This window comes from Microbacterium sp. LWH10-1.2, assembly GCF_038397765.1.
Classification (GTDB): Bacteria; Actinomycetota; Actinomycetes; order Actinomycetales; family Microbacteriaceae; genus Microbacterium; species Microbacterium natoriense.
The window spans coordinates 3,660,798-3,715,428 of record NZ_CP151638.1; the positions used below are offsets into that span (position 1 = coordinate 3,660,798).

Genomic DNA, 54,631 nt, shown 5'->3' on the forward strand with positions numbered 1-54,631 from the left:
CACGGTCGACGACCAGATCATCGGCGCCCCCACGGAGCTGCAGACCTACGTCGTGTTCGCCAACAAAAAGCTGCTCGAGGCGGCGGGCGTCGAGATCCCGACCGGCGACTCGATGTCGTGGGACGAGCTGGCCGACATCGCCGCGGCCACCACCTCCGGCGACGTGCACGGCATCACGTGGGGCCTGAAGAGCCCGACGGCCGCGTTCATGAGCCTCGGCATGGGCTTCGGCTCGGAGTACTTCACCGGCAAGGGGGAGGACATGAAGGTCGCCGTCAAGGACGCCGACCTCGAGGTCCCGAACCGCGTGCGCGACATGATCGAGGCCGGCTCCGTCGACCCGATCGGCGTCACCCAGTCGGGCTCCGACGTGCTCGCGACGTTCTACGCCGGCAAGGCGGCGATGACCGTGCAGGGGTCGTACCAGGTCGCCAACATCGCCACGGACGCTCCGGCCGACATGGACTGGATCGTGCTGCCTCCGCTCGCCGGGTCCGAGGGGGCCGTCCAGGCGGCCAACCCGCAGACGCTCTCGATCAACATCGACTCGCCGCACCAGAAGCAGGCAGCGAAGTTCCTCGACTACTTCATGGAGACCGACAACCTCGTGAAGATGAACGTCGCCGACGGACTCATCCCGACCACGGTGTCGGCGCGCGAGGCGCTCGCGACGCAGACGGCCGATCAGAACGGCTGGCCCGAGATCGTGAAGTCGGCGGAGGGTCTGCAGGGGCCGGTGTTCCTGCAGGCGAACGGCTTCGTCCGCTGGAAGGACACGGTCGCGACCCCCGCGTTCCAGAAGTTCCTCGGCGGCGAGATCGACGACAAGGGCCTGGCGTCCGAGCTCGACGCCGGCTGGGCACAGGTCAACGGTTGACGACGAGCGGGGCGGATGCCGGGCATCCGCCCCGCTCCTATGAGAGGAATGGCATGAGCTGGATTCAGGAACGCACGGCGGCGGTTCTCGCAGGGTCGGCGATCGGAGACGCGCTGGGAGGAGCAGCCGAGGGCTTCAGCCCCGAGAAGATCAAGGAGCGCTACGGAGGGCGGATCGACGGGATCGTCCCGCCGTACCACCTGGACTGGCAGACCGCCCGGCCGGTGAGCCCGTACCACAAGGGCGACGGGCACATCACGGACGACACCCTCATGACGCAGGCGCTGATCCGCGTGTACGCGGAGCGTCGCGACCACATCGACGCGTTCGCCGTGGCGGAGCTGCTGGTGCCGCTGCTGCAGACCGAGATCCGCTGGATCCCCGAGCTGGAGCGGGAGTCGATCCTGCTGCAGCGCATCTTCCTCGCCGAGAAGTGGCTCGTCACCCGGCTGCAGTACGGCCACGTGGATCCGCGCGAGGCCGGCGTCGGCAACGTCGTCAACTGCGGGGCCGCGATGTACATGGCCCCGGTCGGCGTCGTCAACGCCGGCAACCCGCGGGCCGCGTACGCCGAGGCGATCGACATCGCCGGCGCCCACCAGTCCAGTTACGGCCGCGAGGCGGCGGGGGTCTTCGCGGCGGCGGTCGCGGCATCCGTCGCGGTGGGAGCGACCGTCGACTCGGTGATCGGCGCCGCACTCGACGTGGCGCACGACGGCACGGCGGCGGCGATCCGCGCCGTGGTGGATGCTGCGCGCTCCCTCTCCGCCGACGCCACGGACGACGAGATCGGCGCCGCGCTCCGCGACGCGATCCGCCCCTTCGACACGGTGGGCGACGCGTACCGCGAACCGCTCATGGACGCCAGAGTGCCCTCCCGCACGAAGTCGATCGAGGAGCTTCCCGTCGCCCTGGGCTTCCTCGTCGCCTACGACGGGGACTTCCTCCCCACGGTGCTCGGGGCGGTCAACTACGGTCGCGACTCCGACTCGATCGCCTCGATGGCAGGGAGCGTCGCAGCCGGCATCGGAGGGAACGCCGTCATCCCGGCCGACATGCTCGACACGATCGCGACGGCCAGCCGGGTCGACTTCGACGAGTACGCGACCCTGCTGTCGGACGTCGCCGTGGAGATCATGGAGAGGGACGTCGCCCGCGCCGAGGCCGACGTCCGCCGCGTCGCGGCACTGCGGGCGGCATGATGCGCCTGACCTGGGCACAGCCCGAAGACCTCGTGCCGCACGAGCTGGTGCAGGCGCGCGCCGAGGGCTCGGCGGTCGACGCGATCGCCGAGCGCTGGCGTGCGGCGGGCGGCGCGCTCGACCCGGTCAGGGGAGGGGCGACCCCCGACGCGGCATCCGACGAGCTGCGGGCGCTCGCCCGCGAGCTGCTCGTGGAGCTCGACGCCCTCATGGCACCGGAGCCGAGCGCCTGGCCGGAGCTGCGTGCGCAGCTCGACGGCATCCCCGCGCCCATCCCGGCGCCCGACGCCGCCGTGCTGCTCGACAGGATCCACGGGGCGTGGGCGGGCAGATCGGCGGGGTGCCTGTGGGGCAAGCCGGTCGAGAAGATCCCGCGCCAGGGCATCGAGGAGATCCTGCGCTCCACCGGACGGTGGCCCCTCGTCGACTACTTCACCGCACAGGGCCTGCCGGACGAGGTCGCGGCCCGCTGGCCGTGGAACCGCCGCTCCGCCGTCAACTCCCTGGTCGAGAACATCGACGGGATGCCGGAGGACGACGACCTCAACTACCCGCTCCTCAACCTCCGGGTTCTGGAGACCGCCGGCCGGGGGTTCACGACCGACGACACCGCGCAGGCGTGGCTGGCCGACCTCCCCGCCGGACGCACCTTCACCGCCGAGCGGATCGCGTACCGCAACCTGCTCGACGGCTACCGCGCCGACGAGGCCGCGCGCGTGCGCAACCCGTTCCGCGAGTGGATCGGCGCGCTCATCCGCACCGACGTGTACGGCTGGATCAACCCGGGCGACCTCGCCGAGGCGGCGCGCATGGCCTGGACCGACGCGCGGCTCAGCCACACGCGCAACGGTCTGTGGGGGGCGATGTGGGCGGCGGCGCTCACGTCGGCATCCCTCGTCGCCTCCTCGGTCGACGAGGTCCTCGACCTGGCCGCGACCGTCGTGCCCGCAGGCTCCGACCTCGCGGAGGCCATCGCGCACGGAGCCGACCTCGGCCGGTCGGAGCTCGACGACGCCGCCGCGATCGACGCCCTGCACGCCGCCTACGGACACCTGCACTGGGTGCACACGATCAACAACGCCGCCACGATCGCCTTCGCCCTCGCGCGCAGCGGCGGCGACATCGCACGGGGCGTGCCGCTCGCGGTCGTCACCGGATGGGACACCGACTCGGCGGGGGCCACCGTCGGATCGGTCCTCGGCGGTCTCTCCGGATCCGCCCGCCTTCCCCGCCGCCTCATCGATCCCCTCCGCAACCGCATCGCGACGAGCCTCCCCGGGCTCGACGGGGTCGCGATCGACGACCTCGCCCGCCGCACCGCAGCGCTGATCCCCGCGCGCTGAGCATTCCCCAAGAGACAAGGACAGTCATGACCCCTCCCACGCCCACCCTGCAGGACCGCGCGCGCGGTTCGCTCGCCGGGCTCGCCATCGGCGATGCGATCGGGCGACCGGTCGAAGGCTTCTCCGCCGCGGAGATCCAGGCCGCCCACGGACGTGTGACCGGCTACCTCGACCCGGAGCCCGCCGGCAGCGACGACACCGAGTACGCCCTCCTCACGGCCAAGACCATCCAGCGCGTGGGCGTCACGGCGACAGCCGACGACTTCGCGCAGACCTGGATCGACGACGTGCTCCCGCAGGCCGACGACTTCAAGGGCGGTGGGTTCAGCGAGATGGCGGCGATCGACAACCTGCGCCGCGGCATCCGGCCTCCGCTCAGCGGCGACACCATGCACGGCTGGAGCGACGGCCTCGCGATGCGGGTCAGCCCGCTCGGCATCGTCGCCGACGGGGATGCCGTGCTCGCGCAGCGCCTCGCCGAAGCGGACGGCGCGGTGAGCCACACCACCGAGGGCATCTGGGCGGGAGTGGTCGTCGCCGTCGCCGTGACCACCGCGCTCACGGGGGCCGACGCGGCCGCCTGCTACGAGGCCGGCCTCGCCGCGATCCCCGCCGACAGCTGGACGGCCCGCAACCTCAGGGACGCGCGCGACCTCGTGAACTCCGGTCTCGACGACGACGCGCTGGCCCTCGCCCTCCACGACCGCCTCGCCGTGGTCGACTACTTCTGGGCCGACCTCGCCCCGGAGGCCGTCGGCCTGGCGATGGCATCGGTCCTGCACGCCAGGGGGCGCGCAGCCGACAGCATCCTCTTCGCGGTCAACATGGGCCGCGACGCCGACACGACCGCGGCCATCGCCGGCTGCATCGGCGGGGCGATCTCCGGGATCGGCGATCTGCCCGACGAGTGGGTGGCGGGGCTCCGCCCTGTCGCCGGTTCGTGCATCCGCTCGATGGCGGGGATCCATCCGCTGGATGCCGCCGACACCCTGACCCGCATCGTCGAGGAGGCGCGCGCATGACCACCCCCCTGATCGACCTGTTCACCCGGGGCATCGTCGCCGGGGAGTCGGCGTCCTCCATGAACGCGGACTTCCGCGTCTACGCCCTTCCCCCCAAGCGCGTGAACCGCGTGCGGATCCTGGCGAAGCTGGGCGACGAGGACCGCACCACCACCGTGCCCCGCCCGTTCACCCACGCCGCCCCTCCGACCACCCTGCACCCCGGCGCAGGTGAGAACATCGAGTGGTTCGCGTTCTCCGCCCGTCAGCACGCCAGGGGTCTCGGCCTCACCGAGTGGCGGCATCTCGCCGAGATCGAGGAGGACCCCGCCTCGGGGTTCCGCGCTCGCATCGGCACGAAGCTCGCGCTGCAGAACCTCCGCCACGGAGCCGTTCCCCCGCAGTCCGGGCACGACAACGCGCACTACTTCGACGACATCGCCACCGTGCGCGCGCTCGCCGCGGTCGCCGTGCACCGCGGGAACGGTGCGGTCGACGCGGCGGAGGCGGATGCCGCCATCACGCACTCGCTCGACGGCGTCTGGTGCGCTCGCGCCTCCGCCGTCCTGTTCGAGTCGCTGCTCGACGGGGCCACGGCAGCGGATGCCGTCGCCCTCGCGGTCGAGGAGCTGCCCGCGGACACCTGGAGCCGGCGCATGGCCGAGACGTCGCTGCGCGTCGCGAGGGAGGCGAACGGTCCCCTCGATCGGGCGCGACGCCTGAGCACCGAGGTCGGCGACTGGGTCTACAGCTACCCGATCGCGGCGCCCGAGACCTTCGGCTTCGTGCTCGCCCACGTCGCGACCGCGACCGACGCCGACGACCTCCTGCTCGGCGCGCTCGCACAGCCGCGCAACGCCACATCGCTGCCCGCACTGGCGGGAGCGACGGCGGCCGTGCTGTTCGGCGAGGAGTGGATCCCCGCGGGGCTCGATGCCGACGGCATCCGGCTCACCGGTCTGGGGATCCCCGACCTGGCGGGACTCACCGTCGCGGAGGCCATCGCGCGATGACCCTGTGCTCGGGAGGATCGGGGGCGCCGACGTGGGAGTGATCGTGCTCGGCAGCGCCAACCTCGACACCTCGGTGTCGATGCCGCGGATCCCCGCCCCGGGGGAGACGATCCTCGCCACCGGGGCGGCGAGCGGCCCCGGTGGCAAGGGGCTGAACCAGGCGGTCGCCGCCGCCCGCTCTGGAGCCTCGACCACGTTCGTCGGAGCCGTGGGCGACGACGAGGCCGGTGAGCGACTCCGCGGAGTGCTCATCGACGAGGGGGTGCGCGCGGGACTCGACGTCTCCGAGCGACCAACGGGCACGGCGTTCGTCATGGTCGCCGACGACGGCGAGAACGCGATCGTGGTCGTCGCCGGGGCCAACGGCGACGGCGCCGCGATCACCGCGGAGGCGGCATCCGCTCTCGCGTCGGCGGGCCGGGACGACCTCGTCCTCGCGCAGCTGGAGGTGCCGCTCGACGCCGTGCTGTCGGCGTTCCGCTCGGCGAAGGAGCGCGGGGCGACGACCGTTCTCAACGCCGCGCCCAGCAGGCCCCTGTCGGACGATCAGCTGGCGCTCGTGGATGTGCTGATCGTGAACCAGCACGAATGCCTCGACCTCGCGGGCGCGCCGGTCGGCGGGGCCGCGGATGCCGCGGGGGCGCCGACCGTAGGGGTGACTGATGCCGCGGGGGTCTCGGTCGAGGGGGCCGCGGTCGAGGGGGTCGCGGATGACGCGGTCGCCGATGCTGCGCGCTTCCTCGCCGCACGCGTCGGGACCGTCGTCGTGACACTCGGAGCGGCTGGCGCGCTCGTCCTCTCCGCGGGCGAGGAGACGCGGATCCCCGCGTTCCCGGTCACCGCCGTCGACACGACCGCCGCGGGCGACACGTTCTGCGGGGCGCTCGCCTCCCGTCTCGCGGCAGGAGACGCCCTCGCAGCGGCTGTGCCGTTCGCCTCGGCCGCCGCGGCCCTGTGCGTGCAGCGACCGGGGGCCGCGGCATCCGCTCCCCGCCTCGACGAGATCACGGAACTGCTCGCGACCCGCGCCTGATGCGCCCGGCGCGGCGTTCACAACTCCTCAAGAATCGCGCGGTTCCGGTTCGCTCCGGCCCGGATCGGCCCGGACGACCCCGTTCTTGAGGAGTTGTGAACCGACGCCGATTCCGATGCCGATGCCGGCGCCGATGCCGATGCCGATGCCGCCGCACTCGGCTCCAGACGCATGCGCCCGGCGCGGCGTTCACAACTCCTCAAGAATCGCGCGATTCCTGCTCGCTCGGGTCCGGATCGGCTCGAACGGCCCGGATTTTGAGGAGTTGTGAACCGCCGCCGCCCGCGGCCCCGGACGATACCGCTGCCGCACGCGGCCCGAGCCACACCCGGCCCGAGCCACACCCGGCCCGAGCCACACCCGGCCCGAGACGCACGAAGGGCCGGAGCGTGCGCCCCGGCCCTTCGCTGTCGGCATCCGCTCAGAGCGGCGCGACGATGTCCTGCTTCACGTCCCACTCGGTGACGACGGTGACCGACTCGATCGACTGACCGCTGACGTCGGCGGTGCCGGTGGTCGCCAGCGGGGCGAAGTCCTTCGTGAGCTCCAGCACGATCGACGAGGCGACGCCCTGCGTCTCGATCGTCCCGGAGACGAGGAACACCTTCTGGCCCAGGCGCTCGCCCGTGCCCGTGACCGTGAAGTCGCCCGCGAGGAGCGTGGCGATGGCGGTGGGGCTCGATGCGGCGGCGGCCGTCGCGCCCATGCTGAGTCCGGCGATGATCGGGTCGCTGGACGTGGAGTCCGCGACCTGCCAGGCGCCGGTCGCCGACTTCACCCAGGCGTCGGAGCCGATCACGATGACCGAGCCCATCGGAGTGGTCGACTCGAGCGCCTTCTCCGAGGGGTTGTACCTGCCGGTGGTCTCCATGCCCATGACCGTCGAGGTGGCGGCGTACCCCGCGATGGACGAGGTGGCGTCGGCGATGCAGCCGCCGAGCGCGGCGCCGTCGATCTTCGCGCCCTCCGTGAGCTCGGGGCAGCCGGTCGTCGGCGCCTCCGCCTCCTGCGAGGCGCTCGCAGACGGCTTCGCGTCGGCGGGCTTGTCCGTGGCCCCTGCGGAGCATCCGGTGAGCATGACGGCGGCGGCGAGAACCACGCCGACCCCCCACTTGTTGACGCGCATGGCGTCCCCCCTCTGGTCGCGGCCGGTGGCGTTCACCGGCACGCTTCCAGCATGCCAAGTGGCCCGGAAGGGCTGTGGACGCGACTCCGAGCCGCATCAGGTAGACTGTGCAGGTTGTCTGCCCTCAGGCATCCATTCGGATGCACGGGCGGTCGACGTGCTACACACCCTCCTGCTTCCGGGAAAGTCCCGGAAGCCGTTCTAGTCCGAAGGAGGTGGGTAAGTGACGCACCAGTACGAACTCATGGTCATTCTGACCCCCGAGATCGATGAGCGCACGGTCGCCCCGACGCTCGACAAGTTCCTGAAGGTCATCACCAACGATGGTGGCTCGATTGAAAAGGTCGACATCTGGGGCAAGCGCCGTCTCGCTTACGAGATCCAGAAGAAGAACGAAGGCATCTACGCCGTCGTCAACTTCACCGCTACCAGCGAGGCCACGCAGGAGCTCGACCGTCAGCTCAAGCTGAACGAGTCGATCATGCGCACCAAGGTGCTGCGTGCCGAGGAAGCTCAGGCGATGATCGCTTCCGAGGCGAAGCTCACCGAGGAGAAGGCTGCTCGCAAGGCGGCCAAGGCTGCGAAGGCCTAAGTCTCATGGCCGGCGAAACAGTCATCACCGTGGTGGGCAACCTCACGGCCGACCCCGAGCTGCGGTACACGCAGAACGGACTGCCGGTGGCGAACTTCACCATCGCATCGACGCCTCGGAACTTCGACCGCGCCGCGAACGAGTGGAAGGACGGCGAAGCGCTGTTCCTCCGCGCGTCCGTGTGGCGTGAGTTCGCCGAGCACGTGGCGGGTTCTCTGACCAAGGGCATGCGGGTCATCGCGACCGGCCGTCTGCGTCAGCGCTCCTACCAGGACCGCGAGGGCAACCAGCGCACCGCGATCGAGCTGGAGGTCGACGAGATCGGCCCCTCGCTCCGTTACGCGACTGCGCAGGTCACCCGTGCGGCGTCGAACGGCGGCGGCCAGGGTGGCGGTCAGGGTGGCGGGCAGTCCCGCCCCGCGCAGCAGGTGTCGGAGGAGCCGTGGTCCACGCCCGGCTCGTCGACCAGCGCAGATGCGTGGAGCACCCCGGGCAGCTTCGGCGACGACACCCCGTTCTGATCAAGGATCTCCGGATGCTTCGGCATCCGTCTCATAACTAAGGAAAAACTATGGCTGGAAAGTCGAGCGGCGACCGCCGCAAGCCGCGGAAGGGTGGCAAGCCCACCGCTCCCGCGAAGTCGATCCGGGTCGGCGTCATTGACTACAAGGACGTCGCCACGCTTCGCAAGTTCATCTCGGAGCGTGGAAAGATCCGCGCCCGTCGTATCACCGGTGTCTCCGTGCAGGAGCAGCGTCTGATCGCTCGCGCGATCAAGAACGCTCGCGAGATGGCTCTCCTGCCCTACGCCGGCGCTGGCCGCTAAGGGGTACGGATATGGCAAAGCTGATTCTCACGAACGAGGTCGCCGGGCTCGGAAGCGCCGGTGACGTGGTCGAGGTCAAGAACGGGTACGCCCGCAACTACCTCATCCCCCAGGGCTTCGCTACGGCGTGGACCCGCGGTGGCGAAAAGCAGGTCGCTTCGATCCAGGCTGCTCGTCAGGCTCGCGCGATCCACGACCGCGACGAGGCCGTGGCCCTGAAGAACTCCCTCGAGGGCACCAAGGTCCGTCTCGCCGTCAAGGCGGGCGCCGAGGGTCGCCTCTTCGGTTCGGTCAAGACCGCCGATGTCGCAGACGCTGTCGCGGCTGCCGGTCTCGGTTCGATCGACAAGCGCAAGGTGCACATCACGTCGACCATCAAGTCGACCGGTGAGCACGAGGCCACGGTTCGTCTGCACGACGACGTGACCGCTGTCATCACGCTGCAGGTCGTCGCCGCCAAGTAAGGCGCGACGTCTGTCGAACGCCCCCTGTCCTCCGGGACAGGGGGCGTTCTGCGTACCAGGGAAGCCGCAAGACGGCGGCTGACGGATGCCGTCGGCATCCGTCCTGAGGGCATGGCGGATGCCCCGTGGTGAGGGCCACGGGGCATCCGCTGTATCGCGTGGGGCGCCGCAGACTGCGGGCGAGTGAGGGGCACCTATCCCGAAGTCTCTCGTCGGCGCACCCACGCTCCCGACGCGAGCGGCATCTCCTCCCCCGAGGATGACCGCTCCGCCGGGGGTATGGTCACGCCGTCGCGAGACGACGGCGTGAGAGTCCAGCGCCGAGGAGGAGCAGGAGAGCGGCGACCGCGGCGAGCCCGAGCGCCGGGGACCCTCCGGTGGTGGCGAGCGCGTCAGCGCCCGTCGCGGTCGCGGCGGCTCCGTGCCCGCTCGTCGCGGGACTCGTGGCCGGGGTGGTTCCGGGGTTGGTGCCGGGGTTCGTTCCGGGGTTGGTGCCGGGGTTCGTTCCCGGGTTGGTGCCCGGGTTCGTTCCAGGGTTCGTGCCCGGGGTGGTCACCGTGCTCTCGCCGATCACGGCGATGGCGTTGCCGCCGATCGTGATCGGGAGGCTGATCGGCAGCGCGAGCTGTGTCCCGCCGAGGATCGAGCCCGCTCCGGTGGTCAGAACCCCGCCGAGGGCCGGTGAGGTGGCGGGTGCGGGGGCGCCGGGTGTCCCGGTGACTCGGCTGGTGCCGAGGGCCGAGATGGCGTTGCCGAGCACCGACACCGGTGCGGTCACGGGGGCGACGACCTGGGTGCCGCCGGCGATCGACTCGCTGCCGCCGGTGGTGGGGCCGTTGCCCGCGGTGGAGGTGGCGGGTGCGGGGGCGCCGGGTGTCCCGGTGACTCGGCTGGTGCCGAGGGCCGAGATGGCGTTGCCGAGCACCGACACCGGTGCGGTCACGGGGGCGACGACCTGGGTGCCGCCCAGGATCGACTCGCTGCCGGAGGTGCCGGCAGCGACGGCCGGTGCGGATGCCGCCGGCGCGGATGCCGGTGCGCCCGTGACCGAGCTCGTGCCGAGCACGGACACCGCGTTGCCGAGCACCGACACGGGAGCGGTGACGGGTGCCACTGCCTGTGTGCCGCTGCCGAGCCCGTCGGAGCCGTCGGTGGATGCCGTGGCCGGTGCTGCGGGGGCCGGCGCCGGTGCTGCGGCGGAGGGACCCGTGACGCCGCTGGTGCCGAGCACCGAGATGGCGTTGCCCGACACGGTGATCGGGGCGTTGACCTGGAGCAGCGCCTGCGTGCCCGAGAGCACGCCGTCGTCGCCACTGGTCTGGACGGACGGCACCCCGGCCGTCGGCGGGGCCTGGGGAGCCCCAGTCTGGGGAACTGCGGCCGGGGTGCTGGTCGAGGACGTGCCGAGAACGCTGACGGCGTTGTTCTGCACGGTGACAGGGAGGTTCACGGTGACCACTGCCTGGCTGCCTGAGGCTGCGCCGGATGCGCCGCTCGTCTCCGCCGCAGGGGCGGGGGCTGGCGCAGGGGCCGCAGGGGCGGGTGCCTGGGTGGAGGAGGAACCGAGGAGGGAGATCGCGTTGCCCGCGACCGTGATCGGGGCCGAGATCGGCGCGACCACCTGGGTGCCGGAGAGGATGCCGTCGTCTCCGTCTGTCTCGGCCGCGTTGGCGACCGAGGCGCCGAGCAGGGTGATCCCGCCGGCGATCAGCGTGCCCCAGAGGGCGCGCTTCATGAATGTGCGCATGATTGAGCTCCTGACTGAGCTGTGTGTCGAAAGATGGGATGCGCGCGGGATTTGGGGTGCGCGCGCAGCACGTCATCTGCCGTCCTCACAGGGGAGGGCGGCTCGACACGGCGTCAGCCAGGGGAGACGTCGGTGTCGGCGACCGGAGACGCCGGCAGAGCGTCGTCGGGTGCGCCGGAATCCTGCTCCACAGCACGGAGCAGGGGGATGCCGTCGTCGCTGATGCGAGCGGTGGCAGCCGCTGAGCCTCCGCCGGTGCCGGCGGAGGAAGACGGGGAGACCGGCGCGCCGGGCGGCGCGGATGCCGGGTCGTTCGATGGCGACGGGACGCCGTTCTGCGGGCCTGCGGGGGCGCCGGCCGATGAGGGGACGCCAGGGATGCCGCGGAGGCCTCCGCGGTCCGGTGCGGACGCGGGGGAGATGCCGTTCGCCGTGGCGACGGCGGCGTCGACGGATGCCGCGGACTCACCGGGCTGGGCGGACGAGCCGGAGTCCGTGCCGCCGGGGGTTCCCGGGGTACCGGGTTCGCCGGGAACCACGGGGATCTGCGGCTCGAGAGCCTCGAGGACCGGCGGGATCGTCCCCTCGACGATCCCGCCGACGAGTCCGGTCGTGTCGTCGACGACGCCTGCGACGTCCTCCACGACACGAGGCACGCCGAGGTCGTCGACCAGGTCGCCGACGATCGGAAGGCCGGTCACGGCATCCACGATCGGCTTCGTGATCGTGGAGACCGGAGCGCCCGTGAGAACGCCGGTGACGGGGGCGACGACCGCCTGTGCGGTATCGGTGACCGTCGTGACGACCGGTGCGGCGGCGGGGCCGACGACCGGGGCCTGAGCGACGGTCTGCGTCACGGTGCTGACCACCGCGGGGACCGCCTGCTGCACGGGGGCGACGACGGCGGTGACGACGGGGGCAACGACCTGCGTGACGACGGGAGCGACCGGGGCGGTCACGGTGCTCACCGTGTTGCTGACGAGTCCGGTGAGTCCGTCGAGCGGACCCCCGTCCTGCTCGTCGGCGTGGGCTGCGCTGCCACCGGTGAGGATCGTGAGGGCGGCCCACGCGAGCACACCGAATCCAGCCCAGATGACGCCGGCTGGTATGCCGCGTCGGGTGGCCCGAGCGTCCACGTTCCACCTCCCCCTCTGAAGGCAAACGCACCGTCGACGCGGTTGCGTCGATGCGCTGACGATACACCCGCTCCGCCCACGTGTCCACCGGCATTCCGGTGCACTGCCGGGGCCCGGCATCCCGCGACGCGCCCGAACCGCGGTCTGGCTTGACTTTCCCCAGGTTCTGCACATGTGAAGCTCTGTGACCTCAACCTTCAATGCCCGCTTGAACCCGATTCTCATCCACAGGGTGGGGAAACTGGAAACCCCAGATCAAGGGCTAAAACTGGAGAGGGAATCTCGGTACTCCACCGGGTTATCCACATGCGTTCTGCACAGACACTCCGAGTTTCTCCGCATCCTTTCCACATAGTTATCCACAGGCTGTGTTGCACCCTGTTTCGGGCGTGAATAGCGTGGACGAGCGACCCGATGTCAGAGGGTCCTGGTTTGCTGTGCACCTGGCCCCACGGAGCCGGATCACACGTGGCACCGCCTGTCGAGACGGAGCAGCCGCACGCACGTTTCGTCGCATCGAAGGGAGCACTGTGTCGATCGCCGACATCTCGGAGGAGCGCCTCGGCGGGGGGCGTCCACACGAGCGCACGCCCCCGCACGACCTCCTCGCCGAGCAGAGCGCGCTGGGCGGCATGCTGCTCTCGAAAGACGCCGTCGCCGATGTGATCGAGACGCTCAAGGGCGCCGACTTCTACGTGCCGAAGCACGAGCTGATCTTCGAGGCGATCCTCTCGCTCTACTCGCACGGCGAGCCGACCGACGTCGTCGCCGTCACCGACGAGCTCATCAAGACCGGTGAGCTCGGCCGCGCCGGCGGCGCCGACTACCTGCACACGCTCACCTCGATCGTGCCGACCGCGGCCAACGCCGGCTACTACGCCGGCATCGTCTCGGAGCGTGCGATCCTCCGCCGCCTCGTCGACGCGGGCACGCGCATCGTGCAGCTCGGCTACGCCGGAGAGGGCGATGCGACCGACATCGTCAACAACGCCCAGGCCGAGATCTACTCGATCACGGGTTCGGAGACGGCCGAAGACTATGTGCCGCTGCAGATCGCGGTCGACGCGGCGCTCGAGGAGATCGAGGCCGCGAGCGGTCGAGACGGATCGATGACCGGTGTGCCGACCGGGTTCAGGGAGCTCGACGAGCTCACGAACGGCCTGCACGGCGGCCAGATGATCGTCGTCGCGGCCCGACCCGCGATGGGTAAGTCGACGCTCGCGCTCGACTTCGCGCGCTCGGCATCCATCGGCCACAACCTGCCCTCCGTCTTCTTCTCCCTCGAGATGGGCAAGAGCGAGATCGCCATGCGACTGCTCAGCGCCGAGGGGGCCATCCCGCTGCAGAACATGCGCAAGGGAAACCTCGACCCGCGCGACTGGACGACGGTCGCCGCAACCCGTGGCCGCATCAACGACGCGCCGCTCTACATCGACGACAGCCCCAACATGACCCTGGTCGAGATCCGGGCCAAGTGCCGTCGGCTCAAGCAGCGCGAGGGTCTGCGCATGGTCATCATCGACTACCTGCAGCTGATGACCTCGGGCAAGCGCGTCGAGTCGCGCCAGCAGGAGGTCTCGGAGTTCTCCCGAAGCCTCAAGCTCATCGCCAAGGAGCTCCAGGTTCCCGTCATCGCCCTGTCGCAACTGAACCGTGGTCCCGAGCAGCGGCAGGACAAGAAGCCCGCCATCAGCGACCTGCGCGAGTCGGGATCGATCGAGCAGGATGCCGACATGGTGATCCTGCTGCACCGCGACTCCGTCTATGACAAGGACGTGCGCCCCGGCGAGGCCGACCTCATCGTCGCGAAGCACCGCAACGGCCCGACCGCGACGATCACCGTCGCCTTCCAGGGCCACTACTCGCGATTCGCCGACATGGCCCCCGGCGGGGACTTCAACTAGGAGATCGACGACCTATGGATCTCGCCGTCTGGGTCGTGCTCTTCGTCGTCGCCGCCGCGGCGCTGTTCGCCGTCGGGACGCTGAGGCCGCGCTCAGCTACTGTGCTGCCATGAGCGATGCCGTGCTTCTGCATGTCGATGACGACGGATTCTTCTGCCTCGTCGCGCCCGATACGTATCGCGGCTTCGTTGATGAGGATTGGCAGCTTGAGCAGCTCCTGACCCACTTCGTCGGGCAGATGCGCGAGGGCTCCCTGTTCGTCGCCTATCCCGGCCCGGACGATGCTGACGAGGCGGTGAAGGTGGCAGACGATCGCCGTGACGCTCCGGTATTGCGTGAAGCGGTGAGCACAGTCGATGTTGGAGCTGGCGGACTGTGGCTCACGGACTACACGCAGCTGACGATGGCCGCTCAGTTCGACGACGAAGGGCCGATCGCCTCGGGTGCGATCCGGCTTCCCGTGCAAGAAGGCCCGCAACAAGTCATCCTCAGGCAGTTTGCTGACAGCCCGGGATACGTCCTCACCATCAGGCCGGTTGCGGACGACAACCACGAGCCGCTGAGCGCAGTTCCTTGGTTCTCTCTGGATTGAGCCAGCCACATGCCGTGTCCAGACGATGACCGAGGTCGACGCAGGAGACAGGCCGCGACAAGTGTCGGTTGGTTACGGTGGATATCGGGGCTTGGACCGCGGCTTCCGCGAGATGCTCCGACGAACTGATGGAGGTCATCGTGCCTGAGCCCACCGAACAGACCCGGACCACACCGATTCGGCGCCGTCGCCGGATCATCGGCGTATCGGTTGGTGCTGCGGTGCTCTTGGTCCTCCTCTTGGGCTGGCTCAGGCTGACTCTCGGGCCGCCGCCCGGGTACTCCACCAACGTGTCGATCGCCCTGCGATACGTCGCGGACGACGGCCGCACCTACTCCTGCACGTACGACTACAGCACGCCTGACGACATCCCCATGCCCGCATCCGTCGCCCGTCAGATGAACGAGAAGGACTGGTCAGAGACCGGCCAACTCATGTACGAATGGACCAGGGCCCATCCCACTGATTCCGCACAGCGTGAACTCGCCGCCGATGACCCTCGCGCGGATCCAGTGGCGACGTGGTCGGCCGCCATGGACACATTCATCGTGTTCCCTCCCTTGCCAGTGCTCAGATGGGAAGCGCGCGACGGCAGCAACTGCGAAGAAGGACTGCGGTAAGCCGTCCCTTCGGATCTCGTGCGTGGAAGCGTTCTGGAGAGCGACGTTCGGCGTGTCAGAGGATCTCGCCGTCCTTCGCTCCACCCGCTCATCTGCCGCATCCGGTGCGAACATGGGAGCGTGCTCTCACCACAATCGCTCAGCGAGACCGATCGGCGGCTGGTCGCGGCGTGGGCCGCGGATTGCGCAGAGCGGGTTCTCTCCTCCTTCGAGAGCGAAGCGCCGGGGGATGATCGCCCTCGCGATGCGATCGCGAGGGCGCGAGCGTACGCGCGAGGAGACCTCGACTCTGCGGGCGAGATCCGCCGCCGCTTCGTTGCGGGTCGTGCGGCGGCGTCGGTGTCGGCACCCGGAGCTGTCGCCGCCGCGCGTGCAGCGGCACAGGCCTCGGGCGTTGCCCACATGGGCGCTCACGCGCTGGGGGCGGCCGCGTACGCGGTGAAGGCGGTGAGCATCGACCGCCCCGATGGCGTCGCCGCGGAGATCGACTGGCAGGTGGCGCACGTGAGCGTCGACGTTCGAGCGGCACTGCTCCTCCTGCCACCGGTCGGTGAGGACTCCGCCGGTCCCCTGGCCGCCGGGGGGCTCTTGGCCAGAGGCATCCTCGGGACGACGATCCGAGCGCTGCAAGACCGGATCGCCGCGGGCCCGCCCTGAGGCGAAGCGTCTGATTGATCGCCCGTCTCGGCGCACTCGTGGGCACTGCGGTCTGACTCTCCGCCCCGAGCACCGCGGCCGGTGTGATCCACCGCTGCCGAGACGGTCCGGTGGGACTACGAGACCGGTACTCGCGCATGATGTGCGGACGTGACGTCGCGATCGACGATGGGAGCTCACCCTTCGTACGACAGGAAGCAGATCGTGAATCTCAAGGCCCGCTCGACCCGCACCGCCGCCGCGCTCATCGCCGGCATCGCTGTCGCATCCGTCGCCCTCGTCGGATGCTCGACCCCTCGCGCCTCGGCGCCCTCCACCAGCACCGACGCACACCAGCCTGACGCTTTCGACGCGGCGACCGTCAAGAAGCTCGACGCGATCATCGAGGATGCCGTGACGACGCAGAAGCTGCCGGGCGCGATCGTCGCCGTCTGGAGTCCTGAAGGCGACTACGTCACGGCCGCCGGGTACGCCGACGTCGACAAGAAGACGACGCTCACGACAGATGTCAATCACCGCATCGGCAGCGTCACGAAGACGTTCACGATCACGGCGCTGCTGCGCCTCGTCGATGTCGGTAGAGCCTCACTCGACGACCCGATCTCGACGTACGTCGATGGCGTCCCTGAGGGCGACCGCATCACTCTCCGCCACCTCGCCGGTATGCAATCGGGCCTGGCCGACTATTCGCAGAACGAAGAGTGGCAGATGTCGCTGCTCGAGGACCCGCGTCAGCCGGTCACCCCGCAGTCTCTTCTCGACGTGGTGAAGGACGAGCCACTGCACTTCGAGCCCGGTTCGCAGGTCGAGTATGTGAACACGAACACCATCCTCATCGGACTCGCGATCGAGAAGATCACGGGCCAGCCCCTCGCGGACGTCGTGAAGACCGAGGTGACCGATCCGCTGGGAATGGACCACACGTTCCTGCCGTCGGGCAGCGAGTTCCCCTCGCCGCATGCGGAGGGGTACACGAACCAGACGCTCGACGGCGCTGCCACCACGGCGACCGACTGGAACCCGTCCTGGGGTTGGGCTGCAGGAGCGATGATCTCGACGCTCGATGATCTGAAGGTCTGGGTGCCCGCACTCGCCAAGGGCGAGCTCCTCTCGCCCGGAATCCAGAAGGAACGACTCGATGTCACGCCGATGGTGCCGGGCGCCGAAGACGCCGGATACGGACTCGGCATCTTCAAGATCAACGGATGGATCGGCCACAACGGCAGCCTGCCGGGCTACAAGACCGTCACGATCTACCTGCCCGAGAAGGAGATGACACTCGTCGTCATGGTGAACTCGGATATCGAGGATAAGAAGTCCAACCTTGTCAGCGCACTCATGACCCCGCTGACCGAACTGCTCACACCGGACAACGTGTACAGCTGACCCCGGGATCGGCGGCCGAGGGGCCGGAGGGTCGTGTGTCCTGCGGCTCTCCGGCCCCGGTGGCGCGAGTCCGCCCGCGGATTCTCGCTCCCCGCCTGCGGGCGCTCGACCCTCCCGCGTCTCCAGGCACGGGCGCATCGAACCGCCTCGGCCCGCATCCGAGCGGCCTGCTATCGTGCGGATGGCCGCTCGGCGAGAGACCGCGGTGCCGTGAGCCCTGAGGAGGACTTCCGTGAGCCCTGATCTGTTCCAGATCGTCCTGTGGGGATCGACCGGACTTCTGCTGGCGGGTCTGTGCACGTTCTGGTGGCGGCAGGACGTCCGCGAGCGCCGAGACGCAGAACTGGTGAAGCGCTGGCGGAAGGGCACGGTGTGGAGCGCCGACACTTCCGCCAGGGTCGTCCGCGTCGCTCGGGTGGAGCCCGGGCGCGCGTGGCTCGACGGAGATCATGAGATCGAAGTGATCCTGCCCGCTCGCGTGACGGACCTCGACACCGGGTGGTATCTCCACGTCACGGGATGGGTCCCCGCGGCGCGCGCGGTATCGAAGGGCGAATCGGTCACCCTCGATGCAGACCACGTGCTCGACGCGTTCCCTCCCCACACTCCCGCGCTCGACGACAAGCTGGCGGGCAGAGGAGAGCGCAGGCCGAGATTCTTCAGCCGGCTGCTCGGACTGCGCGGGATGTAGGCGGCATCCGCGCTCAGGCGCAGATGGCGTGCCGTGCCGCAATGGCGGACTCGCGCTCCTCCAGAAGACGGCGGAAGTTCGCCTTGGCGCGCTGCGCGAGCGACGAGATCGCGGATGCCGGTCGGTCGAGCCGCACTTCGAGATCTCTCGGCTTCGCCCCCTCGATGTGCATGGCGGTCAGGACGATGCGCTGATCGTCGGGAAGCAGACTCAGGATCTCGTGGACGGCCGCGACGTCGCGCTCCAGATCGATCTCGGTCAGGCGGGGGTCGTTGTCGGCGGCGCGCTCCCACGACGAATCCAGGTTCCAGGTGCGCGAGCGGGGGGAGCGGAGCTCATCCGTCACGCGGTTCCGCATCGCACGTGCGAGATAGGCGGCCAGATGGGTGCGCGGCCCGGTGCCGCGGGCCCAGAGCGCCAGCACGGAGACGATGGCTTCCGACAGGAGGTCGTCGGCATCCATCACGTTCCCGGCGATGCGGCGCGCCATGGCGGTGAGCATCCGCAGGTTCTGGGTGAAGTACTCGCCGGCGGCGGCGCGATCTCCGTCGGCGGCCGCCGCGATGAGCGTGGCGTCGGTGTCGGTTCGGTTTCGGCGGACAGGGTGGGCGCGGGCAGCGTCAGGGCGACGAGAGTCGACGGCACAGGGGTCTCCGGGGAGGCGGGCGCACGGAGGCGGCGGGGGTATGGGGGGCGAGGAACGAGAGACGCGCAGGCCTTCGGGGGCGCGTGCGCAGAACGTCCTCATAAGAAGAGACGCCGCAGCGCGGATTGTGTTACACGAATCACCCGTCACGGTTGCATAACGGTGTATCGGTGGGGGTCGGATTTCGCGATCTCCGACAGATTCCACGCCTCGTCTCGTTCTCTTCTTCGGAACATCTCTGTCTTCTGGGGGCAGAGCATCGCACGCTGGGGAGAACACACGATGATTCGCACTATTCGGCGACGCGGCATTCTGCTGCTCGCACCCGCTCTCGCTCTGACGGGACTGCTGACGCTCACGGCCACGTCCGCGCAGGCGGCGACGACGACCGTCACCGACTGGACCGCTCTGGATGCCGCTTTCGACGCCGCCGCCGACGGCGACGTGATCGTCCTCGGCGCCGACATCGACGCGAGCGGAACAGCCGACTATCTCGGCGTCCCGTCCGGTGCAGGCGTCACCCTCGACCTGAACGGCCACTCGCTCACCCTGGCTCCGTTGACGGGGCCGGGTCTCCACGTCGGAAGCGCCTCGACGCTCACCGTCGACGACTCCGTCGGCACGGGGCGCCTCGAGGCGGTCGGCAGCGCGAACCCTGCCGACCCGTGGCCCTACTTTCCGGGGATCGGCAGCGACACCACCGACCTGACCGCCGGAGCGTTGACGATCCGCGGAGGTGACGTGATCGTGCGCGGAGGGCAGTACGCCGCCGGCTTCGGCGGGTCGCGATTCGTCGGCGGTGGAGCGCTCACCATGACGGGCGGCTCGCTGACTGCGCAGAGCGGCACGTTCGCCTCGGCGGCAGGCGCCGGCTACCTCGTGTCGAACGACTCCTACGCGGGGTCGGTCACGGTCGTCGGAGCCGAGGACACGACGGGTCTGCCGACCCTGTCGGGCAGCGGCAGCGTCGACACCGAGCCGTCGCCGGTCACGTACACGTCACCCACCAGCGGTGTCCTCGTCACCGGGCACGCGAACAGCGCCGTCCCCGACCAGGGCGCCCTCGTCCTCGCCTTCCACTACCGCGTGACCTTCGCCTACGCCGACGGGACCACCGCCGACTCGACGCAGATCGTCGACTGGGGCAAGACGCCGCTCGTGCCCGCCGACCCGGTGCGACCCGGTTACACGTTCGCGGGCTGGGCGTCGTCGGTGCCCGGCGTGACGCCGGCGGATCACGTCACCGCTCCCGTGACGTTCACGGCGCAGTGGATGGCTGCGCCCGTCGACGTGGTGTTCGACCCGGCCAACGGCGACGCGACGACGTCGCAGAGCGTCGCACCCGGCCAGACGCCGGTCGTGCCGGCCGATCCGGTGCGCGCGGGCTACACGTTCGCCGGATGGGCGTCGTCGATCCCCGGCACGACGCCGACCGACCCCGTGACGGTCGCAGTGACCTTCACCGCGCAGTGGACGGCCGTCCCCGTGATCCCCGATGCGCCCGACACGGGCGGGACGACCGGTGGGGCGACCGTCGGGAAGACGCCGAACGGGAGCGCCACGCTGGCGATCACCGGCGGTCAGGTGCCGTCGCTGTGGGCGCTGATCGGGGTGCCGCTCGTGCTGGGCGGCATCGCCCTGCTCGTCCGCACTCGTCGACGGGCGGGTTCCGCGACGTCCTGATCGCGGCATCCTTTCGCTGAGGTCCCGCAGACGTCCCGATGGCGTCGGCGGGACCTCTCGCTGTCACCGCCGGGGTCGCCCACGAGCTGCCGGTCGGGGCCCGGTGGGGTCGGTGCGCTAACGCGGGCACGTCTCCGGTCGGGGGATGCCGTGGATCTGCGCCCACTGCGCCTGCAGCTCCCCGCCGAACTGGGGCTCCGGGCCGGTCAGCTCCGGTGTGCATCCCGAGGTGCTGAATCCGCCGATCACCTGACCGGGAATCCCGGTCAGAGCGACCGAATAGGGGTCACCGCCCGGTGCGGCGGCGGCGAGGATGGCGAGGATGCCGTCCCACCCGGGGGTCTCCGTGAGCGGTCGATCGGGTGGCATGCTCGGGGCCATGCCGGTCGGGATCCTGAAGCGGAGCCGCGGAGGAGACCCCGTGAAGACATCGACGTCGAATTCGAGCTCATGGTCGGGGTCGCTCGCGACGAAGCCGAGGTAGGGCGCGTCGAGTGCGTGGAGCGTCGCACTCAGTGAGGCCGAGACGGGGGACTCGACGGTGGAGCCGTCTCCGATCGCGAGAGTGAGCCCGTCGGCGCGGGTCTGCATCGCGAACTCATCGAGAAGAGTCGCCTGCGCGGCGGGGGAGAGACCCTCGTTCGGCACGCGGATGGTGCGCCCGTCTCCTGCGGATGCCGAGATCGGCATCCCGCGCTGCGCCCGGCTGAGCCACTCCTCGACGAAGGCCACTCCCGTCGGCGGAGTCCCGGGAGCGAGGGAGAACGACGCGTCCTCATTGGTCGTGAGCGACATCCGCAGCGACGTCGCCCGCGAGCCGCTGACCTCGTATTCGTCGAATCCGCCGTCCTTCGACGACAGCCACGTGGTCATGATGCGGTGGGCCTCCTGCGCCGTCACTCCGGCCTCGAGCGTGACGCTCGTGTCTCTTGAGATGCCCGCGTCGAATCCGCCGTCGTCCACGACGCAGGATGCCGAGGCGACGCCGGGCAGCGGCTGGAGGACCTCGCAGGTCGCCGCTGCGGCGCGTTCCGCCTCGGAGACGTCCAGGGGCGAAGAGCAACCCGAGAGGGAGACGGTCACCACCGCGACGGCGAGGACCGCCCACACACGAGAACGCATACGGCGATACTTCCATGAGGTGATCGGCTCCTCGGTCCGCACCGCCCCAGCCGTGCCGTTCAGGGCGCGATGGCGCCGCGCCGCGCTCAGGGATCGACGACCTCGAAGATCCCCCCGCCTCCGCGCGGCCAGGAGGGGTCGCGGGTGGGGTCGACGACGTCGACCGGTGCGGTGATCCCCGGGCCGGAGTACCAGTCGGCGTCGATGACGGAGAAGGCGAACGGGTACCACCCGTCGGCGAGCATTCTGATCCGACGGGTCGCGTGGCCGGTCGCATCCAGGGTGATGGTCGCGTCGGTCTGGGGGGTGGAGGCCCAGATCGTGCCGTTCGGCGGCCCGGTGAGGGAGATGACGATCCCCGTGGTCCGGGCCTCCTCGAGCGGTATCGGCCCCTCGATCTGCTCGAACCCCTGCACCGTCGGGGTCTGCACGGTGATCGTCCCCGTCGTCGCGAGCGACTGCTCGGTGGAGGTGAAAGCCCACACGGCGTAGTCGTACGCCCCGGCGTCGAAGGCGAGAGGGCGGGTGTCGAAGGTCCACGATCCGTCCGGTGCGACATCGACCTCGTACCGTTGCGATGCGAACTCGATCGCGACGGAGTTTCCGGGGGTCGTGCGGCCGGTGATCTGGGGGGCGAGGTACGCCGTGACATCGGGTGGAGACGTGAGACCAGGGGTCAGCGTCGGCATCCCTCCGGGGTCGGTGCCGGGGCCGGGGACCTCGGGTCCGGCGGGCTGAGGCGCCGGGGGAACGTACTGCGAGACCGGCTCCGTGCGGAAGTCGACGAGCGGAACGTTCGGGTCCGAGTTCCAGCGCCCGAGCCGCGGCGGCAGCGGCACGGTCGTCACGGGGGTGGAGGTGGGTGTGGTGCCGGTCTGACCGAGTGACGCCCCGTCGGGCGTCGGTGTCGTGACCGGTACCTGCACGTTCGTGTCGGCGAGGGCCGGGGCATCGATGTCCCCTGGCTGGAGGAAGAAGGAGCCGAGCAGGATGCCGCCGACGGCCAGCACGCCGACACCGCCGGCGAGCAGGCTGGCGATGCCCGTGCCGGCTCCCGCGAGGAGGATGCTGGCGGCCACCGCCGTGCCGGGAGCGAGTGCGCTCGTCGCGGGCAGAGCGACGCCGAGTGCGCCGAAGCCCGCGGCGGAGAGGGTGACGCCCTGCAGGCGTCGGGCATCGGTGCGCAGGCTCACGAGCAGGTCGCTGCACATGTCGCACGACTCGAGGTGTGTCGTGATCTCGCGGGCGAGGAGCTGGTCGTCGGGCTCGGAGAGGTGCCGGGGGAGCAGGCGCGCGGCGTGGGTCTCATCCTCGCGCAGCACGACGGGCACCTGCCGCGTCAGCCACTGGAGTTTCAGCCCGGATCGTGCCCGGCGGTGCAGCGCTGAGACCGCGTTCGGCTTGATGCCGAGCTCGCGGGCGATCTCGGGTCTCGCGACGTCCGCGACCTCCGACAGCCAGAGCACCTTCTGCCAGCGCTCTGGCAGCTCCTGGAAGGCTCCGAGCAGCTCGTTGGCGTTGGACTCCCGCTCGACCAGGCTCAGCGCGTCGCGGAAGTCGACCGCATCCGCCTCCACGGTGTCGTCGAACCTGCTCGCCTCCTTGCGCCAGCGGATCGCGGTGTTGCGGATGACGGCCTTGAGGTAGGAGCGGAAGGCGAAGTCGGGGCCCGTGCCCGAGGTCGTGATCTGCTGGTAGATCGCGAGGAACGACTCGGAGGCGAGATCCTCGGCGCGGGAGGGGAGCATTCGACGGGCGTATCGCAGGGCCGCGCCGATGTGGCGCTCCCACAGGACCACGTAGGCGTCGCGCTCGCCGTCGCGCAGCTCTCGGAGCAGCTCGGCGTCGCTCCGGGGGTCTTCCATGCAGGCGACTCCGAACCGTCATATCGATATTTCCCACCCCATGATAGGAGAGCGCGGGGCCTCGCGGGGCGACTCGCCGCTACGCGAGTGTCAGCGCGGAGAAGACGACTCCGGCGACGGCGCAGAGCACGCCGACCGCGATGAGCACGCCGCCGTTCCATCGGAGCTGGGCGGGTTGGGATCGAGACGGGTCGGCGGGGTCGTACGCGACGACGCAGGTGCCGCCGTGCGGCGGACGGAACATCACCTTCACCCTGGCGACGCCGGAGCGGCTGACACCCTCGGCGGTGACGTAGTCGTACCGGGAGGGCGACCAGCGCAGCGACGGGCCGATCCACTGCCCCTCGACGCGCGTCCAGTGCGACGGCACGAGAGCGCGGACGCGGAAACCCGCGAAGGCGACGAGGGCGCCCGTGATCACGAGCATGAAGGCGGCGATGACCACGTGCCCCCCCGATCGGTCGTCCTGCACCAGTCGAGTGTAGAGGGAGCGCGCCGCCGGCTACTCGTTGGCCGCCATCGTCTGCGAGACCCAGTCGCGATACGCCGTGACGTCGGTGTAGAGCCCCGGGCCCTTCTCGCAGGAGGGCGACATGGCGCCCGGTCCGGACGTGACGCCGATCAGCTCCCAGCGTCCGTTGCTGCCGCGCTGGATCTGCGGGCCGCCGGAGTCGCCGTTGCACGCCATCGCATCGGCCTTGTGGCTCACCGTGCACAGACGCGTGGCGCCGGCGAAGCCCGGATCGCACTCGGACGCATCGCCGCGGACGGTCTCGAGCTGCCGCAGCTTCTTGGACATCTTCCACTTCGTCGGGTTCTGCTCGGGCGTGGTGAGACCGAACCCGAGGATGCGCGTGGCGCTGCCGGGGTCCGCTGCATGATCCGCGATCGCGATCGGTCGCTGAGAGACCGGCTCGTCGAGGCGGATCAACGCGATGTCGTTCTGATTCGGCATCCCCTGGGCGTAATCGGGATGCTGGAACACCTGCACCATGTCTCGGACGGTTCCACCCGAGGTGCGCTTGTCGCTGCCGATGCGCACCGTGCCCTCGGCGAACGATCCGATCTCCCGGTCCACGCAGTGCGCGGCGGTCACGACCCACTCCGGTGCGATCAGCGCCGCGCCGCAGCCGCCGTCGTCGAGCCCGGCGAGCGGCGCCGTGATCGGAATGCTCGCCATGAACGGGTACTTCTCGGACGCGGCGGAGCCTCCGACGATCATCTTGACCGAGGTCGGCGCTGCGCTCGCCGCCTGTGCGGAGGCGAGCGAGAGCACGAGGCCGCAGGCCGTGACGGCGATGGCGCCTGAGGCGCGGGTCAGCGTGCGACGAAGCGCGGTGTTCGAGGTCATGAGGGGTGCCTTTCCTGAGCGGTCGAGGTGACCGGACGTCATACCTCGACGTTAGAAAGGAACCCGCGGCGATCCCATACAGCGGGCTGCCGAAGCGGGGTGGAGCTGGCGCCACCCCGCGGTGCCGCGGGGTAGGTGTCGTGCCGGTGTCAGAGCACGATCTGGTCTGCCGTGGTCAGCTCGCGCCATCCGTCCGCGCGTGCCCCGGGGTGCGCGAGCACGTCGGCATCGGTCAGCACGCCGAAGTCGACACCGGTGACGCGAGCGATCTCCGCCACAGGCACCTGGAACGTGCGGAACGCCCCAAGCGGGGGAGCGGCGAGCAGCCCCTCGCTGGTATCGACGAGCGCGGACTGGTCGAGGATGAAGCCCGCGCAGGAGAGACCGCCTGCTCCGGACCAGGCTGCGACCTTCCAGAACCGCAGCGGGATGCGGATGCCGCGGTATGGCGGGTCGTCGTCGGCCAGCACGGGCGCGGTGAACACCGAGATGCGCTGGGCCGTGGCCTCGGCGTAGGCGAGCACATGGTCTTCGAGCCCGAGCCAGAGCTCCTTGGACTGGTTGAAGCCGGCGGCCTGCGGTGCGGCGTTCGTGTAGAAGAACGTGGCCTCCATCGCCGCTCGCGCCTCGGCCGCCTCACCCCAACCGGGGTCGCGGCGGCGCACGAGGTGACCACGGTCGAGGTCGTTCCGCGCGTACACGGCGGGGCCGGTCTGCGCGGCGTCGTCGACGCGCGAGTCGAGGCGCCACTCTCCCGCGCGCGGCAGATCGAGCAGGCGGGGGCCATCGATGTTCACCCCGGTCGCCGCCGCGAGTCGACGACCCCGGTCGAGCAGCACGGTGAAACGCGGGTAGTCGAGAGCGTGCACATCCTGGGCCGGATGCGGCAGCGGCACAGCGTTCGAGAGGAATCCGGGGTCGTAGCCGTCGGTCATGCGACCATCGTGCCCCATGCCGCCGACATGGTCTCCGGACGGCGCCCGACCGGGCGTGGCATCGGCGTGGGGGCTCCGTTCGCGACCGGTGCGGAGACGTCGGCGATGTCATAGCCTGGCGGGGTGATTCCCGCACCCCGCCGCATTCCTGCTGGACCAGAACTCGAACTCCTCATGCGACTGTACGGTTACCGTTTCACCCGCACGGGCGGTGTCGCCGGGGCCGAGGCGTCGCGAGAGGCCGCCGACGAGGCTGAGGCCGAGTCCTCGGGGTGGCCGATTCGTTCCGTCGAACGTTGCACACCTGTCGAGATCGTCGAGCGGTCGATCACCGCGGCGACCGCGCTTCACGAGGATGCCGTGCTCGGTGCGTTCATCGCAGGCCTCGGCAGCGCCTGGCACGGACGCCAGACCGTGATCTCCTTCGCGTGGGCACGGCACCTCGCGGCCGCTCCCGTGGCGGAGAACGGCGTGCCCGACTGCGGGCTGGCGGCGCGACAGGGGAGTGCGCTCGAGTTCGACTCGACCGAGGTGCTGCTCCGTCTCGCACTCGGCTGGGCCTGGAACGAGCAGCCGCATCACTATCTCCCCGATCTCGAGACCGCGGCCGCAGAGGGGCTTCCGGCTCCCACTGAAGATGACAGGGAGCGGCTGCGCACTCTGCTCGAGGTGATCTCTGCCCAGCCGGCTGGCACCCGGGCAAGCGAGCTCGAGCGAGCGATCGCCCGCGCCAAGGTGGTCGCGGGCGCGGACAAGTATCAGCGCTACGGCGTCCTCATCGGACTCGCCGAGTACGGGGTGCTGCCGAGCACCCTCTCGCCCAGCTGGGACAGGTTCGTCTCCCGCGAAGAGGTCGCCGATGCGTGGTCGGGTGGGCCCCGATCCGACATCACACCGCCTCTCTCCGGATGGCGCGGCGGCATCGACGCGGATCGCGCGGCGCGACTGCTGGCGATCTGAGGCCCACCGGGCCCAGGCGAGCTAGGACTCCGAGGGCTTCAGCGGCAGCTGCGGGCCGTGGTTCCAGGCGAGGATGGCGGGCTGCTCCCTGGTGTAGCCGAGAACCGACACCGAGCCGGCATCCAGCGTGATCTGCGCGCCGAACCGGGGCGCCTCGCGGAGGAACACCGCCGTGAGGATGCGCAGGTAGTGGCCGTGCGCGATCAGCGCCACGTCGCCGTCGGCCATCGCCGGCAGCACCCTCGTCAGCACGCGGGACGCCCGTGCGGCGACCTCCTCGACGGTCTCGCCAGGGGTCTCGCCGCGGATCACGCCGTGGTTGAACGCCGTCCAGTCGTAGCCGAGCTCGGCGCGGATGTCGGCGCTGGTCCGCCCCTCGTACCCGCCGTAGTCCCACTCGACCAGCAGCGGGTCGATCTCGGCGTCGAGTCCGGCGAGCTCCCCCGTCCGTCGTGCGCGCTGCAGCGGGGACGTCAGGATGAGGCCGAAGTCGTAGCCGCGCACCAGTCGGCCGGCCGCGGCGGCCAGCTCCTCGCCGTGGGCGGTCAGCGGGATGTCGGTGCGTCCGGTGTGGCGGCCGCTCTTCGACCACTCCGTCTCTCCGTGGCGCAGCAGCACGAGCTTGCCCTGCGGATTGTCGGGGGCGGGGCGATCGGGCAGGGGGTCAGGAGCATCCACACCGCCACCGTAACCCCTCGCGGACGCCCACGGGCGATCCCGGGCGCCGCGGCCGCCGGCCTCGGTCACCGGATGTCGAACCCGGACTCCTCCGCCTCGGCGATGAGGAGGCGGCTGATCAGGCGCACGAGCGTCGTGCGCTCGGGCTCCGGCAGATGCGCGAGCAGCCGCGAGGCCTCCGCGTCGAACTCGGCTTCGCCCGCTGTGGCGCGTGCGCGGCCCTCGTCCGTGAGGCGCACCTGCACCGCGCGACCATCGTCGGGGGAGCGGAAGCGCTCCACGAGTCCCCGCTTCTCGGCGCGGTCGACGAGCCCGCTGATGCTCGACTTGTCCAGGCCCAGGCGGGCGCCGAGCTCGCTCATGAGCGGCGTCCGGTCGCGCAGGATGCCGAGCATCCGCCCCTGCACCACCGACATCCCCTGGGCGGCCGAGCGCTCCTCGAGGATCTTCTGCACGAGGAAGGTCAGTTGTGCCAGGGCATCGGCCGGGGAGAGCGCGGCATCCGTCATGGGAACAGTCTAACCAAATGGTTCGCGATGCGTACTATTATAGTTCGTGACACGAACCAATAAGGAGTCATAGCCATGATCCACACCGATGCCGCCGTCGTCACGAGCTTCGACGAGCCACCGCACTTCCTTCCGTTCGACCTTCCCGAGCCGAAGGAGGGCGAGGTCGTCATCGATGTGCTCGCCGCGGGTCTCCACCCGCGCGTGCGCTCCGGTGCGAGCGGAGCGCACTACACGAGCACCGGAGCGCTTCCCGCTCATCCCCGGCGTCGACGGCGTCGGCCGCCGCGACGACGGCGCGCTCGTCTACTTCGCCGTCGATGACACCCGGCACGGCACGATGGCGACGAAGGCCGTGATCGATCCGCGGCGCACGATCGCCCTGCCCGACGGTGCGGATGCCGTGAGGATCGCCGCGGCGATGAACCCCGCGATGTCGTCGTGGGTCGCGCTCCGCCGTCGCGTCGCGTGGACGCCCGGCGCATCGGTGCTCGTGCTCGGGGCCACAGGGAACGCCGGAGCCATGGCGGTGCAGGTCGCCAAGCTGCTGGGCGCCGGCGAGGTCGTGGCCGCCGGGAGGGATCGGGGTCGACTCGCGCTGGTGGGCGAGTCCGGCGCCGACCGCACCATCGCCCTGGACGACGCCTCCGCGGATGCCGAGCTCGCCGACGCGGCCCGCGACGTCGATGTCGTCCTCGACTACCTCTGGGGCGCGCCCACCGAACGCGCGATCAGGGCGGTGCTGACCGCCAGGACCGACCGCAGCCGGCCGCTCGACTGGGTGGAGATCGGCTCCGTGGCGGGGCCCGACATCACGCTCCCCTCGGCGGCGCTGCGCTCGGCGCACCTGCGTCTGATCGGCAGCGGGCAGGGGTCGATCGGGCCGCGCGAGTACCTTGCCGAGCTCCCGTCCCTCGTCGAGGCGATCGGCGACGGCCGCATCTCCGTGCAGACCCGCACCGCCCGCCTCGCCGACGTCGAGTCGGTCTGGAACGAGCCCGAGGCGCCCGGCATCCGCACCGTGCTCGTGCCGTAGAGGCCTGATGCCGTGATCGACGTGGCCCGCACCGTCGGGCGCCGCTCCTTCCGGGGCGCCCGAGGGTGTGGTTTCATGAGCGCATGACCGATATCCGGGGGGACAGGTCGAGGGGTGGCATCGCCCTCCTCGTGTGCGCGATGACTCTGCTGTTCGCGGGATGCGCCACACCCGCGGCGCCGCAGTCGACGACGGCGACGCCCACCCCCACGCCGACCGCGGCCTGTCCGCAGATCGAGGGCGTCGAGATGCCCCCGGAGTGCGCCCCCTACGACCCGGAGAAGTCGATGGCGCAGAACGACCGCTATCGGGAGCGGATGGACCTCTCCCAGGAGGCCCGCGCGGCGGCCGAAGAGGCCATCGCGGTCGCTCAGCCGGCTCTCGAGGAGCTGCGGACCTCGGGCGCGCTCTCGACCACCGCGGTGCAGGATGCGCTGGCGGATGCCGGCCTCTCCGGCGCCTACGTGCGCGACGACTACGGCACTCTGCTCTTCGGTGCGGACGCCCCTGAGGGCGGGTGTGTGTTCGGCTCGGTGACCGCCGACGCCCTGTCGATCGAGGCGGGCGGCTACATCATGGACGGCGGGTGCCTGCCCGCGCAGTGACGCCCGAGAGGCTTCCAGTTCGAAATGATTGGGCCCCGGCGATCGATGAGTCGCTCCACCGAAGGTCTCTGACTAGAGTTGCGCCATGACCGCTTTCCTGCTTACAGATCGCGAGACCGCGATCCCTGGAGTGAATCACACCGATGCCGTTCGGATCTAAGAAGACGAAGTCAGCGGAGAAGCCTGCGATCGCTCCGCCCAAGAAGCCTGTCAAAGCCAACGAGGTCTTCACGCCGTCTGTGCCCGCCGGGCGCGGCTTTGTCGGTCGAGAGCTTGAGATGAAGGACCTTCGGAAGAAGGGGCTGCGCGTACCAGGGACTCAAGTTGTCGTGTGGGGAGAATCCGGAGCCGGAAAGTCATCCCTCGTGAACAAAGTGCTCGTGGATGAGGGACACACCGCGGTGAAGACTGCGTGCACGCCAGACTCGACCTACGAGCAGATTCTTGCTGCAGCGTTTGCGGGGACGGGTGCCTTCTACATCACGGAGAGCGCAGAACACACGGACGTGACCGTTTCCGTGGGGACTGTCCTGGGAAGTGAGCTGATTGGCGCAAAGACATCGGCCAGCGCGGAGCTGGACGTCGGGAAAGGCGTCACTCGCGAACCGATCGCCCGGCCACAGCTCAGCCCGCAACGACTCGTCGCTGAACTGGGGTCACGTGACTACTCATGGGTCATCGAAGATTTTCACAAGGTTGAGGAGTCTGAACGACTCAAGATCGCGCACGCCCTCAAGGTCTTCGCCGATGAGGGCGCCAAGTATCCTCTAACCAGAGTGATCGTCCTCGGCGTTTCCGAATCGGTCGATGAGCTGGTTGTCGAGTCGACCAACGTCGGCAAGCGACTGATCGATATCCCTGTGCCTCCCCTCGGTCACGACGAGCTCGGCAAGATTCTTGACGTCGGAGAACAGCTGCTCAATCTGGACTTCTCAGCCATCCGCACACGGCTGCTCTCGACGGCAGTTGGGACAGCAAGCATCACTCATGCACTCGCCCTCGCATGCTGCGACGAACGTGACGTCTACGAGTCAGGAACCGACAGAGTTCTTTTCACCGAACAAGACTTTGAAGAAGCCGTTCAGGGGTATGCACGTACACGATCAAGCACGCTCAAGGCGCGCTTCGGAAGCGCCCTTAAAGTCCATCGCAAGAGAACCTACGACAACACCAAGATCATCCTTCGAGCATTGACGCAGCTCCCCGAGAGCGGTGGGACCGTTGGAGAGATCCTCGCCGTTATCCGGCGAGAGCCAGCCCACAGTAAGTACCCGTCTGGGAACGCGGCGAAGTACCTGCAAGAGCTGCAGGAGGATCGCCGTGGATCACTTATTCGTAAGAGCTCGACGGGCGTCTATAGATTCGACGAACCGCTTCAACACGCCTACGCAAAGTCCTTTTTCGGGCTAACGTCAGCAACGAGCGGAAGTGAGCAGCCGGCCAAGAGTAGTGACTGGGAGACGTTGTTCACCACGACGATCTATGCCAAGACAGTCCATCTACTGCAGAGCGAGCTTGCGGCCAGCCTGGAGTCGATGGCCATTGACCCCCGGGAGCAGTGGCAAGACTCCGAGGATGAGGGAAGAGACGTTTCCTGAGCCGGTCATCAATTGGTAAGGGTGTTTCAAGATGCTTCCCCGCCCCTTGGGTGCATGTTGACTATGAGGCGCCAGGACCAGGAGGGCTTGACTTTCGGCGGGGGATCACCTTTGCGGCGCAGTACGCGTTCTCGCTGCGCTCATCGTCAGCAAAGGTCGCAACCGGTGCACGACCGTGATGAGGCAGTCGTATGCAGTTGCGCCGATAGGCGGCGAGGAGTTCGGAAGGGGGAGGCTATTGGTAGGCGTCCGAAGGACGTCAAGGACCGTATCTCCGAGACTGGTGCCTGGCCCCCGCGAACTCAGCGCCGGTTTGGAACTGCAGGTCTCAGTGGTTTGTAGTGGGTGGATCGCTCCGCAATCCCAAGATCGGGTGTCTCCTGTGTTCTGGGCCCGCGAGATTCCTGGGAGGGGACAACCAATCCGAGACCGCCGCCCAATCGCAGCCTATATCGCTCTGCGCTGCGGGAGTTCGGCGTCGCGTACCCTGCCATCGTCAGGATGGCGACGACCGCTCCGCACGCCGGAGCGGACTGTGATGACGACGTCGAGTTCGCCTTCGCGCTCGACCTTCTCCTCGACGGGCTCGAGCGTCGGCACGAGGCGGGGTGGTCGTCGGCCTCCGGATACGTCGCCGAGGACTGAGCGACCCGACCCGCGAACACAGGGAGGCTGCGCTCAGGGGCGCACGCGCACCGTGCGTCCCTCGAACGAGACGAGGTCGCCGTCGTGCAGCTGGCGCCCTCGGCGGCGTTCCTCCTCGCCGTTGACGTTCACGTAGCCGTCGATGATCGCCTCCTTGGCGTCGCCGCCGGTGTCGATGAGACCGGAGTACTTGAGGAACTGTCCGAGGCGGATCATCTCGCCGCCGATGGAGATGTCGTCGATCGAGGTGGCCATGAGCAAATGCTAGCCCGGGCGGGCTACGGCAGGCGCTCCTCGGCGGGCCCGACCGGCGGGGGAGCCGAGGATGCCGCACGCGCAGCCTCCTCGCGACGGGCGATCTCCGCGGGGACCGACAGCGACAGCGGCGCGAAGGGGATGAACGCTCGTTCGAAGGCGCGCGCGAAGAAGGCCCGCACCTCGGCGCGGGGGTTCCACACGCGCGTGGGGATGGTCTCGGTCTTCATGCCTTCAGTCAATCGCACCTCGGCGGGGCGGAACCAGGTTCTGCGAGGGCACCCCTCATAAGCAGGGGTCTCGTCGAGGGGCGCCGTACACGGAGCGCTCGGCCCGCCGCCCGAGCAATACGATTGAGCGGTGACCGACCCGACCACGTCCGCCGAGCGTCTCGTGCGCCGTTTCGCCCGCGAGACCAACCTGCTCGTCGCCGGTCGCACCTTCGCGGTGGAGGGCGCGGATGCCGTCTCGCACGAGCTCCGCCGCCTGCTGGCCGCTCTGGGCGCTCACCTGGGCTCCGATGGCGTGACCTTCGCACCGGGGCAGGATCCCGACATCCGCATCGACGGGACGGCCCTGCCCGCACGGGTGACCGCGGCCGACCGCGTCGACAACGCGGGCGCGCACATGCCGGTCTCGACACTGGTCGCGGCGCGCCTGCGCGAGGAGGGCGTCGTGCGCGGCATCCGGATCGGCATCGCGATGGTGCTGGAGCCCAAGACCGCCCAGCTCGCACTGCTGCTGCGCGACGCCGGAGCCGATGTCGTCGTGTACGCCCACCCCGACGAGATCGACGTCGAGGTGGCCGATGTGCTGCGTGCCCGCGGCATCCCCGTCGACGGAGACCCTGAGCTCTCGGGTGCGGAGGAGCGCGCCGCCGCCGTGGCGTTCCTGCGGCGCGGCTTCGACCTGCTGCTCGACGACGGCTCCCACCTGATCCGCCTCGCCCACGAGGAGGGGCTCGCCGCCGGTCTGCGCGGCGCCGCGGAGGAGACCACGAGCGGGCTCACCCCGCTGCGGCTGATGCAGAGCCGCGGACTGCTCGGCATCCCCGTCATCGCCGTGAACGACGCGGCCATGAAGACGTCGTTCGACAACCGCTACGGCACCGGTCAGTCGTGCGTGTTCGCGATCGCCGATGTGCTCGACGCCGCGGGCATCGGCGTGCGCGACCAGCTCGCCGTCGTGGTCGGCTACGGCCCGGTGGGCGAGGGGGTCGCCGCGCACCTGCGCGCGCTCGGCGCCGAGATCGCGGTGGCCGAGACCGACCCCGTGCGGGCGCTGCGGGCGGCGCACGACGGATTCCGCATCGGACCGCTCCGCGAGCTCGCGCCGGGTGCGCTGGTCGTCTCCGCCACCGGTGCGCCGCACACGGTCGACGCGGAGACGCTCGCCGTCGCGCGGATCGTCGCGGTGGCGGGCGGAGTGCCGGGCGAGGTCGACGTCGACGCCTCGGCGCTGCGACCGGTCGGCGCGCACCTCGACCGGGCGGGAGACGGCGCCCTCCTGATCGCCCGCGGCGGCTGTGTGAACCTCGCCGCCGCCGAGGGCAACCCGATCGAGATCATGGACCTCTCCTTCGCGGTGCAGCTCGGGGCCGTCGAGCAGCTGCTCGCACGCGAGCTCCCCGCCGGCCTCCATCCGTTCCCCGCCGAGGCCGATCGCGCCATCGCGCTCGCCGCCGCCGATGCGCGGGGCGACCGTCTCGACGAGCGCAGCGCCGCGCAGCGCGAGGCGCAGGACGAGTGGCGCTCCCGCCGCTACCTGGGGGTCTCGGCATGATCACCGTCTACTCCGCAGGGCTCGTCGTCCCGGTCACGGCGCCGCCCATCGTCGACGGCGCCGTCGCCGTGCGCGACGGGCGCATCATGCACGTGGGGGAGCGCGCCTGGGTGCTGCGCTCGCTGTCCGAGCGCGGACTCGCCCACGACGAGGTGCACTGGCCCGGAGTCCTCACCCCTGGACTCGTCAACGCGCACACCCACCTGCAGTACACGGGCATGGCCGTCGTCGGCCGCGGTCAGTACACCGGATTCGACGACTGGGTGCAGGCGTTCGACCCGGTCTACGAGGCCGGACGGGACTGGGGGGCGGATGCTGCGGCCGGCGCCGAGATGGCGCTCCGCTCCGGAACCACGGCCGTCGCCGACGTCGTCACCGATCCGTCGGCGGCATCCGCCCTGCACGACGCGCGACTGCACGGCATCACCTACTGGGAGGTGATGAGCTGGACCAACGCCGACTGGGCCCGCACCGGACGCGCGCAGGTCGAGCAGGCTCTCGACGCCCTGCCCACGCCTCCGGGCACCGGGCTCTCGCCCCACGCCCCGTACTCGCTCGACATCGAACCGCTGCTGGAGATCCCCGACATCGTCCGCGAGCGGGGCGGGCGCATCCACATCCACCTCGGCGAGGCCGCCTTCGAGAGCGAGTTCGCGCACGAGCATCCGCAGGCCTGGCACACGGCGGGGCTCGCGAGCTTCCAGGAGCTGCGCGAGGCCGGCTTCGGCACCAGCGCGACCGAGTTCGTCGACCAGCTCGGAGTGCTCGGGCCCGACTGCCACATCGCGCACGGCGTGTACATGAGCGCCCGCGACCGGGCGATCCTGCGCGAACGTCGAACGACCGTGGCGCTGTGCCCGCGGTCGAACGCCGTGATCGGGCTCGAGGAGCCGCCGATCGCCGCGTATCTGCGCGAGGGCAGCCCGATCGCCGTCGGCACGGACTCGCTGTCGTCGAGCCCGTCGCTCGACGTGCTCGCGGACGTCGCCGAGCTCGCGCGCATCGCCCGCTCGCAGGGCTACACGGACCGCGACCTGCACGCGCGGCTGCTCGGAGCGGCGACCATCGGCGGAGCCCACTCCATGGGCATCGACGTCGGCCCCGACCGCACCGGCTACCTCGCGGTCGGCGCGCTCGCCGACCTCACGTTCTTCGATGTGCCGGCCGGGCCCGATTCGATCCAGGAGCTCGTCGAAGACGGCGCGGGGCGTGCCGCGGCCACCGTCGTCTCGGGCGAGGTCCGATGGGCGAGCGACAGCTTCGGCGCCGCGGTCGTCGAGCGAGCAAAGCGAGACGACACGTCCGAGGATCCGCGCGAACGCTTTGAAGGAGCCGTCCAGTGACCGCTGACCGACCCGCCACCGCCGAGCGCCTCGACCTCGCCCCGCACCCCGAGGGCGGCTGGTTCCGCCGCACGTGGACGAGCCCGCTCGCCGTCGAGACGCCGAACGGCCCGCGCCCGGCCGGCACCTGCATCCACTACCTGCTGCAGCCCCACGAGCGCAGCGAATGGCACGTCGTCACGAGCGACGAGCTGTGGCTGTGGCACGGACCGGGCCGGCTCGAGCTGAGCCTCGGTGGCGACGGCGAGCAGCCGGGTGCGGCGACCGCGATCGTGCTCAGCGGGACGGATGCCGCGCAGGTGCTCGTGCCCGCCGGCGTCTGGCAGGCCGCCCGACCTCTCGACGACCAGGAAGTGCTGGTCTCCTGCTTCGTTTCCCCAGGTTTCGACTTCGCCGATTGGCGACTCGCCGAGTCCCCTACTCTTAACCAAAACCCGAACACTCTTCAGGAGTAAACGTGACCGTCTCCCGCACCCTTCGCCGCGCCGCAGCGGCCGCCATCGCGGTCGCCGCCGCCGTGTCCCTCGCCGCCTGCGCGAGCGGCCCGACCACCTCGCCCACGGCCGGCGCCGACGGCGAGCTGCAGACCGTCACCGCCGGCAAGCTCACGATCGCGACCGGCGAGCCCAACTACGAGCCCTGGTTCGTCGACGACGACCCCTCCAACGGCAAGGGCTTCGAAGGTGCGGTCGCGAACGCGGTCGCGAAGGAGCTGGGCTTCGACGCCGCCGACATCGTCTGGACCCGCACCGGCTTCGACGCCGCGATCGCCCCCGGGCCGAAGGACTGGGACATCAACATCCAGCAGTTCTCCGTCACCGACGAGCGCAAGAAGGCCGTCGACTTCTCGTCGCCGTACTACACGACCACGCAGGCCGTCGTCGCGCTGAACAGCTCGCCCGCGGCATCCGCCACGACCATCGACGCCCTCAAGAAGGCGAAGGTCGGCGTCGCCGCAGGCACCACCAGCTACACCGTCGCCAAGGCACAGCTCGGCGAGGCGAACCTCAGCGTCTTCAACACGGTCGACGACGTCGTGCTCGCGCTGCAGGCCGGCCAGATCGACGCCATGATCACCGACCTGCCCGGCGCGTTCTACGTCACCGGCGCCGTGGTCGACGACTCCTCCGTCACGGGCCAGTTCGCCAGCTCCGACGGCGGCGACGAGTTCGCCTTCGTGCTGCCGAAGGGCTCGGCCCTCACCCCCGCCGTCACCAAGGCCGTCGATGCCCTGCGCGCCGACGGCACGCTCGACGAGCTGCAGCAGAAGTGGCTCAGCGACGCGGTCGACGTCCCCGTCCTGAAGTGACGAACACCTCCGCCGAGACGGCGTGGCAGCCGAGCGAGCTCGAGCTGTCACGCCGCGCTCTGCGGCGCAGGGCGACGACCCGGTCGGTCCTGATCGCGTTCGTCAGCAGCGTCGTGCTGATCGGCGTCGTCGCGATCATCGTCGTCAACACCCCGGGGTGGGCGGTCGTCCGGCAGACGTTCTTCGACCCCGAGATCGCGCTCAAGAGCATCGGGCCGATCTTCCAGGGTCTGCTCACCAACCTCCTCGTGCTCGTCATCGCCGCGGTCGGCGTGGCGATCCTGGGCACGCTGCTCGCCACCATGCGCTCGCTCCGAGGTCCGGTGTTCTTCCCGCTGCGCGCGCTCGCCGCGACGTACACCGACTTCTTCCGCGGCGTCCCGCTGCTGATCGTGCTCTACCTGATCGGCTACGGCATCCCCGCGCTGATGATCTTCCCGCGCATGCCCCCGGCGTTCTGGGGAACCATCGCGATAATCATCGTGTACTCGGCCTACGTCTCCGAGGTGCTCCGCGCCGGCATGGAGGCCGTGCACCCCTCGCAGCGCGTGGCCGCGCGCTCCCTCGGGCTCAGTCACGCGCAGACGCTGCGGATCGTCGTGATCCCGCAGGGCGTGCGCAAGGTCGTGCCCGCCCTCATGAACGACTTCGTGTCGATGCAGAAAGACGTCGGGCTCATCTCGGTGCTCGGCGTGATCGACGCGGTGCGCGCCGCGCAGCTGCAGGTCGCCGACACCTACAACTACACGCCCTACGTCGTCGCGGGGCTGTTCTTCATCATCCTCAGCTGGCCGATGATCCGATTCACGGATGCCGTCACGGCACGGCTCAACAGGCGCGAGCAGGCCGGAGGCGTCGTATGACCGTTCCCGTCATCGAGGCCAGGGGCGTGCGCAAGCGCTTCGGCGACCACGACGTGCTCCGCGGACTCGACCTCGCCGTCGAGCCGCACGAGGTGGTCGTGCTGATCGGCGCCTCGGGCTCCGGCAAGTCGACGCTGCTCAAGACGATGAACCTCATCGAGCGGGTCGACGACGGGCAGATCTTCCTCAGCGGAGACGACATCACCGATCCGCGGGTGGATGCCGACAGGGTGCGCGCACGCATCGGCGTCGTGTTCCAGCACTTCAACCTCTTCCCGCACCTGACCGTGCTCGAGAACATCACCCTCGCGGCGCGCAAGGTGCACCGCCGTTCCGCGTCGGAGGCGCGCGCCCGAGGTCGCGAGCTGCTCCAGACCCTCGGCCTCGGCGACAAGGCCGACGAGTACCCCGACCGGCTCTCCGGAGGTCAGCAGCAGCGCGTCGCCATCGTGCGGGCGATCCTCACCGAGCCGGAGGTGCTGCTGCTCGACGAGATCACCAGCGCGCTCGACCCCATGCTCGTCGGCGAGGTGCTCGATCTCGTGCGCGAGCTCAAGCGCCGCGGCACCACGATCGTGATGGCCACGCACGAGATGTCGTTCGCCCGAGAGGTCGCCGATCGCGTCGTCTTCCTGAAGGAGGGCGTGCTGGTCGAGCAGGGTCCGCCCGAGCAGATCTTCGACGCCCCGCAGCATCCGGCGACGGCCGAGTTCCTGGCGCGCGTCCGGCACTGAGCCCCGTCGAGGCTAGGCGGTCTCCTCGGGGCGCTGCACCTGGGGCGCCGGGAGCAGTGTGTCGACCTGGGGTTTGTCGCCCTTCTGCGCCCGCGCCCAGACCACGAATCCGATCGCGGTGAACACCCCGTAGAACACGTACATGAACCCCGTGGCGTAGAAGCCCGAGCTGAACAGCAGCGGCACGCCGACCACGTCGACGGCGATCCAGATGAGCCAGAACTCGGTCCAGCCCCTCGCCATTCCGTAGGTCGCCATGAGCGAGCCGACGAAGGTCCAGGCATCCGCCCACACCGGCTCCCACGAGCCGAGCAGCCGGAACAGCGGCGTGAGCGCGACGGTGCCGATCACCATGATGAGCACGATGCCGATGCGCGCGCTCCACGGCGCCCACCGCGGCGTCACCTGGCCGCCGCCCGATGAGGCCTGGCGCCAGCGCACCCACCCGTAGATGGCGACCGCGATGAACATCACCTGGCGGCCGGCCTGTCCGAGCAGGCTCGGCAGCTCGTGCTCCGGGCTCAGGATCGAGCCGAGGAAGACCGTGAGCAGCAGCAGGTTCCCGATGATGCCGACCGGCCAGGCCCACACCCGGCGCCGCATCCCGCCGAGCGCGCTCGCCAGCCCGAAGACGTTGCCGACGACCTCGCGGATCAGGAGCGTCTGCCCGCCGGGGAGCGTCCAGTGCGAGTTGAAGACCTCGACGAGCCAGGTGAGGAGGTTCATGCGCGGGGCGCGGGGGCGTCGTCGAGGGTCAGCTGCAGGAACGTCAGATCGAGCCATCGGCCGAACTTCACGCCCACCTGCGGCATCCTCCCGGTCTCGACGAAGCCGAGCCGTTCGTGCAGGACGATGGAGCCGGTGTTCTCGCTCGCCACAGCAGCCACCATGACGTGCTTCCCGATCGCGCGGGCGCGAGCGATCAGCTCGTTCATGAGCGCGTTGCCGATGCCGCGCCCTCGCTGATCGCCGCGGACGTACACCGAGTGCTCGACCGTGTGCCGGAACCCGTCGTGCGGGCGCCAGTCGCCGAACGTCGCGTACCCGAGGACGCCGTCGTCATCGGACGCCACGAGCACCGGGTATCCGGCGCGGAAGCGGTCGGCGAGCCAGGCGGCGCGGTCGTCGACGTCGACGGTGCGCTCGTTCCAGATCGCGGTGGTGTTCTGCACGGCGTCGTTGTAGATCTCGGTGATCGTCTCGAGGTCGACGATCTCGGCGTCTCTGATGTGCACGTCGGTCTCCTCTGCGCTTTCGGGAGCGCGAGGCCGACGCTACCAGGATGCGACCGCTTCTCGACGATTCGTGTCAGCGGAGCGGGTGCGCGGGCTCGGACTCGCGCTGCTGATCGCTGTACACGCGGTCGAGATATCTGCCACGCGAGCAGCGAATCGCAGCGCGACGCCGCGTGGCGAGGGCGAGGGGCGAGGACAAGGGCGAAGGCGTGGCCTCGGTATAGGGTGTCGACCGCTCTACGCGCGCTCCACGGCCAAACGTCCGGCGAGCAGCACATAGGTCGCGGCGAAGGTGCGGCGCAGCCACGTCATCACGCGCGGTCGGGTGATGACGTGCGTGCGCATGGCCGCGGCGAAGGCGCCGTACAGGGCGAAGACCACGAAGGTCACCGCCATGAACACCAGACTCAGCCACACCATCTGCCAGGTCGCTTCCGGGGCACCCGCCGGCACGAACTGCGGCAGGAAAGCGAAGAAGAAGATCGTGAGCTTCGGGTTCAGCACGTTGATGAGCACGGCGGTGCGGATGACGCGCCACGACGACACCGGCTCGGCGCTCTTCTCGACGTCGAGCGCCGACCGGTCTCGGAGCGTCTGCCACGCGAGGTACAGCAGGTAGGCGACGCCCAGCCACTTGATGGTCTGGAACGCGATGGCCGAGGCGTTGAGGATCGCGGCGAGACCGGTGATGGCGGCGATCATGTGCGGGATGACGCCGAGCGTGCAGCCGAACGCGGCGATGACGCCGGCTCTGGTCCCGCGCGAGAGCCCGGCGGCGATCGAGTAGACCGCTCCGGTGCCCGGCGTGGCCACCACGACCAGGGTGGTGAGGAGGAATGCGATGGTCACAGGTTCGCCTTCGTGCTCAGGGCGTCGCGCACGACGATCGCGCGACGCAGGTCGGCCATGATCGGGTCGAAGAAGCGCTCCCGGTAGCGGGGCTCGCTCACCGCCGAGAAGATGAACGGCAGCGTCGCGATCAGCGAGAGCAGGGTCGCCGCCTTGATGAGGTTGACGGTGACGGTGAGCGTGGCGCCGCCGATCACGAGCGGCTCGACCGGTAGCGGCTGGGTGGCGCTGCCCGGTCCGACCCAGAGCTCGACGACGCCGAACGGGATCGCGACCGCCCCGATGACGATCAGCAGGGCGCACAGCAGCGCCGCGAAGAACAGCGCCTGCAGCAGCTGCGCGAACGTCATGACGAGCAGGATGTTCATCCGCTGCGGCCACCGGAGCGGATGCCGGGAGCCGGACGCCGCGCCGATGCGCTCGGCGGGAGTGTCGAGCAGGAGTGCGGCGCGCTGCTCGGGCGTCGGGGCGTAGGTCTCGTCGTCGATCTCGCCCGCGCTCACGCGCAGCACGACGATGGTCGCGAGGGCTCCGATGACCAGGCCGACGAGGGCGAGCGAGGAGCCGTGCAGCGCGGACGCCATCTGCCAGACCTCGGCGGAGAAGAACGCGAACACCACGAGCATCAGGATCACCGGGAGGGCGATCGACGCCATGTGGCCGATGGCGGAGGCGTTGCGCACGGCGAGGCGCGAGGCCCAGGAGATGAGGGCGCCGCCGCCCATGCCGGTGATGAGCACGCACACCGCGATGATCACCAGGGTCTCGAGCACCGGGCTGACCGTGGCCTGGCGGTCGACGGCGTAGCCGCCGGCGATGAGGGCCGCGGCGCACAGCACGATGACGGATGCCGCGACCGCCGTCCCGATGCCGACGGGCAGCCGTCGCACCGCGAACCGCACGAGCGCGAAGGCGAGCCAGGCGATGGCGAGCGCGAGCACGAGCAGCACGAGCACGAGCACGGCGATCACGGTGTCGTCTTCATCGTCGTCGCCGTAGAGCCCGATGGCGATGCCGAGCGCGAGGGTGAGCCCTCCGGTGAGGAGGAACCCGGCGACGGTGACCCAGGTGAGCAACGGGGCGACGCGTCGAGGCAGATCGGTGAACCAGCGACGCAGGGGCACGAAGGTCGGCAGACCCTGCTCGCGGAACCAGCGGTCGGCGTCGCGTCTCACGGTCGCGGCGGGCACGGAGGCCGGACGTGGTCGCGATCGACGGCGACGGCGTGCGGAAGACATGGAGCCGAGGATACGGCACACCGTCGCGGGTCGCGCCCCGGCTTCGGCATGTTCCCCGGCTCCGACGTGCAGGCGCTCGGTGCGTCGCGCCTGCTCTGCGATGATCGACGTCGAGGGTCTGCCCGTCGCGGCAGCGGCCGCCGGCATCCCGCCACCGCCAGGAGCCCTCGAGAGCCCAGCCGCAGCGCAGAAGGAGATCGCCATGACCAGGACGCGATGGGCCGTGCTCGGCCCGGGAGTGATCAGCGGGGACTTCGCCACGGGGCTCCGGAGCTCGCACCTCGGCGTGCTGCACGCCGTCGGCAGCTCCGCGCCGGAGCGGGCTGCGGCCTTCGCCGCCGAGCACGGCGCCGCGGCATCCGGCACCTACGACGAGATCCTCGCCAGAGAAGACGTGGATGCCGTCTACATCGGCACCGTGCACACGACGCACTCGGCTCTCGCGATCCGCGCGCTCGAGGCGGGCAAGGCGGTGCTGTGCGAGAAGCCGATCACCCCGACCGCCGCGGAGACCGATCTGGTGCTCGCGGCCGCGGCGCGCTCGGGGCGCCCGTTCGTCGAGGCGTTCAAGCAGCGCTTCGGTCCCTTCGCCGACCTGCTGCGCGGGCTGATCGCCGACCGTGAGCTGGGGGAGCCGCTCTCGCTCGTCGCGGGCTTCGGCTACGACCAGTCCCCGCGCACCGGTCGTGCGTTCGACCCGGCGCTCGCCGGGGGAGCGATCCTCGACGTGGGCTGCTATCCGGCATCCCTCGCGATCGAGGTGGCGACCGTGTCCGGACGCGGTGGACTTCCGGCCGCTTTCGGCGACGTGAGCGCCGAATGGGTGAACGGGGTGGATGCCGACACCACGGCGCACCTCACCATCGGCGACCTCGCGGTCGAGCTGCGCACGGCCGTCATCCGCGAGATGCCTGGGGCCGCCGTGCTGCACTGCGCCGACGGCGACATCGTGATGCCCGACGCCTGGGGCAGCCGCACCGAGAGCCCCTCCTCGCTCATCCTGCGACGGGGTTCGGAGGAGCGTGTGGTGACCGTCCCGGTCGTGCAGCCGATGGGCGCGGAGGCGGATGCCGTGTCGCTCGCGCTCGCCGAAGGGCGGGTCGAGGCTCCGGAGATGACGTGGGCCGACAGTGCGGCGATCGCCCGACTCTGCACGGGGTGGCTGGACGCGGCGCGTCGCCCCTAAGCGCCGACGTCACGTGCACTCGCCGAGTGCACACGATGTCGACGTCGACAAGCCGTGCTCTCGGCGACGTCACGTGATGTCGCCGTGGAACGGCGGGCGGGCGTCAGTGGCGAACCGCGCTCGGCGACTCCTCGCCCTCGTGGAACTCGACCTTCTTGCCCAGCATCCGTCCGATGCCGAGCACGATGCCGACGATGACGAGGCCGACCGCGAGGCCGGCGATCGCCGAGAACAGGGTGTCGCCGATCCACACGATCACCGGGCCCGCGGCGTGGAGGAGCTCCTCGATGCCGTGCAGGATGTCGGCGCCGAAGTGCACGCCCACCTCGGCGAGGTTCACGAGCACGAGGTGCCCGCCGACCCAGAGCATCGCGACGGTGCCCAGGATGCTGATGAACCGGAACACCGCGGGCATCGCGTTCACCAGGCGGGTGCCGTTGCGGCTGACCCGCTTGTCCGAGCTCTCGGCCATCTTCAGGCCGATGTCGTCGATCTTCACGAGCAGGGCGACCGCGCCGTAGACGACGCCGGTCATGACCAGGGCGATCACGGCGAGGATCGCGAGCGTCATCCAGATGTCGAGCCCCTTGTCGAGGCTCGCGAGCGAGATGAGCATGATCTCGGTCGACAGGATCAGGTCGGTCCGGACGGCGCCGAACACGAGTTTCCTCTCGTCGCGGGCGCCCTCGTCCTCATGGCCGTGCTGCACGCCGAACCACTCGAGCACCTTCTCGGCGCCCTCGAAGCAGAGGTAGGCCCCACCGAGGATCAGCAGGTACGGCAGCACCCAGGGGGCGAAGGCCGTGAGCAGCAGCGCCACCGGGATGATGATGAGGAACTTGTTCGCGAGAGATCCGAGCGCGATCTTGCCGACCACGGGCAGCTCACGGGCGGGCGTGATGCCCTGCACGTACTGCGGTGTCACGGCGGCGTCGTCGATCACGACGCCGGCGGCCTTGGCCGAGGCCTTCATCGCGGCGCTCAGGATGTCGTCGACGACGGCGAGCAGTCCAACGGACATGGGCGTCCCCCTGTTTCGAGTGTCGGGGAGCAACTCTACCGAGTCCGCAGAAACTCACAGCGCGCTCCCAGCCCCGCGGGACCAAAACGGCGCCGGCATCCGTTCTCCCTTATGACGCTGCAGCCAGCCGCGTCAGACAAGGAGCATCATGTCGCACGACTACCGCAAGACGGCCGAGGCGGTCAGCGCCCTCACCGACGCGCAGTACAAGGTCACCCAGCGCGACGGCACCGAGCCGCCGTTCCGCAACGCCTACTGGGACAACCACGACGACGGCATCTACGTCGACGTCGTCTCGGGCCAGCCGCTGTTCTCCTCCCTCGACAAGTTCGACAGCGGAACCGGATGGCCGAGCTTCACCAAGCCGATCGACGCGGATGCCGTCACCACCCGCACCGACCGCACACTGTGGATGTCGCGCACGGAGGCGCGCTCCACCGGCGCCGACAGCCACCTCGGGCACGTCTTCGACGACGGACCCGTCGAGGACGGCGGCCTGCGCTACTGCATGAACTCCGCGGCCCTGCGTTTCATCCCGGCATCCCGCCTGGAGGAAGAGGGCTACGGTCGATACAGCGACCTCTTCACCCACACCGACACCCCCATCGAGGAGCAGTCATGACCGACACCGGAACCATCACCCGCACCCCCGGCACCGAGACCGCCGTGCTCGCCGGCGGCTGCTTCTGGGGCATGGAGGACCTGATCCGCCGCCAGCCCGGCGTGCTCGACACCCGGGTCGGCTACACGGGCGGGTCGAACGACCACGCCACCTACCGCAACCACCCCGGTCACGCGGAGGCCGTGGAGATCGTCTTCGACCCGTCGAAGACGTCGTACCGCGACATCCTCGCGTTCTTCTTCCAGATCCACGACCCGTCGACCCTGGACCGTCAGGGCAACGACATCGGGTCGAGCTACCGGTCGGCGATCTTCCCGCTGTCCCCCGAGCAGGAGCAGGTCGCACGCGACACGATCGCCGACGTCGACGCCTCGGGGCTGTGGCCCGGCAAGGCCGTCACCACGATCGAGCCCGAAGGTCCCTTCTGGGAGGCCGAGCCCGAGCACCAGGACTACCTGATCCGCTATCCCAACGGCTACACCTGCCACTTCCCGCGCGCGGGATGGGTGCTGCCGAAGCGCGAGGAGAGCGCCGCTCTCTGATCCGCGCACCGAGGCCGACGCTCCTCCTCATGGGAGGGCGTCGGCCTCTGTCGTGTGGCGCGGGCGCCAGGCGCCGCGGTCAGCCCTCGGCGAGGAACGCCAGCGCCGCCTCCTTGAAGGCGCGCGAACCCGGGGCGTTGAAGTGGTTGCGGTCGGGGATCTCGAAGAAGCTCCCGTGCGGCGCCGCGGCCGCCAGGGCCCTCGACCCCTCGATGATCGCGTCCTTCGACCCTGTGGCGAAGAGGATCGGGCTCGACGGGGCGTCGGCGGGGTCGGGGTCGATCGTGCGGGAGGCGCGCATGCCCTCCGCGAGCGCGATCAGGGCGCGCAGGTCGTTGCCGGGCACCCGCTCGGTGAGGGCGATGTAGTTCTGCGTCGTGGGGTCGTCGACGGGGGTGCCGTCGGTGAGGAACGCACGCACCTGGTCGAGGTTCAGCCGGGCCAGGGGGATGCCGTCTGGAACGCCGCCGAGCACCCCGCGTCCGATGCGCTGCGGCAGGTCGCGGATGACCTCCCACCCCACGCGCGCGCCGAGCGAGTAGCCGAGGTAGTACGCGTCGTCGACGAGGTAGGCGTCCATCACCGTCTCGACGTCGGTGGCCAGGGTGCGGATGCCGTAGTCGCCGGGCTCGTGCGGCTTCTCGCTGAGACCGTGGCCGCGTTGGTCGAGGGCGAGCACGCGGTAGCCGGCGCGGGTGAGGTCGCGGACCCACCCGGTGAGCACCCAGTTGTCGCGCGCGTTGGAGGCGAATCCGTGCACGGCGACGACGACGGGCGCGTCGAGGTCGCCCCACGTGTAGGTCGCGAGACGGGTGCCGTCGGCGGAGTACACCTGCTGCGGCTCGGGCATGCGGGTCAGGTCAGCGAGAGGAACGGCCACGCATCCATCTTGGCCCTGCGCACGGGGGCCTGGCGCGCGAGTGTGCCCGTGTGACGCCGGTCGGCGGCGCGCGAGCGGCAGGATGGAGTCATGAACACCGCCCTGCTGCCGTCCGATCGTCGGGACTGGGAGACGGTGGACGCCGGCGAGTCCGGAGCGACCGTGCTGCGGCACCGCTCGGGGGAGAGCTATGCGAAGCTCGTCGCCCCCGAGCAGGCCGATGCGCTCGCCGCGGAGCGCGATCGCATCGCGTGGCTGTCGACGACGGGCATCCCGACCATGTCCGTGCTCGACTGGCGGGCGGATGCCGTCGGCGCGTGTCTCGTGACATCCGCGGTGCCCGGGGTTCCGGCCGACGCGCTCGACCCCGTCGATCTCGCCGTCGTGTGGCCCGCGATCGCCGACACGGTGCGCGCGCTGCACGCCCTTCCCGCCGCCGACTGCCCGTTCGACCGGACCCTCGCGGTCATGATGCCCCTCGCCAGAGCGGTGGTCGCGGGCGACCGCGTGCAGCGGGACTTCCTTCCCGACGACCTCCGAGACGTGCCGGCCGCGCTGCTGCTCGCTCCGGTCGAGGCCGAGCTGCCCGCGCGCACCCGGCAGGAGGCCGATGACCTCGTCGTGTGCCACGGGGATCTGTGCCTGCCGAACATCCTCGTCGACGTCGAGCGTCGAGCGGTGACGGGCCTCATCGACCTCGGCCGCCTCGGACGCGCCGACCCGCACGCCGACACGGCGCTGCTGTTCGCGAACGCGCGGGAGACCTGGCCGGACGCCGCATCCGCCTCCCGCGCCGACGCCGACTTCGACCGCCTGTACGGGGTGCCGCGAGACCCGCAACGCCAGGAGTTCTACCTGCGGCTCGACCCGCTCACCTGGTAGCCGCGACCGTCGCCGCCGCTCAGAGCACGACGAGGAAGCCGAGCACGGCGCTCGCGACGGCCAGTGCCGCGAGGACGAGGGCCGGCGTCGCGGCCTCCTTGCGACGCAGGTGCACGACGACCGCGCCGATCATGATGATCGCGATGCCCGTGCCGGCGAGGGGTGTGAGGATCGGTGCGATCCCCGTCAGCAGCGGGAGGATCAGCCCGAGCGCGCCGACGACCTCGAGCGCGGCGATGGCCTTGACGGTTCCGGCGGAGAAATCCTCGGTCCAGGCCATGCCCCGCTCGGCGAGGGTCGCCTTGGGGGTGACGAGCTTCATGCCGCCTCCGCCGAGCATGGCGAGGGCGAGAAGCCCGTTGACGATCCAGAGTGCGACGAGCATCCGTGTTCCGTTCTGTGTGTTTGTTACGATCAGTAACCAAGAATGGAGCAAACGGATGACTGGTGCAAAAGGCACATCGGTGTCACCGACGCACAGCGATGGCTGCGATGCGGCGGGCTTCCCCGACTACGAGAACTCGTGCTCTGTCGACGAGGGGGCGGGCCGCGCGATCCGCGAGGTGCTCGATCGGGTCGGCGACAAGTGGTCGCTGCTGCTGATCGCGACGCTGCGCGGCGACCGGCTGCGCTTCAGCGAACTGCTCCGGCACATCCCCGGGATCTCCCAGCGGATGCTCACGCTCACGCTCCGTCAGCTCGAACGCGACGGGCTGGTCACCCGCACCGTGCACGCCGAGGTGCCGCCCCGCGTGGAGTACGAGCTCACGGAACGCGGCGAGACGCTCATCCCGATCGCCCGCACGATCGGCGACTGGGCCCTCGCGAATCACCCTGCGATCGAGGAGTCCCGCGCCCGCTACGACGCCCGCGCCTGACCCCGGTCGGTCAGAAGTCGGCATCCGATTTTCGGACGATCGCCGGAATCTCGGATGATCGACCCGAAACGGTCCGATTTCTTGAGATGCTTCCGAATTTCGGATGAGGGCGGATGGGTATGCGAGACATGCGACAAGGAGCCCCGGACACAGAGAAGGGGGACGGATGCCGTGGCATCCGTCCCCCTTCTGGGTCAGACGTGGGAGCGCAGTGCCTCGCCGAGTGCGGCATCCACGTTCGTCCAGTACTGGAAGAAGCGCTCGCGGATCGCGTCGATGGTGATGCTGCGGCCCTGACCCGTGAGGGTGTCCAGGAACCGGGCGCGCTGCTCGTCGTCGAAGACCGTGCGGTACAGCGTGCCGGCCTGGCCGAAGTCGTCGTCGTCCACGCGCAGCGTCGCCGCGGCGCGGATCAGCTCGCCGTCGGACTCCCAGCTCGCCTCGACGCCCGCAACCGGGTCTGCGGCGGGTCCACCGGCCGCCCCGTACGAGTTCGGCGTGTACACGCGGTGCTCGGCCGGGTTGAAGCGGTACTGCATCTGGCCCTCGTGCATGTAGTTGCGCACCTCGGCCGCGTGCGGCTGGTTGACCGGCAGCTGGTTGTAGTTCGCGCCGATGCGGTAGCGCTGCGCGTCGGAGTACGCGAACACCCGCGCCATCAGCATCTTGTCGGGCGAGATGCCCGTGCCAGGAACCTGGTTGCCGGGCGAGAACGCCGCCTGCTCGATCTCGGCGAAGAAGTTCTGCGGGTTGCGGTCGAGGGTGAACGTGCCGACCTTGATGCGCGGGTAGTCCTTCTTCGACCACGTCTTGGTGAGGTCGAACGGGTTGAAGCGGTAGGTCTTGCCCTCCTCGTATGGCATGACCTGCACGAAGACGTCCCACGAGGGGTTGTCGCCGCGGGCGATCGCGTCGAACAGGTCGCGGCGGTAGTAGTCGGCATCCGATCCCGCGAGCTTCTCGGCCTCGGCGGCATCCATCCGCTCCACGCCCTGCTTCGACAGGAAGTGGTACTGCACCCAGAAGCGCTCGCCCTCGGCGTTGACCCACTGGTACGTGTGCGAGCCGTAGCCGTTCATGTGGCGCCAGGATGCCGGCAGGCCGCGGTCGCCCATGAGATAGGTGACCTGGTGGGCGGTCTCGGGGGAGAGCGTCCAGAAGTCCCACTGCATGTCGGCGTTGCGCAGACCCGAGTCGCCGAGGCGCTTCTGCGAGTGGATGAAGTCGGGGAACTTCATCGCGTCGCGCAGGAAGAACGTCGGGGTGTTGTTGCCGACGATGTCGAGGTTGCCCTCCGTCGTGTAGAAGCGCAGCGCGAAGCCGCGCACGTCGCGCCAGGTGTCGGGGGACCCCTGCTCGCCCGCCACGGAGGAGAAGCGGAGCAGCGTCTCGCTCACGGCTCCGGGCTGGAACGCGGCGGCGCGGGTGTAGGCGGACACGTCCTCGGTCACGGTGAACGTGCCGAACGCGCCACCGCCCTTGGCGTGCGGGTTGCGCTCCGGCACGCGCTCGCGGTTGAACGAGGCGAGCTTCTCGACGAGGTAGCGGTCGTGGAGGACCGTGGGGCCGTCTGCTCCGACGGTCAGGGAGTGCGCGTCGCTGGCGACGGGCGTGCCGGTCTGGGTCGTGGTGCCGGGGAGATCTGACATGGTCATGCGTTCACTTTCGTCTCGTATCGGTGTTCAGTGGGGTCCCCGACGCGCGTCGATGCAGCGACGCCGGGGTGAGGGGTCGTTCGATGATGCCGGGGGATGCGGCGCACAGGTGGAGTTCTGACGAACCCGTAAGGTTCTAGGGCGCGGCGTCCTGGCAGCGGGGGCATACGCCCCAGAAGGTGACTTCTGCGGTCTGGACGGTGAATCCCCCCGTGTTCGACGGGGTGAGACACGGCGCCTCGCCGACGACGCAGTCCACATCGCCGATGGCGCCGCAGTGGGTGCACACGACGTGGTGGTGGTTGTCGCCGATGCGCCGTTCGTAGAGCGCCGCGGAGCCTGCCGGTTCGATCCGGCGGATGAGACCCGCCGTCGTCAGGTCCGCGAGGATGTTGTGCACCGACTGGATCGACGTGGTCGGAAGCACGTCGGACACCGCGCGGTAGACCCGCTCGGCATCCGTGTGGGCCATGGACTCCAGCGCCTCGAGAACGGCGACGCGGCCCGCAGTCGCACGAAGACCCGCGTCGCGAAGCGCGGAGTCGAGGTCGGTGTCCATGCCTCGACTGTACACGTTGTTTTTAGTGATTCAAAAGAAGTATCGGCATGCCGGTGGGTGTGTCATCCGTCGACATCCGGGACTCAGCCCGCGGGTGCTCCTGAACCCCGCGGGCTATCCGGGCCCTGCAGCTTCCACGGGCGACATAATCGTGACTGTGGCTTCCCTCATGACGATCGGCGACTTCTCGCGAGCCGTGCGCCTGACCGCCAAAGCGCTCCGCTTCTATCACCGCAACGGCGTGCTCGTGCCGGCTCATGTCGACGACCACAACGGCTATCGCCTGTACACCGCGGAGCAGATCCCGGATGCCCAGACCGTGCGGACGCTCCGCAGCCTGGACGTGCCTGTCGATGTGGTTCGCGAGGTGCTCTCCGCCCCCGACGTCGAGCGGCGTGCGCAGTTGATATCGCAGCATCTCGCGCAGATGGAGGACAGGCTCGAAGAGACCCGTAACGCGGTCGAGAGCCTGAGGGCGATGCAGGAGCGGCCTCGCCCTCTGACCGAGATCATCCACCGCAGTATTCCCGCGACCCGGGTGGTGGCGATCCGCGAGAGCATCGAGCTGCGCGACCTCGGCCCGTGGTTCCGCCGATCCGCGTCGACACTGCAGGGCATCGCCGACAGCGCCGACCCCGACATGATCGGGTCGTTCGGCGGCGTGTGGCCGGATGACCTGATCGTCGACGGCCGGGGGACGGCGACCCTGTACTTCGCGATCCAGGACGGCTTCGATGAGAGCATCCTCCACTCCGGTGCAGAGGTGCTGGTGCTTCCCGCCGTCGAACTCGCGGTCGCGCGGCATGAAGGGCCCGACGCGCTGGTCCCTCAGGTGTACGCGGCGCTGGGCGAACACGTTGCGCGGCACGAACTCCGCATCGACGCTCCCGTGCGCGAGACCTACATCGAGGGCCTCCCCGGCATCGATCAGCACTGCGTCATCGACATCGGATGGCCGATCTTCCGCGTGTTCCGGTGACCGTCCCCGCTGCCGCTTGACCTTCCCCCGAGGGGAAGGCCCAGTGTGGGGGAATGCACGAGAACACACCCCCTTCACGACCGGATCCCGGAGCCGGCTACCCTCCCGCCCTCGCACTCGTCGGCTCCCGCGCCCTTGTGGTCGGAGGCACGCGCGGGCTCGGCGCGGCCATCGTGCGACGGCTCGCCGCCGCCGGTGCAGACGTCTGGGCAGCGGGGCGCTCCGCACCTCCGAAGGCCCTACCCGCTCGTCTTCTCCTTCTCGACGCCGCCGCATCAGAGGCCCCGGCCCTCCTCGCTGACGCTGTCGCCGAGGCCGGCGGACTGGACATTCTCGTGCACGTCGTCGGCGGCTCCAGCGCTCCCGCCGGAGGTCATGCCGCGCTGACGCACGCGGACTGGCAGAGGGAGCTCGAGATCAACCTCCTCACGGCTGTCCGTATCGACCGTGCGTTGGTCCCCGCACTGACCTCAGCCGCAGGACGGGCGGCGATCGTGCACGTGGGTTCGATCCAAGCGCGGATGCCGATCCATGACGGCACTCTCGCGTATGCCGCGGCCAAGGCGGCGCTTCGCACCTACAGCAAGGGGCTCGCCAACGAACTCGCGCCGCGCGGAGTGCGCGTCAACATGGTCTCGCCGGGCGGCATCGAGAACGAGAGCAAGTCCGCCCTCGCGCTGCGGCTGGCTCAGGCGGCGGGCCTCTCGCCGGAAGAAGGAGAGCAGAAGATCTTCGATCTGCTCGGCGGAGTGCCGCTCGGTCGTTTCGCCGCGCCCGATGAGATCGCCGAGGCGGTCGGATTCCTGGTGTCGGATGCCGCGGCGTCGATCGTAGGGACCGATCTCGTCGTGGACGGCGGGACCGTCAAGACCGTCTGACCCCCCCATCCGAACCGCTGAACCATCACCCAGAAGAGAGAACACCATGACCGAATCCCACGACCTCCGCCCGTTCCAGCCCGCCGAGCTCCCATCGGCCGTCGCACGTTACCTGAGCGCGCAGGACTCCCGCACCGGGAGGGAGTCCGCCCTCGAGGTCTTCGGCTCCGAGGCGCACGTCCGTGATGACGGCATCGACTATCACGGCCATGCCGCCATCCACGGCTGGCTCACCACCGTCGCATCGGAGTTCACCTACACCACGACGCTCATCGGCCAGCGTCAGGTCGATGCCGAGCGGTGGGTCGTCGCCGCCCGTCTGGAGGGCGACTTCCCCGGAGGAGTCGCCGACCTCCGGTACCGCTTCGCCGTGCGCGACGGGCTCATCGACGATCTGGTGATCGCACCGTGAGCGCGTCGTCGGGAACCACGCTCAGCCGCGCGTGATCGTGAACCCCTCGCCGCGCACGCGGACCCGACCGCCCTGGGCGGCCTGACCGCGCTGCGATCCATCCGCGTCGTAGGCCCGGCCGCTGCCGGGCGCCAGCGGGGCGACCCGCTCGTCCGACCGGGAGCCGTTGGCGTAGAGCACCGCGGCCCCCGTCGTCGTCGCGTACACCGCGCTCACGACGCGCGGCTGGATCACCAGCGCGTCGAGCCGCACGTCGCCGCGACTCGTGCAGCGCACCGTGACCTGCTCGGCAGGCAGGTCCCCGCCGAGCAGCTGCGGCACGAGCATGCCGTCTGCCTCGGTGAGTCCGCGATCGCCGGTGCCGCCCGCTGGCGTCTTGGTCGTCCACAGGCGGCGTCGTCCGCGGAACACCTCCCACACGGCATCCCCGGCATCCGCTGCCTGTCGCCAGACGAGACCGTGCAGGATGCCGCCGGCCTCCGTCACGTCGAACTCCACCCACTCGCCCCGCGGGACCTGCACGTACGCCCCTCCCGACAGGTTGCCCTCGCCGGTCCAGGCCCCGCCGGCCGGTCCCACGACCGTGCTGCCGGGGGAGAGCCGGGCGGTCTCCGCGTCGATCACGCGCAGACCCGAGTGCGAGGTCAGCCCCGTGATCGAGGTCGCGATCTGCGCGATGTCGCGGTTCGCGTCGAGCAGCAGCATGGTCAGGAGTCCGTGGATCGTGGACTCCGCGCCGGAGTTGCGGTTCACGCGGCCGTCGGTCTCGACGCCGTCGAACGTCACGCCGGTCGCCGGGTCGTACGTCGGGATGCCGGCGGTGTTGGCGCCGAAGAACCATCCGGCGGCCAGGCCCGCGAGCACACGGTGTCCCTCGCCGCCCGCGGCGACCGCACCGGCCACGCGTCCGTGCGCGCCGTAGGCGATCTGCGCCTCGGCGGGAAGCGGGGCCCAGGCGTTGCTCGGCCCTCCCGCCGCGAGCACCTGCGGTGTGAAGCGCCCGGCATCGGCCGCGGCCGCCGCCGTCCAGTCGCGGCGGCGCAGCACGGCGCCCGCGCGGGCGAGCGCCTCCGGAGCGGCCGAGCCCCACGCGTGCCAGAAGCCGAGCGAGCCCGTCCACGGCAGCACGGCCCCGAACGGCCAGCCCGCCCGCGGATCCGTCGCCATCGCGGCCACACCCTCGCCATAGGTCTGCAGGGCACCGCGACTGCGGGAGTCACCCGCTTCGGCGGCTGCGCTGAGGCCGAGCATGGCCTCTGCCGTGGCATCCGCCCCTCCCGCGATCAGCCATGCCGGAAGCCTCCTGCCGTCGCTGCGCACCCACTGCCCGGCACGGCCGAGCGACTCGCGTCCGAGCGCGTCGAGGCACAGGTGCAGCCGCGCCAGCAGGAACTCCGCGAACGCGGCATCCTCCCGACGGAACGCGGCATGGCCCTCGCCGAACGCCCACACCGACCGGGCGAGCCAGTACGACTCCGCCGAGTCCGACGGATCGGGCAGCTCGACCGGGATCGCGCTGGGGTTCAGCGTGCCGTCCTCCTGCTGCCACAGCACCACACGGCCCGCGTTCGGTCCGGTCGCGGTCTGCAGGAACGCGAGAGAGCGCAGCAGGTCGCGCGCCTCGTCGCGGCTCTGCCCGTCGCCCGTCGCCTTCCAATCCCGCAGCAGCACGACGGCCGCTCGCGCGATGTCGTCGGCGTTGTACGCACCCTGACTCCAGTAGCCGGTCACCGCATCGCGGTTCCCTCCTCCGACGCGGCGGAAGCCGCCCGCGCCGTCGGCATCCGCGTAGGTCCACGGCGCCCGCACTGTCGGCCGGGTGTCGATGCCGAACGTGGTGTGCTCGGCGCTCGCGGTGACGGGAACGTCGGCGAGCAGGAAACGCAGGTGCGCGAGATTCGTCAGGCGCGGGCGTCGGGCGGCGTCGAGCGGCAGCGGACCGGCGAGCCCTGGAGCTGCGGTCGTCGCGCCGACGGCCGCGTCGACCGGGATCAGGGCGAGGGCGGATGCCGTCGCCGCGATGGTCAGGAAGGTGCGTCGTGAGGTGTCCATGTCATCACTTCTTCGTGCTGTCGGTGGAGCGGAGTTCGTGAGGGGTGATCAGGAGAGGTCGGCCGCGGGCTCGCGCAGCGCACGGCCCCACGGCTCCGCCGGATCGTGGATCGCGACGGCGAGCGTGGTGTCGGACTGGCCGTAGTACGCGAACCACCTGCCGTGGAACTTCACGAGCCCCTCGATGAAGGTCACGTTCGAGATGAGTCCGTGCAGGTCCTCGAACGACTGCGGCCGCAGCCACGGCTCCTGCAGCCGGGCGATGACCTTCGTCGGCTCGTCGGGGTCGATCGCGATCTGCCCGCAGCGGTAGTCGACGTCGACCGATCCGTCGTCGTTGATCGTGCGGGTCGCGCCGTTCGTGAGGAACACGAGCAGTCCGTTGTCGGCGAGCACGGGGGAGGCGCCGATCTCGACCAGGGCCTCGTCCCACGTGCCCGGCGTGGGGGAGTACATGGGGTCGGTGTCTGCGGTGCCCGGCGTCCAGTGGATGAGGTCGTCGCTCGTGGCCCAGTAGATCGCGCCCTCGCCGAAGTACATCCACCACTTGCCGTGCATCCGCTGCGGCACGATCACGCCGGCCTTCGACCAGTTGAAGCCGCGCGGATCCATGGTCTTGAACGTGTCGAAGTCC

Annotated in this window: 60 protein-coding genes (2 of these 60 only partly in view); 36 read left to right on the top strand and 24 right to left on the bottom strand. The window is 70.0% G+C overall.

Annotation, left to right across the window (positions count from 1 at the left end; translation table 11 throughout):
* The 6 genes in view from MRBLWH10_RS17070 to MRBLWH10_RS17095 are tightly spaced (at most 53 nt apart) and all read left to right on the top strand, a layout consistent with a single transcriptional unit that may run on beyond the window.
* On the top strand, positions 1-877 hold the 3' portion of the coding sequence (locus MRBLWH10_RS17070) for a sugar ABC transporter substrate-binding protein (protein ID WP_341940836.1). 419 nt of this gene lie to the left of the window's left edge; 877 of the gene's 1,296 nt are visible here — the last part of the coding sequence; its start codon lies off the left edge, out of view; its stop codon occupies positions 875-877.
* Positions 878-930: 53 nt separating this feature from the next.
* Positions 931-2,079 (top strand): ADP-ribosylglycohydrolase family protein, encoded by a 1,149-nt coding sequence (locus MRBLWH10_RS17075; RefSeq protein WP_341940837.1) that lies wholly within the window; start codon positions 931-933, stop codon positions 2,077-2,079.
* On the top strand, positions 2,076-3,422 hold the full coding sequence (locus MRBLWH10_RS17080) for an ADP-ribosylglycohydrolase family protein (protein WP_341940838.1): 1,347 nt from the start codon (positions 2,076-2,078) through the stop codon (positions 3,420-3,422). The genes MRBLWH10_RS17075 and MRBLWH10_RS17080 overlap by 4 nt, the downstream gene beginning before the upstream one ends.
* Positions 3,423-3,448: 26 nt before the next feature.
* Positions 3,449-4,444: an ADP-ribosylglycohydrolase family protein gene (locus MRBLWH10_RS17085; RefSeq protein WP_341940839.1), complete on the top strand. Its 996-nt coding sequence runs from the start codon at positions 3,449-3,451 to the stop codon at positions 4,442-4,444.
* Positions 4,441-5,436 carry an ADP-ribosylglycohydrolase family protein gene (locus MRBLWH10_RS17090; RefSeq protein ID WP_341940840.1) on the top strand — a complete coding sequence of 332 codons (996 nt, stop codon included), beginning with the start codon at positions 4,441-4,443 and terminating at the stop codon, positions 5,434-5,436. The genes MRBLWH10_RS17085 and MRBLWH10_RS17090 overlap by 4 nt, the downstream gene beginning before the upstream one ends.
* 31 nt (positions 5,437-5,467) lie before the next feature.
* Positions 5,468-6,469, top strand: a complete 1,002-nt coding sequence (locus MRBLWH10_RS17095; RefSeq protein ID WP_341940841.1) for a ribokinase — start codon at positions 5,468-5,470, stop codon at positions 6,467-6,469.
* A 421-nt stretch (positions 6,470-6,890) separates the two neighbouring features.
* Here MRBLWH10_RS17095 and MRBLWH10_RS17100 read toward each other — a convergent pair whose 3' ends face one another.
* Entirely contained in the window at positions 6,891-7,595 is a 705-nt protein-coding gene (locus tag MRBLWH10_RS17100; protein ID WP_105676798.1) for a hypothetical protein, read from the bottom strand.
* Positions 7,596-7,818: 223 nt separating this feature from the next.
* Here MRBLWH10_RS17100 and rpsF point away from each other — a divergent pair, with 223 nt between their 5' ends.
* Genes rpsF through rplI form a run of 4 tightly spaced genes read left to right on the top strand, consistent with a single transcriptional unit; the run spans position 7,819 to position 9,477 of the window.
* Entirely contained in the window at positions 7,819-8,187 is a 369-nt protein-coding gene (gene rpsF, locus MRBLWH10_RS17105; RefSeq protein WP_105676772.1) for a 30S ribosomal protein S6, read from the top strand.
* A 5-nt stretch (positions 8,188-8,192) separates the two neighbouring features.
* Positions 8,193-8,708: a single-stranded DNA-binding protein gene (locus MRBLWH10_RS17110; RefSeq protein WP_105676774.1), complete on the top strand. Its 516-nt coding sequence runs from the start codon at positions 8,193-8,195 to the stop codon at positions 8,706-8,708.
* Between the two features lie 50 nt (positions 8,709-8,758).
* Entirely contained in the window at positions 8,759-9,013 is a 255-nt protein-coding gene (rpsR, locus tag MRBLWH10_RS17115) for a 30S ribosomal protein S18 (protein ID WP_045257356.1), read from the top strand.
* Positions 9,014-9,024: 11 nt separating this feature from the next.
* The gene (gene rplI, locus MRBLWH10_RS17120) at positions 9,025-9,477 is read left to right on the top strand and encodes a 50S ribosomal protein L9 (protein WP_105676775.1); all 453 of its coding nucleotides are present in this window, start codon (positions 9,025-9,027) and stop codon (positions 9,475-9,477) included.
* A gap of 283 nt (positions 9,478-9,760) precedes the next feature.
* Here the strand turns inward: rplI and MRBLWH10_RS17125 are convergent, their stop codons facing one another.
* Positions 9,761-11,224 carry a chaplin family protein gene (locus MRBLWH10_RS17125; RefSeq protein ID WP_341940842.1) on the bottom strand — a complete coding sequence of 488 codons (1,464 nt, stop codon included), beginning with the start codon at positions 11,222-11,224 and terminating at the stop codon, positions 9,761-9,763.
* Between the two features lie 113 nt (positions 11,225-11,337).
* The gene (locus MRBLWH10_RS17130; RefSeq protein WP_341940843.1) at positions 11,338-12,360 is read right to left on the bottom strand and encodes a hypothetical protein; all 1,023 of its coding nucleotides are present in this window, start codon (positions 12,358-12,360) and stop codon (positions 11,338-11,340) included.
* A 530-nt stretch (positions 12,361-12,890) separates the two neighbouring features.
* Between MRBLWH10_RS17130 and dnaB the strand changes: the two genes are divergently transcribed.
* From dnaB to MRBLWH10_RS17160, 6 genes are all read left to right on the top strand, one after another.
* A complete protein-coding gene (dnaB, locus tag MRBLWH10_RS17135) occupies positions 12,891-14,264 on the top strand; it encodes a replicative DNA helicase (protein WP_105676779.1) in 1,374 nt (457 codons plus the stop codon).
* Between the two features lie 109 nt (positions 14,265-14,373).
* On the top strand, positions 14,374-14,856 hold the full coding sequence (locus tag MRBLWH10_RS17140; protein ID WP_341940844.1) for a hypothetical protein: 483 nt from the start codon (positions 14,374-14,376) through the stop codon (positions 14,854-14,856).
* A gap of 140 nt (positions 14,857-14,996) precedes the next feature.
* Positions 14,997-15,476: a hypothetical protein gene (locus MRBLWH10_RS17145; protein WP_341940845.1), complete on the top strand. Its 480-nt coding sequence runs from the start codon at positions 14,997-14,999 to the stop codon at positions 15,474-15,476.
* A 120-nt stretch (positions 15,477-15,596) separates the two neighbouring features.
* Positions 15,597-16,133 (top strand): putative immunity protein, encoded by a 537-nt coding sequence (locus tag MRBLWH10_RS17150; RefSeq protein WP_341940846.1) that lies wholly within the window; start codon positions 15,597-15,599, stop codon positions 16,131-16,133.
* A gap of 204 nt (positions 16,134-16,337) precedes the next feature.
* Complete coding sequence (locus MRBLWH10_RS17155) at positions 16,338-17,519, top strand: serine hydrolase domain-containing protein (RefSeq protein ID WP_341940847.1); 1,182 nt, start codon at positions 16,338-16,340, stop codon at positions 17,517-17,519.
* Positions 17,520-17,751: 232 nt separating this feature from the next.
* The gene (locus MRBLWH10_RS17160; RefSeq protein WP_341940848.1) at positions 17,752-18,210 is read left to right on the top strand and encodes a hypothetical protein; all 459 of its coding nucleotides are present in this window, start codon (positions 17,752-17,754) and stop codon (positions 18,208-18,210) included.
* A 13-nt stretch (positions 18,211-18,223) separates the two neighbouring features.
* Here MRBLWH10_RS17160 and MRBLWH10_RS17165 read toward each other — a convergent pair whose 3' ends face one another.
* A complete protein-coding gene (locus tag MRBLWH10_RS17165) occupies positions 18,224-18,958 on the bottom strand; it encodes a sigma-70 family RNA polymerase sigma factor (RefSeq protein ID WP_341940849.1) in 735 nt (244 codons plus the stop codon).
* Positions 18,959-19,138: 180 nt separating this feature from the next.
* Here MRBLWH10_RS17165 and MRBLWH10_RS17170 point away from each other — a divergent pair, with 180 nt between their 5' ends.
* Positions 19,139-20,539: an InlB B-repeat-containing protein gene (locus tag MRBLWH10_RS17170; protein ID WP_341940850.1), complete on the top strand. Its 1,401-nt coding sequence runs from the start codon at positions 19,139-19,141 to the stop codon at positions 20,537-20,539.
* A 117-nt stretch (positions 20,540-20,656) separates the two neighbouring features.
* Here MRBLWH10_RS17170 and MRBLWH10_RS17175 read toward each other — a convergent pair whose 3' ends face one another.
* From MRBLWH10_RS17175 to MRBLWH10_RS17195, 5 genes are all read right to left on the bottom strand, one after another.
* Positions 20,657-21,661: a hypothetical protein gene (locus MRBLWH10_RS17175; RefSeq protein ID WP_341940851.1), complete on the bottom strand. Its 1,005-nt coding sequence runs from the start codon at positions 21,659-21,661 to the stop codon at positions 20,657-20,659.
* 86 nt (positions 21,662-21,747) lie between these two features.
* Complete coding sequence (locus MRBLWH10_RS17180) at positions 21,748-23,526, bottom strand: sigma-70 family RNA polymerase sigma factor (protein WP_341940852.1); 1,779 nt, start codon at positions 23,524-23,526, stop codon at positions 21,748-21,750.
* Between the two features lie 79 nt (positions 23,527-23,605).
* On the bottom strand, positions 23,606-23,998 hold the full coding sequence (locus MRBLWH10_RS17185; RefSeq protein WP_341940853.1) for a DUF3592 domain-containing protein: 393 nt from the start codon (positions 23,996-23,998) through the stop codon (positions 23,606-23,608).
* A gap of 30 nt (positions 23,999-24,028) precedes the next feature.
* Positions 24,029-24,877 (bottom strand): serine protease, encoded by an 849-nt coding sequence (locus MRBLWH10_RS17190; RefSeq protein WP_341940854.1) that lies wholly within the window; start codon positions 24,875-24,877, stop codon positions 24,029-24,031.
* A 149-nt stretch (positions 24,878-25,026) separates the two neighbouring features.
* A complete protein-coding gene (locus MRBLWH10_RS17195; protein WP_341940855.1) occupies positions 25,027-25,812 on the bottom strand; it encodes a DNA/RNA non-specific endonuclease in 786 nt (261 codons plus the stop codon).
* 174 nt (positions 25,813-25,986) lie between these two features.
* Here MRBLWH10_RS17195 and MRBLWH10_RS17200 point away from each other — a divergent pair, with 174 nt between their 5' ends.
* Positions 25,987-26,772: a hypothetical protein gene (locus MRBLWH10_RS17200; protein WP_341940856.1), complete on the top strand. Its 786-nt coding sequence runs from the start codon at positions 25,987-25,989 to the stop codon at positions 26,770-26,772.
* Between the two features lie 21 nt (positions 26,773-26,793).
* On the opposite strand, the gene MRBLWH10_RS17205 is transcribed toward MRBLWH10_RS17200, so the two are convergent.
* Positions 26,794-27,450, bottom strand: a complete 657-nt coding sequence (locus MRBLWH10_RS17205; RefSeq protein WP_341940857.1) for a histidine phosphatase family protein — start codon at positions 27,448-27,450, stop codon at positions 26,794-26,796.
* A 65-nt stretch (positions 27,451-27,515) separates the two neighbouring features.
* Positions 27,516-27,959 carry a MarR family transcriptional regulator gene (locus MRBLWH10_RS17210; protein ID WP_341940858.1) on the bottom strand — a complete coding sequence of 148 codons (444 nt, stop codon included), beginning with the start codon at positions 27,957-27,959 and terminating at the stop codon, positions 27,516-27,518.
* Positions 27,960-28,134: 175 nt separating this feature from the next.
* On the opposite strand from MRBLWH10_RS17210, the gene MRBLWH10_RS17215 reads away from it, so the two are divergent.
* The 4 genes from MRBLWH10_RS17215 to MRBLWH10_RS17230 all read left to right on the top strand — a co-directional run bounded on the left by MRBLWH10_RS17215 (position 28,135) and on the right by MRBLWH10_RS17230 (position 31,843).
* Complete coding sequence (locus MRBLWH10_RS17215) at positions 28,135-28,995, top strand: zinc-binding alcohol dehydrogenase family protein (RefSeq protein WP_341940859.1); 861 nt, start codon at positions 28,135-28,137, stop codon at positions 28,993-28,995.
* Between the two features lie 83 nt (positions 28,996-29,078).
* Positions 29,079-29,600: a hypothetical protein gene (locus tag MRBLWH10_RS17220; protein ID WP_341940860.1), complete on the top strand. Its 522-nt coding sequence runs from the start codon at positions 29,079-29,081 to the stop codon at positions 29,598-29,600.
* Between the two features lie 143 nt (positions 29,601-29,743).
* Positions 29,744-31,198 (top strand): hypothetical protein, encoded by a 1,455-nt coding sequence (locus MRBLWH10_RS17225; protein WP_341940861.1) that lies wholly within the window; start codon positions 29,744-29,746, stop codon positions 31,196-31,198.
* A 501-nt stretch (positions 31,199-31,699) separates the two neighbouring features.
* A complete protein-coding gene (locus tag MRBLWH10_RS17230) occupies positions 31,700-31,843 on the top strand; it encodes a hypothetical protein (RefSeq protein WP_341940862.1) in 144 nt (47 codons plus the stop codon).
* 33 nt (positions 31,844-31,876) lie between these two features.
* Here the strand turns inward: MRBLWH10_RS17230 and MRBLWH10_RS17235 are convergent, their stop codons facing one another.
* Complete coding sequence (locus tag MRBLWH10_RS17235) at positions 31,877-32,098, bottom strand: RNA-binding S4 domain-containing protein (RefSeq protein WP_105675951.1); 222 nt, start codon at positions 32,096-32,098, stop codon at positions 31,877-31,879.
* Positions 32,099-32,121: 23 nt separating this feature from the next.
* A complete protein-coding gene (locus tag MRBLWH10_RS17240) occupies positions 32,122-32,328 on the bottom strand; it encodes a hypothetical protein (RefSeq protein ID WP_223585529.1) in 207 nt (68 codons plus the stop codon).
* A 130-nt stretch (positions 32,329-32,458) separates the two neighbouring features.
* Here MRBLWH10_RS17240 and MRBLWH10_RS17245 point away from each other — a divergent pair, with 130 nt between their 5' ends.
* Genes MRBLWH10_RS17245 through MRBLWH10_RS17270 form a run of 6 tightly spaced genes read left to right on the top strand, consistent with a single transcriptional unit; the run spans position 32,459 to position 38,129 of the window.
* Complete coding sequence (locus tag MRBLWH10_RS17245; protein WP_341940863.1) at positions 32,459-33,880, top strand: adenosylhomocysteinase; 1,422 nt, start codon at positions 32,459-32,461, stop codon at positions 33,878-33,880.
* Positions 33,877-35,223: an amidohydrolase family protein gene (locus tag MRBLWH10_RS17250; RefSeq protein ID WP_341940864.1), complete on the top strand. Its 1,347-nt coding sequence runs from the start codon at positions 33,877-33,879 to the stop codon at positions 35,221-35,223. Before MRBLWH10_RS17245 ends, MRBLWH10_RS17250 begins: the two co-directional genes overlap by 4 nt.
* Positions 35,220-35,678, top strand: coding sequence for a cupin domain-containing protein (locus MRBLWH10_RS17255; protein ID WP_223585532.1), 459 nt, complete (start codon positions 35,220-35,222; stop codon positions 35,676-35,678). Before MRBLWH10_RS17250 ends, MRBLWH10_RS17255 begins: the two co-directional genes overlap by 4 nt.
* Positions 35,679-35,680: 2 nt before the next feature.
* Complete coding sequence (locus MRBLWH10_RS17260; protein ID WP_223585533.1) at positions 35,681-36,532, top strand: ABC transporter substrate-binding protein; 852 nt, start codon at positions 35,681-35,683, stop codon at positions 36,530-36,532.
* Entirely contained in the window at positions 36,529-37,395 is an 867-nt protein-coding gene (locus tag MRBLWH10_RS17265; RefSeq protein WP_341940865.1) for an amino acid ABC transporter permease, read from the top strand. Before MRBLWH10_RS17260 ends, MRBLWH10_RS17265 begins: the two co-directional genes overlap by 4 nt.
* Entirely contained in the window at positions 37,392-38,129 is a 738-nt protein-coding gene (locus MRBLWH10_RS17270) for an amino acid ABC transporter ATP-binding protein (RefSeq protein ID WP_105675864.1), read from the top strand. The genes MRBLWH10_RS17265 and MRBLWH10_RS17270 overlap by 4 nt, the downstream gene beginning before the upstream one ends.
* 12 nt (positions 38,130-38,141) lie before the next feature.
* Here the strand turns inward: MRBLWH10_RS17270 and pnuC are convergent, their stop codons facing one another.
* The 4 genes from pnuC to MRBLWH10_RS17290 all read right to left on the bottom strand — a co-directional run bounded on the left by pnuC (position 38,142) and on the right by MRBLWH10_RS17290 (position 41,451).
* Positions 38,142-38,855: a nicotinamide riboside transporter PnuC gene (gene pnuC, locus MRBLWH10_RS17275; protein ID WP_223585535.1), complete on the bottom strand. Its 714-nt coding sequence runs from the start codon at positions 38,853-38,855 to the stop codon at positions 38,142-38,144.
* Positions 38,852-39,364: an N-acetyltransferase family protein gene (locus MRBLWH10_RS17280; protein ID WP_341940866.1), complete on the bottom strand. Its 513-nt coding sequence runs from the start codon at positions 39,362-39,364 to the stop codon at positions 38,852-38,854. The genes pnuC and MRBLWH10_RS17280 overlap by 4 nt, the downstream gene beginning before the upstream one ends.
* A 237-nt stretch (positions 39,365-39,601) precedes the next feature.
* A complete protein-coding gene (locus MRBLWH10_RS17285; RefSeq protein ID WP_341940867.1) occupies positions 39,602-40,213 on the bottom strand; it encodes a LysE family translocator in 612 nt (203 codons plus the stop codon).
* A complete protein-coding gene (locus MRBLWH10_RS17290) occupies positions 40,210-41,451 on the bottom strand; it encodes a hypothetical protein (protein ID WP_341940868.1) in 1,242 nt (413 codons plus the stop codon). Before MRBLWH10_RS17290 ends, MRBLWH10_RS17285 begins: the two co-directional genes overlap by 4 nt.
* 202 nt (positions 41,452-41,653) lie before the next feature.
* Between MRBLWH10_RS17290 and MRBLWH10_RS17295 the strand changes: the two genes are divergently transcribed.
* Positions 41,654-42,637 carry a Gfo/Idh/MocA family oxidoreductase gene (locus tag MRBLWH10_RS17295; RefSeq protein WP_341940869.1) on the top strand — a complete coding sequence of 328 codons (984 nt, stop codon included), beginning with the start codon at positions 41,654-41,656 and terminating at the stop codon, positions 42,635-42,637.
* A 103-nt stretch (positions 42,638-42,740) separates the two neighbouring features.
* Here the strand turns inward: MRBLWH10_RS17295 and MRBLWH10_RS17300 are convergent, their stop codons facing one another.
* Positions 42,741-43,658, bottom strand: coding sequence for a DUF808 domain-containing protein (locus MRBLWH10_RS17300; protein ID WP_341940870.1), 918 nt, complete (start codon positions 43,656-43,658; stop codon positions 42,741-42,743).
* Positions 43,659-43,806: 148 nt separating this feature from the next.
* On the opposite strand from MRBLWH10_RS17300, the gene msrB reads away from it, so the two are divergent.
* Positions 43,807-44,280 (top strand): peptide-methionine (R)-S-oxide reductase MsrB, encoded by a 474-nt coding sequence (gene msrB, locus MRBLWH10_RS17305; RefSeq protein ID WP_341940871.1) that lies wholly within the window; start codon positions 43,807-43,809, stop codon positions 44,278-44,280.
* Positions 44,277-44,822, top strand: coding sequence for a peptide-methionine (S)-S-oxide reductase MsrA (gene msrA, locus MRBLWH10_RS17310; protein ID WP_223585541.1), 546 nt, complete (start codon positions 44,277-44,279; stop codon positions 44,820-44,822). Before msrB ends, msrA begins: the two co-directional genes overlap by 4 nt.
* Positions 44,823-44,901: 79 nt before the next feature.
* On the opposite strand, the gene MRBLWH10_RS17315 is transcribed toward msrA, so the two are convergent.
* Complete coding sequence (locus MRBLWH10_RS17315; RefSeq protein WP_341940872.1) at positions 44,902-45,702, bottom strand: alpha/beta hydrolase; 801 nt, start codon at positions 45,700-45,702, stop codon at positions 44,902-44,904.
* A 90-nt stretch (positions 45,703-45,792) separates the two neighbouring features.
* Between MRBLWH10_RS17315 and MRBLWH10_RS17320 the strand changes: the two genes are divergently transcribed.
* Positions 45,793-46,584 (top strand): aminoglycoside 3'-phosphotransferase, encoded by a 792-nt coding sequence (locus MRBLWH10_RS17320; RefSeq protein WP_341940873.1) that lies wholly within the window; start codon positions 45,793-45,795, stop codon positions 46,582-46,584.
* A gap of 19 nt (positions 46,585-46,603) precedes the next feature.
* On the opposite strand, the gene MRBLWH10_RS17325 is transcribed toward MRBLWH10_RS17320, so the two are convergent.
* Positions 46,604-46,969, bottom strand: a complete 366-nt coding sequence (locus tag MRBLWH10_RS17325) for a DoxX family protein (RefSeq protein ID WP_341940874.1) — start codon at positions 46,967-46,969, stop codon at positions 46,604-46,606.
* Between the two features lie 55 nt (positions 46,970-47,024).
* On the opposite strand from MRBLWH10_RS17325, the gene MRBLWH10_RS17330 reads away from it, so the two are divergent.
* Positions 47,025-47,462: a helix-turn-helix domain-containing protein gene (locus MRBLWH10_RS17330; protein ID WP_341940875.1), complete on the top strand. Its 438-nt coding sequence runs from the start codon at positions 47,025-47,027 to the stop codon at positions 47,460-47,462.
* Positions 47,463-47,656: 194 nt separating this feature from the next.
* On the opposite strand, the gene MRBLWH10_RS17335 is transcribed toward MRBLWH10_RS17330, so the two are convergent.
* Entirely contained in the window at positions 47,657-49,111 is a 1,455-nt protein-coding gene (locus tag MRBLWH10_RS17335) for a catalase (protein ID WP_341942605.1), read from the bottom strand.
* A 142-nt stretch (positions 49,112-49,253) separates the two neighbouring features.
* The gene (locus tag MRBLWH10_RS17340) at positions 49,254-49,676 is read right to left on the bottom strand and encodes a Fur family transcriptional regulator (protein WP_341940876.1); all 423 of its coding nucleotides are present in this window, start codon (positions 49,674-49,676) and stop codon (positions 49,254-49,256) included.
* 157 nt (positions 49,677-49,833) lie between these two features.
* Here MRBLWH10_RS17340 and MRBLWH10_RS17345 point away from each other — a divergent pair, with 157 nt between their 5' ends.
* From MRBLWH10_RS17345 to MRBLWH10_RS17355, 3 genes are read left to right on the top strand one after another with little or no spacing between them, the layout of a single operon-like run.
* A complete protein-coding gene (locus MRBLWH10_RS17345) occupies positions 49,834-50,655 on the top strand; it encodes a MerR family transcriptional regulator (protein WP_341940877.1) in 822 nt (273 codons plus the stop codon).
* A 53-nt stretch (positions 50,656-50,708) separates the two neighbouring features.
* Positions 50,709-51,533 (top strand): oxidoreductase, encoded by an 825-nt coding sequence (locus MRBLWH10_RS17350; protein ID WP_341940878.1) that lies wholly within the window; start codon positions 50,709-50,711, stop codon positions 51,531-51,533.
* 46 nt (positions 51,534-51,579) lie between these two features.
* Positions 51,580-51,945 carry a nuclear transport factor 2 family protein gene (locus MRBLWH10_RS17355; RefSeq protein WP_341940879.1) on the top strand — a complete coding sequence of 122 codons (366 nt, stop codon included), beginning with the start codon at positions 51,580-51,582 and terminating at the stop codon, positions 51,943-51,945.
* 21 nt (positions 51,946-51,966) lie between these two features.
* Here MRBLWH10_RS17355 and MRBLWH10_RS17360 read toward each other — a convergent pair whose 3' ends face one another.
* Together MRBLWH10_RS17360 and MRBLWH10_RS17365 are read right to left on the bottom strand one after the other, a co-directional pair.
* Positions 51,967-53,997, bottom strand: coding sequence for a hypothetical protein (locus tag MRBLWH10_RS17360; protein WP_341940880.1), 2,031 nt, complete (start codon positions 53,995-53,997; stop codon positions 51,967-51,969).
* A gap of 48 nt (positions 53,998-54,045) precedes the next feature.
* Positions 54,046-54,631, bottom strand: the 3' portion of a protein-coding gene (locus MRBLWH10_RS17365; protein ID WP_341940881.1) for a glycoside hydrolase family 130 protein. Its footprint extends 404 nt past the window's final position; only the last 586 of its 990 coding nucleotides appear in the window; its start codon lies off the right edge, out of view; its stop codon occupies positions 54,046-54,048.

Coding starts and splice junctions, on each gene's coding strand:
- MRBLWH10_RS17075 (WP_341940837.1), top strand. CDS start 931: ATGAGCTGGATTCAGGAACGCACGGCGGCGGTTCTCGCAGGGTCGGCG.
- MRBLWH10_RS17080 (WP_341940838.1), top strand. CDS start 2,076: ATGATGCGCCTGACCTGGGCACAGCCCGAAGACCTCGTGCCGCACGAG.
- MRBLWH10_RS17085 (WP_341940839.1), top strand. CDS start 3,449: ATGACCCCTCCCACGCCCACCCTGCAGGACCGCGCGCGCGGTTCGCTC.
- MRBLWH10_RS17090 (WP_341940840.1), top strand. CDS start 4,441: ATGACCACCCCCCTGATCGACCTGTTCACCCGGGGCATCGTCGCCGGG.
- MRBLWH10_RS17100 (WP_105676798.1), bottom strand. CDS start 7,595: ATGCGCGTCAACAAGTGGGGGGTCGGCGTGGTTCTCGCCGCCGCCGTC.
- MRBLWH10_RS17110 (WP_105676774.1), top strand. CDS start 8,193: ATGGCCGGCGAAACAGTCATCACCGTGGTGGGCAACCTCACGGCCGAC.
- rpsR (WP_045257356.1), top strand. CDS start 8,759: ATGGCTGGAAAGTCGAGCGGCGACCGCCGCAAGCCGCGGAAGGGTGGC.
- rplI (WP_105676775.1), top strand. CDS start 9,025: ATGGCAAAGCTGATTCTCACGAACGAGGTCGCCGGGCTCGGAAGCGCC.
- MRBLWH10_RS17125 (WP_341940842.1), bottom strand. CDS start 11,224: ATGCGCACATTCATGAAGCGCGCCCTCTGGGGCACGCTGATCGCCGGC.
- MRBLWH10_RS17140 (WP_341940844.1), top strand. CDS start 14,374: ATGAGCGATGCCGTGCTTCTGCATGTCGATGACGACGGATTCTTCTGC.
- MRBLWH10_RS17165 (WP_341940849.1), bottom strand. CDS start 18,958: ATGAGGACGTTCTGCGCACGCGCCCCCGAAGGCCTGCGCGTCTCTCGT.
- MRBLWH10_RS17170 (WP_341940850.1), top strand. CDS start 19,139: ATGATTCGCACTATTCGGCGACGCGGCATTCTGCTGCTCGCACCCGCT.
- MRBLWH10_RS17175 (WP_341940851.1), bottom strand. CDS start 21,661: ATGCGTTCTCGTGTGTGGGCGGTCCTCGCCGTCGCGGTGGTGACCGTC.
- MRBLWH10_RS17180 (WP_341940852.1), bottom strand. CDS start 23,526: ATGGAAGACCCCCGGAGCGACGCCGAGCTGCTCCGAGAGCTGCGCGAC.
- MRBLWH10_RS17190 (WP_341940854.1), bottom strand. CDS start 24,877: ATGACCTCGAACACCGCGCTTCGTCGCACGCTGACCCGCGCCTCAGGC.
- MRBLWH10_RS17195 (WP_341940855.1), bottom strand. CDS start 25,812: ATGACCGACGGCTACGACCCCGGATTCCTCTCGAACGCTGTGCCGCTG.
- MRBLWH10_RS17200 (WP_341940856.1), top strand. CDS start 25,987: ATGCGACTGTACGGTTACCGTTTCACCCGCACGGGCGGTGTCGCCGGG.
- MRBLWH10_RS17210 (WP_341940858.1), bottom strand. CDS start 27,959: ATGACGGATGCCGCGCTCTCCCCGGCCGATGCCCTGGCACAACTGACC.
- MRBLWH10_RS17215 (WP_341940859.1), top strand. CDS start 28,135: ATGTGCTCGCCGCGGGTCTCCACCCGCGCGTGCGCTCCGGTGCGAGCG.
- MRBLWH10_RS17220 (WP_341940860.1), top strand. CDS start 29,079: ATGACCGATATCCGGGGGGACAGGTCGAGGGGTGGCATCGCCCTCCTC.
- MRBLWH10_RS17225 (WP_341940861.1), top strand. CDS start 29,744: ATGCCGTTCGGATCTAAGAAGACGAAGTCAGCGGAGAAGCCTGCGATC.
- MRBLWH10_RS17230 (WP_341940862.1), top strand. CDS start 31,700: ATGGCGACGACCGCTCCGCACGCCGGAGCGGACTGTGATGACGACGTC.
- MRBLWH10_RS17235 (WP_105675951.1), bottom strand. CDS start 32,098: ATGGCCACCTCGATCGACGACATCTCCATCGGCGGCGAGATGATCCGC.
- MRBLWH10_RS17240 (WP_223585529.1), bottom strand. CDS start 32,328: ATGAAGACCGAGACCATCCCCACGCGCGTGTGGAACCCCCGCGCCGAG.
- MRBLWH10_RS17250 (WP_341940864.1), top strand. CDS start 33,877: ATGATCACCGTCTACTCCGCAGGGCTCGTCGTCCCGGTCACGGCGCCG.
- MRBLWH10_RS17270 (WP_105675864.1), top strand. CDS start 37,392: ATGACCGTTCCCGTCATCGAGGCCAGGGGCGTGCGCAAGCGCTTCGGC.
- pnuC (WP_223585535.1), bottom strand. CDS start 38,855: ATGAACCTCCTCACCTGGCTCGTCGAGGTCTTCAACTCGCACTGGACG.
- MRBLWH10_RS17290 (WP_341940868.1), bottom strand. CDS start 41,451: ATGTCTTCCGCACGCCGTCGCCGTCGATCGCGACCACGTCCGGCCTCC.
- MRBLWH10_RS17295 (WP_341940869.1), top strand. CDS start 41,654: ATGACCAGGACGCGATGGGCCGTGCTCGGCCCGGGAGTGATCAGCGGG.
- MRBLWH10_RS17300 (WP_341940870.1), bottom strand. CDS start 43,658: ATGTCCGTTGGACTGCTCGCCGTCGTCGACGACATCCTGAGCGCCGCG.
- msrB (WP_341940871.1), top strand. CDS start 43,807: ATGTCGCACGACTACCGCAAGACGGCCGAGGCGGTCAGCGCCCTCACC.
- msrA (WP_223585541.1), top strand. CDS start 44,277: ATGACCGACACCGGAACCATCACCCGCACCCCCGGCACCGAGACCGCC.
- MRBLWH10_RS17320 (WP_341940873.1), top strand. CDS start 45,793: ATGAACACCGCCCTGCTGCCGTCCGATCGTCGGGACTGGGAGACGGTG.
- MRBLWH10_RS17325 (WP_341940874.1), bottom strand. CDS start 46,969: ATGCTCGTCGCACTCTGGATCGTCAACGGGCTTCTCGCCCTCGCCATG.
- MRBLWH10_RS17330 (WP_341940875.1), top strand. CDS start 47,025: ATGACTGGTGCAAAAGGCACATCGGTGTCACCGACGCACAGCGATGGC.
- MRBLWH10_RS17335 (WP_341942605.1), bottom strand. CDS start 49,111: ATGTCAGATCTCCCCGGCACCACGACCCAGACCGGCACGCCCGTCGCC.
- MRBLWH10_RS17340 (WP_341940876.1), bottom strand. CDS start 49,676: ATGGACACCGACCTCGACTCCGCGCTTCGCGACGCGGGTCTTCGTGCG.
- MRBLWH10_RS17350 (WP_341940878.1), top strand. CDS start 50,709: ATGCACGAGAACACACCCCCTTCACGACCGGATCCCGGAGCCGGCTAC.
- MRBLWH10_RS17355 (WP_341940879.1), top strand. CDS start 51,580: ATGACCGAATCCCACGACCTCCGCCCGTTCCAGCCCGCCGAGCTCCCA.
- MRBLWH10_RS17360 (WP_341940880.1), bottom strand. CDS start 53,997: ATGGACACCTCACGACGCACCTTCCTGACCATCGCGGCGACGGCATCC.